Origin of the sequence: Leptospira ainlahdjerensis (genome assembly GCF_016919175.1) — a bacterium.
Taxonomy (GTDB): domain Bacteria; phylum Spirochaetota; class Leptospiria; order Leptospirales; family Leptospiraceae; genus Leptospira; species Leptospira ainlahdjerensis.
Genome location: NZ_JAFFPU010000068.1, coordinates 1 through 57,671 on the forward strand (window position 1 = coordinate 1; position 57,671 = coordinate 57,671).

51 protein-coding genes (1 of these 51 running past the window's edge) are annotated in these 57,671 nt (G+C 43.1%); 24 read left to right on the forward strand and 27 right to left on the reverse strand.

The annotated features are described in order from the left end of the window. Positions 1-320: 320 nt before the first annotated feature. From JWG45_RS16830 to JWG45_RS16845, 4 genes are all read right to left on the reverse strand, one after another. On the reverse strand, positions 321-1,451 hold the full coding sequence (locus JWG45_RS16830; RefSeq protein ID WP_205280788.1) for an aromatic ring-hydroxylating oxygenase subunit alpha: 1,131 nt from the start codon (positions 1,449-1,451) through the stop codon (positions 321-323). Between the two features lie 235 nt (positions 1,452-1,686). Further along, on the reverse strand, positions 1,687-2,676 hold the full coding sequence (locus JWG45_RS16835; RefSeq protein ID WP_205280789.1) for an IPT/TIG domain-containing protein: 990 nt from the start codon (positions 2,674-2,676) through the stop codon (positions 1,687-1,689). Positions 2,677-2,857: 181 nt separating this feature from the next. After that, complete coding sequence (locus JWG45_RS16840) at positions 2,858-3,664, reverse strand: HET-C-related protein (RefSeq protein WP_205280790.1); 807 nt, start codon at positions 3,662-3,664, stop codon at positions 2,858-2,860. 216 nt (positions 3,665-3,880) lie between these two features. Continuing rightward, positions 3,881-4,342, reverse strand: a complete 462-nt coding sequence (locus JWG45_RS16845; RefSeq protein WP_205280849.1) for a DUF2721 domain-containing protein — start codon at positions 4,340-4,342, stop codon at positions 3,881-3,883. 826 nt (positions 4,343-5,168) lie between these two features. Between JWG45_RS16845 and JWG45_RS16850 the strand changes: the two genes are divergently transcribed. Then, positions 5,169-7,085, forward strand: coding sequence for a sulfatase-like hydrolase/transferase (locus JWG45_RS16850; protein ID WP_205280791.1), 1,917 nt, complete (start codon positions 5,169-5,171; stop codon positions 7,083-7,085). Positions 7,086-7,434: 349 nt separating this feature from the next. Here JWG45_RS16850 and JWG45_RS16855 read toward each other — a convergent pair whose 3' ends face one another. Beyond that, positions 7,435-9,411, reverse strand: a complete 1,977-nt coding sequence (locus JWG45_RS16855) for an LTA synthase family protein (RefSeq protein WP_205280792.1) — start codon at positions 9,409-9,411, stop codon at positions 7,435-7,437. Between the two features lie 346 nt (positions 9,412-9,757). On the opposite strand from JWG45_RS16855, the gene JWG45_RS16860 reads away from it, so the two are divergent. From JWG45_RS16860 to JWG45_RS16885, 6 genes are all read left to right on the forward strand, one after another. Continuing rightward, entirely contained in the window at positions 9,758-10,477 is a 720-nt protein-coding gene (locus JWG45_RS16860; RefSeq protein WP_205280793.1) for a TetR/AcrR family transcriptional regulator, read from the forward strand. A gap of 17 nt (positions 10,478-10,494) precedes the next feature. Next, a complete protein-coding gene (locus JWG45_RS16865) occupies positions 10,495-11,310 on the forward strand; it encodes a secretion protein HlyD (protein WP_205280794.1) in 816 nt (271 codons plus the stop codon). Beyond that, entirely contained in the window at positions 11,310-12,548 is a 1,239-nt protein-coding gene (locus JWG45_RS16870; RefSeq protein ID WP_205280795.1) for an ABC transporter permease, read from the forward strand. The genes JWG45_RS16865 and JWG45_RS16870 overlap by 1 nt, the downstream gene beginning before the upstream one ends. 2 nt (positions 12,549-12,550) lie before the next feature. After that, entirely contained in the window at positions 12,551-13,267 is a 717-nt protein-coding gene (locus tag JWG45_RS16875; RefSeq protein WP_205280796.1) for an ABC transporter ATP-binding protein, read from the forward strand. 62 nt (positions 13,268-13,329) lie between these two features. Beyond that, positions 13,330-14,550, forward strand: coding sequence for a hypothetical protein (locus JWG45_RS16880; protein ID WP_205280797.1), 1,221 nt, complete (start codon positions 13,330-13,332; stop codon positions 14,548-14,550). Between the two features lie 823 nt (positions 14,551-15,373). After that, positions 15,374-15,763, forward strand: coding sequence for a hypothetical protein (locus JWG45_RS16885; RefSeq protein WP_205280798.1), 390 nt, complete (start codon positions 15,374-15,376; stop codon positions 15,761-15,763). 817 nt (positions 15,764-16,580) lie between these two features. Here the strand turns inward: JWG45_RS16885 and JWG45_RS16890 are convergent. Both JWG45_RS16890 and JWG45_RS16895 read right to left on the reverse strand, forming a co-directional pair. Continuing rightward, positions 16,581-17,438 carry an A24 family peptidase gene (locus JWG45_RS16890; protein WP_205280799.1) on the reverse strand — a complete coding sequence of 286 codons (858 nt, stop codon included), beginning with the start codon at positions 17,436-17,438 and terminating at the stop codon, positions 16,581-16,583. Continuing rightward, positions 17,422-18,534, reverse strand: a complete 1,113-nt coding sequence (locus JWG45_RS16895; protein WP_205280800.1) for a pyridoxal phosphate-dependent aminotransferase — start codon at positions 18,532-18,534, stop codon at positions 17,422-17,424. The genes JWG45_RS16890 and JWG45_RS16895 overlap by 17 nt, the downstream gene beginning before the upstream one ends. A gap of 165 nt (positions 18,535-18,699) precedes the next feature. Here JWG45_RS16895 and JWG45_RS16900 point away from each other — a divergent pair, with 165 nt between their 5' ends. The 7 genes from JWG45_RS16900 (at position 18,700) to JWG45_RS16930 (ending at position 26,243) form a co-directional block, all read left to right on the forward strand. Then, positions 18,700-21,732: an AAA family ATPase gene (locus JWG45_RS16900; protein ID WP_205280801.1), complete on the forward strand. Its 3,033-nt coding sequence runs from the start codon at positions 18,700-18,702 to the stop codon at positions 21,730-21,732. Between the two features lie 162 nt (positions 21,733-21,894). Beyond that, on the forward strand, positions 21,895-22,380 hold the full coding sequence (gene smpB / locus JWG45_RS16905; protein WP_069607876.1) for an SsrA-binding protein: 486 nt from the start codon (positions 21,895-21,897) through the stop codon (positions 22,378-22,380). Positions 22,381-22,401: 21 nt separating this feature from the next. Then, entirely contained in the window at positions 22,402-23,874 is a 1,473-nt protein-coding gene (der, locus tag JWG45_RS16910) for a ribosome biogenesis GTPase Der (RefSeq protein WP_069607875.1), read from the forward strand. Further along, entirely contained in the window at positions 23,871-24,521 is a 651-nt protein-coding gene (gene plsY, locus JWG45_RS16915; RefSeq protein ID WP_205280802.1) for a glycerol-3-phosphate 1-O-acyltransferase PlsY, read from the forward strand. Before der ends, plsY begins: the two co-directional genes overlap by 4 nt. Beyond that, positions 24,496-25,242, forward strand: coding sequence for a hypothetical protein (locus tag JWG45_RS16920; RefSeq protein ID WP_205280803.1), 747 nt, complete (start codon positions 24,496-24,498; stop codon positions 25,240-25,242). Before plsY ends, JWG45_RS16920 begins: the two co-directional genes overlap by 26 nt. Positions 25,243-25,331: 89 nt before the next feature. Continuing rightward, on the forward strand, positions 25,332-25,544 hold the full coding sequence (locus JWG45_RS16925; RefSeq protein ID WP_069607872.1) for a hypothetical protein: 213 nt from the start codon (positions 25,332-25,334) through the stop codon (positions 25,542-25,544). Positions 25,545-25,685: 141 nt separating this feature from the next. Next, positions 25,686-26,243 (forward strand): hypothetical protein, encoded by a 558-nt coding sequence (locus JWG45_RS16930; protein WP_205280804.1) that lies wholly within the window; start codon positions 25,686-25,688, stop codon positions 26,241-26,243. A gap of 606 nt (positions 26,244-26,849) precedes the next feature. Here JWG45_RS16930 and JWG45_RS16935 read toward each other — a convergent pair. The 5 genes from JWG45_RS16935 to JWG45_RS16955 form a co-directional block, all read right to left on the reverse strand. After that, on the reverse strand, positions 26,850-27,773 hold the full coding sequence (locus JWG45_RS16935) for a DUF4349 domain-containing protein (RefSeq protein WP_232380737.1): 924 nt from the start codon (positions 27,771-27,773) through the stop codon (positions 26,850-26,852). A 166-nt stretch (positions 27,774-27,939) separates the two neighbouring features. Further along, entirely contained in the window at positions 27,940-28,584 is a 645-nt protein-coding gene (gene pdxH, locus JWG45_RS16940; protein ID WP_205280806.1) for a pyridoxamine 5'-phosphate oxidase, read from the reverse strand. Between the two features lie 158 nt (positions 28,585-28,742). Next, the gene (locus JWG45_RS16945; RefSeq protein ID WP_205280807.1) at positions 28,743-34,034 is read right to left on the reverse strand and encodes a trifunctional serine/threonine-protein kinase/ATP-binding protein/SpoIIE family protein phosphatase; all 5,292 of its coding nucleotides are present in this window, start codon (positions 34,032-34,034) and stop codon (positions 28,743-28,745) included. A gap of 3 nt (positions 34,035-34,037) precedes the next feature. Then, positions 34,038-34,703 carry a transmembrane-type terpene cyclase gene (locus JWG45_RS16950; protein WP_205280808.1) on the reverse strand — a complete coding sequence of 222 codons (666 nt, stop codon included), beginning with the start codon at positions 34,701-34,703 and terminating at the stop codon, positions 34,038-34,040. A gap of 3 nt (positions 34,704-34,706) precedes the next feature. Further along, on the reverse strand, positions 34,707-35,825 hold the full coding sequence (locus JWG45_RS16955) for an oxygenase MpaB family protein (RefSeq protein WP_205280809.1): 1,119 nt from the start codon (positions 35,823-35,825) through the stop codon (positions 34,707-34,709). Between the two features lie 96 nt (positions 35,826-35,921). Here JWG45_RS16955 and JWG45_RS16960 point away from each other — a divergent pair, with 96 nt between their 5' ends. The 4 genes from JWG45_RS16960 to JWG45_RS16975 all read left to right on the forward strand — a co-directional run bounded on the left by JWG45_RS16960 (position 35,922) and on the right by JWG45_RS16975 (position 39,624). Next, a complete protein-coding gene (locus JWG45_RS16960; RefSeq protein ID WP_205280810.1) occupies positions 35,922-37,331 on the forward strand; it encodes an OmpP1/FadL family transporter in 1,410 nt (469 codons plus the stop codon). Positions 37,332-37,396: 65 nt separating this feature from the next. Further along, entirely contained in the window at positions 37,397-38,077 is a 681-nt protein-coding gene (modB, locus tag JWG45_RS16965; protein WP_205280811.1) for a molybdate ABC transporter permease subunit, read from the forward strand. Between the two features lie 48 nt (positions 38,078-38,125). Beyond that, the gene (modA, locus tag JWG45_RS16970; protein WP_205280812.1) at positions 38,126-38,863 is read left to right on the forward strand and encodes a molybdate ABC transporter substrate-binding protein; all 738 of its coding nucleotides are present in this window, start codon (positions 38,126-38,128) and stop codon (positions 38,861-38,863) included. Between the two features lie 53 nt (positions 38,864-38,916). Beyond that, positions 38,917-39,624, forward strand: coding sequence for an ABC transporter ATP-binding protein (locus JWG45_RS16975; RefSeq protein ID WP_205280813.1), 708 nt, complete (start codon positions 38,917-38,919; stop codon positions 39,622-39,624). A 177-nt stretch (positions 39,625-39,801) separates the two neighbouring features. On the opposite strand, the gene JWG45_RS16980 is transcribed toward JWG45_RS16975, so the two are convergent. From JWG45_RS16980 to JWG45_RS17005, 6 genes are all read right to left on the reverse strand, one after another. Beyond that, complete coding sequence (locus tag JWG45_RS16980) at positions 39,802-40,884, reverse strand: sulfate/molybdate ABC transporter ATP-binding protein (RefSeq protein WP_205280814.1); 1,083 nt, start codon at positions 40,882-40,884, stop codon at positions 39,802-39,804. A gap of 2 nt (positions 40,885-40,886) precedes the next feature. Beyond that, positions 40,887-41,726 carry a sulfate ABC transporter permease subunit CysW gene (gene cysW, locus JWG45_RS16985; protein WP_205280815.1) on the reverse strand — a complete coding sequence of 280 codons (840 nt, stop codon included), beginning with the start codon at positions 41,724-41,726 and terminating at the stop codon, positions 40,887-40,889. Further along, positions 41,723-42,559: a sulfate ABC transporter permease subunit CysT gene (cysT, locus tag JWG45_RS16990; RefSeq protein WP_205280816.1), complete on the reverse strand. Its 837-nt coding sequence runs from the start codon at positions 42,557-42,559 to the stop codon at positions 41,723-41,725. Before cysT ends, cysW begins: the two co-directional genes overlap by 4 nt. Positions 42,560-42,584: 25 nt before the next feature. Next, positions 42,585-43,595 (reverse strand): sulfate ABC transporter substrate-binding protein, encoded by a 1,011-nt coding sequence (locus JWG45_RS16995; protein ID WP_205280817.1) that lies wholly within the window; start codon positions 43,593-43,595, stop codon positions 42,585-42,587. A gap of 45 nt (positions 43,596-43,640) precedes the next feature. Next, positions 43,641-43,880 (reverse strand): hypothetical protein, encoded by a 240-nt coding sequence (locus JWG45_RS17000; protein WP_205280818.1) that lies wholly within the window; start codon positions 43,878-43,880, stop codon positions 43,641-43,643. 121 nt (positions 43,881-44,001) lie between these two features. Further along, positions 44,002-44,184: a hypothetical protein gene (locus tag JWG45_RS17005; RefSeq protein WP_205280819.1), complete on the reverse strand. Its 183-nt coding sequence runs from the start codon at positions 44,182-44,184 to the stop codon at positions 44,002-44,004. A gap of 87 nt (positions 44,185-44,271) precedes the next feature. On the opposite strand from JWG45_RS17005, the gene JWG45_RS17010 reads away from it, so the two are divergent. Both JWG45_RS17010 and JWG45_RS17015 read left to right on the forward strand, forming a co-directional pair. Beyond that, on the forward strand, positions 44,272-45,288 hold the full coding sequence (locus JWG45_RS17010) for an adhesin OmpL37 family surface protein (protein ID WP_205280820.1): 1,017 nt from the start codon (positions 44,272-44,274) through the stop codon (positions 45,286-45,288). A 27-nt stretch (positions 45,289-45,315) separates the two neighbouring features. Further along, complete coding sequence (locus tag JWG45_RS17015; RefSeq protein ID WP_205280821.1) at positions 45,316-45,918, forward strand: hypothetical protein; 603 nt, start codon at positions 45,316-45,318, stop codon at positions 45,916-45,918. Between the two features lie 105 nt (positions 45,919-46,023). Here JWG45_RS17015 and JWG45_RS17020 read toward each other — a convergent pair whose 3' ends face one another. The 6 genes from JWG45_RS17020 to JWG45_RS17045 all read right to left on the reverse strand — a co-directional run bounded on the left by JWG45_RS17020 (position 46,024) and on the right by JWG45_RS17045 (position 50,903). Beyond that, complete coding sequence (locus tag JWG45_RS17020) at positions 46,024-47,040, reverse strand: LIC11086 family outer membrane transporter (RefSeq protein WP_205280822.1); 1,017 nt, start codon at positions 47,038-47,040, stop codon at positions 46,024-46,026. Continuing rightward, on the reverse strand, positions 47,040-47,915 hold the full coding sequence (lsa30, locus tag JWG45_RS17025) for a laminin/fibronectin-binding adhesin Lsa30 (RefSeq protein ID WP_205280823.1): 876 nt from the start codon (positions 47,913-47,915) through the stop codon (positions 47,040-47,042). Before lsa30 ends, JWG45_RS17020 begins: the two co-directional genes overlap by 1 nt. Then, positions 47,890-49,089 carry an MbnH family di-heme enzyme gene (locus JWG45_RS17030; RefSeq protein ID WP_205280824.1) on the reverse strand — a complete coding sequence of 400 codons (1,200 nt, stop codon included), beginning with the start codon at positions 49,087-49,089 and terminating at the stop codon, positions 47,890-47,892. The genes lsa30 and JWG45_RS17030 overlap by 26 nt, the downstream gene beginning before the upstream one ends. A gap of 45 nt (positions 49,090-49,134) precedes the next feature. Beyond that, on the reverse strand, positions 49,135-50,082 hold the full coding sequence (locus tag JWG45_RS17035; protein WP_205280825.1) for an MbnP family copper-binding protein: 948 nt from the start codon (positions 50,080-50,082) through the stop codon (positions 49,135-49,137). 81 nt (positions 50,083-50,163) lie between these two features. Next, positions 50,164-50,604, reverse strand: a complete 441-nt coding sequence (locus tag JWG45_RS17040) for an LIC_11090 family protein (protein WP_205280826.1) — start codon at positions 50,602-50,604, stop codon at positions 50,164-50,166. After that, positions 50,601-50,903, reverse strand: coding sequence for a sulfate transporter (locus tag JWG45_RS17045; RefSeq protein ID WP_205280827.1), 303 nt, complete (start codon positions 50,901-50,903; stop codon positions 50,601-50,603). The genes JWG45_RS17040 and JWG45_RS17045 overlap by 4 nt, the downstream gene beginning before the upstream one ends. A gap of 143 nt (positions 50,904-51,046) precedes the next feature. Here JWG45_RS17045 and JWG45_RS17050 point away from each other — a divergent pair, with 143 nt between their 5' ends. From JWG45_RS17050 to JWG45_RS17060, 3 genes are all read left to right on the forward strand, one after another. Next, positions 51,047-53,125, forward strand: a complete 2,079-nt coding sequence (locus tag JWG45_RS17050; protein WP_205280850.1) for an O-antigen ligase family protein — start codon at positions 51,047-51,049, stop codon at positions 53,123-53,125. Then, a complete protein-coding gene (locus tag JWG45_RS17055) occupies positions 53,122-54,030 on the forward strand; it encodes a glycosyltransferase family 2 protein (RefSeq protein ID WP_205280828.1) in 909 nt (302 codons plus the stop codon). Before JWG45_RS17050 ends, JWG45_RS17055 begins: the two co-directional genes overlap by 4 nt. Positions 54,031-54,148: 118 nt before the next feature. Then, complete coding sequence (locus JWG45_RS17060; RefSeq protein ID WP_205280829.1) at positions 54,149-55,474, forward strand: adenylate/guanylate cyclase domain-containing protein; 1,326 nt, start codon at positions 54,149-54,151, stop codon at positions 55,472-55,474. On the opposite strand, the gene JWG45_RS17065 is transcribed toward JWG45_RS17060, so the two are convergent. The 3 genes from JWG45_RS17065 to JWG45_RS17075 form a co-directional block, all read right to left on the reverse strand. After that, the gene (locus JWG45_RS17065) at positions 55,471-55,761 is read right to left on the reverse strand and encodes a YciI family protein (RefSeq protein ID WP_205280830.1); all 291 of its coding nucleotides are present in this window, start codon (positions 55,759-55,761) and stop codon (positions 55,471-55,473) included. The two genes, JWG45_RS17060 and JWG45_RS17065, sit on opposite strands and share 4 nt — an antisense overlap. Positions 55,762-56,056: 295 nt before the next feature. Continuing rightward, on the reverse strand, positions 56,057-56,593 hold the full coding sequence (locus JWG45_RS17070; protein ID WP_205280831.1) for a metal-dependent hydrolase: 537 nt from the start codon (positions 56,591-56,593) through the stop codon (positions 56,057-56,059). Positions 56,594-56,598: 5 nt separating this feature from the next. Further along, positions 56,599-57,216: a glutathione S-transferase family protein gene (locus tag JWG45_RS17075; RefSeq protein WP_232380738.1), complete on the reverse strand. Its 618-nt coding sequence runs from the start codon at positions 57,214-57,216 to the stop codon at positions 56,599-56,601. Between the two features lie 391 nt (positions 57,217-57,607). On the opposite strand from JWG45_RS17075, the gene ilvD reads away from it, so the two are divergent. Next, positions 57,608-57,671, forward strand: the start of a protein-coding gene (ilvD, locus tag JWG45_RS17080) for a dihydroxy-acid dehydratase (protein ID WP_205280833.1). Its footprint extends 1,619 nt past the window's final position; the window shows 64 of its 1,683 coding nt (coding positions 1-64); it begins with the start codon at positions 57,608-57,610; its stop codon lies beyond the right edge, outside the window.

A 57,671-nucleotide genomic window follows, 5' to 3' on the forward strand; every position in this document is an offset into this window, starting at 1 on the left:
AAAAACCGGATCCTTTCGCAAGGAAGGATCCGGGGTGTTAGGTCACGCTACTTTTTCTGTGTTCAAAATCTCAAAAAAGCCCGGTAAGAAATTGCCGGGCTTTTTTATTTCAGAAAATAGTTTTCGAGATTGGAAGATTGGATCCGAGGTTTTTTTAAGCGTAACAGGCTCTTCTAAAAGTAGGGTCCAGAGAAAGAGTGTTCTTTCGGCGATTCAAATTCATAAAGAAAGTTCGAAACAAAATGGACGAGCAGACACGAAAAGGCTTCTCTCGAAACCGAAAGAAGGCAAGGATTGTAAGAGAGTTCACCATTCTGATTTTATTTCTCGCCTTCTAAGGACCGATGAAAATGAAAGATACCCGGCTCCCAAGAACTCGGAAAGATAAAACCTTCTCTTTTTAATCCGAATTGAATTTCTTCCGCTAACGCCAAATCCTCCGAGATCGTACGAAAAAAGAACTCCGAGTTAAAATCCCAGTGAGGAGTCATCCTTGGAGTTTTCGATTTTTGTGGGATGAGAATGGCTTGTGTGCAGACAGTCTTTTCTCTGGAGATCGGTTGAAAATGAATCATTGCGAAATGGTCCCTAAAGATTACAAGAAGAGTAGAAGGAAATAAAAAATAGGTGATGATTAGATCTTTTCTCGTGGGCGGGGAAGCATTCTCAAAGGAACGATTCGGGATTAAAATCCTTCCATGTTCACCGATTGGATCGAAGATAGAAGCGTTTTTCGGAATCACTGCTGCCACCGAGCTCTTATGGACGGTGGAGATGTGATAAGATTCCAGAAAAATCTCCACACCGACTTTCCAGTTGTAATTCCCTTCCGTGATTTTGATTTCATAGGGAACATACGAGTCGAACTCGAAATTTTTCAATTCTCGAAAAACAGGCTCCAACCGGTCGAGTGCGTTTTTTTGAAAACCTACGAACAGAATTCCCGCAAAGTCGCGAATCGGCAATTCTCGAAGTCCTCTTTCCGGAACCTTACAATCGGAAGTGAGTAATTTTCCGTCGAGGGCATAGGTCCAACTGTGATAAGGACAAACAATTTTTTTTAAGAGACCTTCCTTTTTTGCAGAAAGCAATCTTGTTCCTCGATGTATGCAGGAATTATAATATGCTCTCAGAGCGTTTTTTTCGTCCCGCAAAACGATGAGTTCCCGGTCCCGAATCCTACAAACGAGGTGATCTCCGGGAGATCGAACTTGGTCTTGAAAACCGGCAACCGCCGCTCTTTCCTCGAAAAGAATCAATTCGGAAGAATAAATTTTCTCGTCCAGATAAAACTCGGTCTTGAGCATCGGGCGATTTTTGGCACGGAGAGAATCGATTGCGGAGACTTCAGGAGTTCCTGTTTGACTCTGTTTCAGAATTCGTTCTAAAACATCGGACGAGAATGGTAGAGCCTTGGGTCTGACTAATTCTGCGGTTTCTTTTTCGAACATCAAAGGGACCTCGATTTACTGAAGAGGATGCGAATTTACGAATAAAATAACATTCTACTATTCTAAAATTGTCTCCGTATTTTCAAGATTGTGTCAAATTTGACCGAAAGCCGAGTGGCGAAAGCTCGCTTATTGTTTTTCGGGAATTTAATTATAAGAAAGAGGCGTTTTCGTTTGGTTGAAGAAGAACGGTTTTCGAATATTCGAGGACCGTTCTTTCGGAGGATTTTGAGGATCAAAGAGATTGGAAAATAGCTTTGCTTGGATTCGGTGAATCGAAACCTTCCTGTGTACAAGTTTGTTCCGCATACATAGGATCGAATCCGAATCCGTCTATGGAATAATAGCTCCTCGTAGTCAGACCGGAGGAGGACGGATAGGTGCATCGTCCCGTTCTCCCAGTCGCGATGGATGCGGCATTTACGGTATTACACCCTGCGGCGACGTTAGCGGTCGTTCCCGTTCCCATATAATCGTAACACCTTCTTTGGCTATCTATTTCATTGAAAGTGGAAGCAGGGGTAATTTGCCCGTTGGCAATGTGAGTTTTAAAGTTGGTAGCGACCGCGCCGGAAATGAATTTAATCTGAACGATATAAGTCCCCGCGGCCAGATGGACCTTTTCAAATTCGGAATCGATCGCCGTCCCTGTTGCGAGCACGGTAGGAACGGAAGACGGAGAAGTATAGTAGTATAGATCCAAATTCGCGCCTATATATCCGAAGATATTGACGATATGGTCCCCGGTTACGGGTGTTGTGAAAGTGTAAAAACTGCTTACGTCTTTGGAGGAGACTCTGCCGATCAGAGCGTTCGGTTGATTGAGAGCGACCACGGGTGCGGGTCGATAACGGATCGTTTTCGAAAGAATGTTCGAACCGGATCTAGAAATAACGATTGGAACCGACTTGTTCTCCGATATATCGGAAAGTGTCGGCATCGTGAAAGTAAGCGTATTCGAATTTACTAAATTGATTCCCGTCGCTCCGACTCCGTTAATCGTAACCGAATACTGAGAGGAGATTCCTGAGAATTCATTTCCCGTAATCGTCGTTGTACTGCCGGGGATTCCAAGTTCGGGATAAAAGTCGGCACCGGTTTCCGAATTCAGGACGGTAAACATGGAAATTAGGGAAGTCGTATCGTCGTCGGATCCGCCTTTTTTGCAGGCGGAAAGGAGAAACAAAAGAGTGGCCGCCTCAATCAATACGATCATTTTTTTCATTTCAAAACCCCTTCTCGATATTCACCGTGTAAACGGTGATCGATCACAATGTATCATAGAAAGTATTTTGAGCGAACTTCGGAAACTACGTAGAAAATTCGGTTCTATTCGCGCTTCTACGGATTGATCGGAGACAAAAGAGGAATTCTTGCCGTTTAGAAATCGATTCTCTCGGAGGACGTTATTCGGTTCTCATTCGGAACGTTGTGTTGTTGCAGGAAAAGCTCGCCTTTTTTGGAATCAGGCAAAGTCTCAGATTTTTATGATTCTTATGATAGGCATCGACTAAATACTGAGTCGTGTGTTCCACTGCGTGTAATCCCGACCATTCGTGCAGATTGACGTTCGGATTGTTCGGCACCGGATTCCCACCGCGAAGACTTTTTTCAGAATCCTTATTGAGACAAAGATGTGTGGCAAACGGTTGAAAGGATTTCATCTCATCAAAGGAGAGGCTCAGGCATTCAAGCGCTTCTTCCTCGTGATGAATGACCGGGGTTAGATCGTAGTAGCCGGTTTGGATCTCGGGTTTGGAAAGAAGGAGCCAAGGTTCCTCCAATGGAGCGATCGCGATTTGATCGGGATGATTTTCCGCCCAATTGCTGTGGGCGTAAAAATCCTGAATGATATGAGTCGCGTGACCCATGTATCGCATCGAGTCCGAAAAAAGCGCCGCCTTCTCCGATTTCGATTTTAGGTTTCCGAGTTCGATTCCACATCCGAAGAGATTGTTGTCATCACAGTGAAAACTTGCTTCCTCCATAAACTCAGAGTCGGAACGTAGATTTCCCTGAACGATCATTTCTTGGCAATCCGCGCGGATTTCATAACCGGTTTTTTCGGTAAAATCTCGAAACGATTCTTTAAGAATTCGAATATGATTGAAAGATCCCGCCGGTCCGAATGCGTTTAGCGAAACCGAGGGCAGGATATCCAAGAACAAGAATAAAAACGGCAATAGGCCTGTGATGGAAAGGATTCGTTTCATTTTGGTAAGTAACTGCTTACTTTCTTTTTAGACCCCCTGGTTTTGAAAAGTTCGAAATATTTTTAGATAAAAAATCGCGAGGTGAAAATTTTTAGAAAAGGGACGGAATTTTTTGAGCAGGGAGACGCTGATTCTTAAATGGGGAGGGATTGAAAAAAAAGGAAACGCGGAATCTTTCCGATTCCAGCGCCGGATCTGATCGAATCGAGGTTTCGGTTAAGAAGAAGAATCGGAATCGGGGATTTTGCTCCCTAAAAATTCCGTGAGATCGATGAGACCCTTGATAAATTTCAAATTATAACGACTCTCATAAAGAAGAAAGATCGTTGCGATAAAAAGAAAAACACCACCCAAAAGTGCGGTCAAAGTTGCAAACCAGGAATACTCCTGAGAAAGGGCCTGAGAAAACGCGAAACCAAGGCTCGAGAGTACAAAAAGGGAAGTTGCCGTGTATAAAAACGCCATCGATCTCTGGATTAGAATGGCGCGGATCCTTTGGATTCGGAGTTGCGTTTTGAGACTTTCCATTCTTTCGGAAGGGAAGAGTAGTTTTCCGGAAAGAACACCTTCGACCTCGGCTTTTAGGAGATTGACCCGATCGAAGATTCTTCCCAAACGGTTCGCTGTTGAGAAAATTAAGCTGGCGCAAGCGGTAATCATCACTGCAGGAGTGATCATCCCAGTGAGGATGCTCGTATTGGAAAGGGATTCAAAGAACACAATCAATCCTTACCTGCTTAGGCTATTTTGTCCATTCGATTTGGTCGCGGCTTTGAACGCTAGATTGGGGAAAAAAGAATCCTCGCTCTTTTTTTTAAATGAGAACAGATCCCAAAACCGGAAGAAAGGAAACTTTTCAGTATTCAGTAAACTTCATGTAAAACGTCGGAGATCCGGCAAATTCTAACCCGGAAGTGGCTTTTGAATTTTCAAACGGAATTTTATTTTGAAACCTTGGAGTTCCTACATTTTCCGGTTTTGGGAAAAACTCTGAAATCAGAACCTCCTTTTTTGAAACCGTCTTTCCTCTGTTCTATGGCAAATCCGTTGTTTATCATTCTTTCTCTTTTTGGAATTTTAGAGAAGAATTCGATGGGTTCCAAAGCGGAAGCTCCGAACCTCGCGAGATTGGGAAGAATTTTGTGCAAAAATAAGAGCCCTTTCCATTCTATAAAAAGAAAAAAAGGAAATGGATTCACGAAACTTGAAAAGAAAGCCGAATTCTTTTTTCTAAAAAAAAGGAAGTTTCCTGGAAGCTCTTTCTAAAAACGTTGAGAATGATTTTTATAAAATCCTACATTCTATATAAAATCGGATGCGAATTCTGATTTGTGGGTTATTTTTCTCATTTGCGGGGAAAAAAACTTGATTTGTAGAGGCATTCTAAAAATAAACAAGTAAGCAGTTGCTTACTATAATACACCAGAAAAGGCTTTTGGACTTTGTCCGGAAGAAATAGAAAAATTCCTTTTTTCGGGTTTCGATCAAGAACGGGGTGGTCTCTTTGTTTTCACTTTTCAAAAAGAAATGGAACGTTTTCGTTTCCGATTTCCAATTCAAAATCGTTACGATTTTTATTCTTCCATCGCTCATCCTTCTGTCGGATTTAATCATCCGTTGGAAAATCGTAAGTCAAATGGAAAGGCTCCAGTGGTCTTATTACCTTCTTTCCTTTTTCTATTCGATATTGATCTATTCGTTTCTTCTTTTGACCCTCAATCTTTTTCTTTCTTTTTCGAAAAAACGTTATTACTGGGGTTTTCTCGTTTATATAAGTCTCGGATACACGATCTGTATCGTCGGCTCTTACGGTTATTATTTGTATTCCGGAATCATGCCGAACTTTTTCGTATTCTCTTATATGTTTCAGGAACCTTTCAACAGTTGGACCATCTTTAGAGGAGGGTTAACGTTCGGGAGTTTGATCGGGTTTATTCTTCTTTTTTTATTCTTATTCGTAACCCTAAAGATTGCGTCCTCGTTCCAAAAACCTTCTCGTTTTTTAAAAAGCAGGTTCGCTTCCTTGGCCGTCGTGATTCTTCTTTTTGCGGCTTTTTTTCACAACAACACCCGATTTAACGATCAAATCTATGTTTCCGATGCAAATTCCATTTCGTTTATCAATCGTAATCTCTATAATATCCTGACCGGTGATAGACTCGGCTCCGCCGGATTGCAGTCCCGAAATAAACCTTTTTTAAATCCAAGCTCCAATTCTCCTAAAATGAATCTGCTCGTAATCTTGAGCGAAAGTCTGAGAAGAAAGAATATGGGACTTTACGGATACGAAAGGGACACGACGCCCTTTCTGGATCGTTGGTCTAAAAATTCGGGAAACGGTTCCGTGGTCGTTTTTAAGAATGCGTTTTCGAATTCGAGTTCAACATTGATTTCGGTTCCGAGTCTGTTGTCCGGGGTTTCTCCGATTCAACCCGTGTCTTTAACACATAGCGCTCCTTTATTTTGGGAATACGGGCAAGCGGCCGGCCTTTCCACGTTTTACATTTCCAGTCATAGCTTTCGTTGGAATAACTTTTCCGGCTTTTTTAAGAATGCGGGGATCGACTTTTTATGGAACAAAGAGATCAGCGGTTATAGCGTTTTTAACGATATCGGAATCGACGATCGTAAAACGGTGGAAGAGTTTCAACTTCATGTGAAAGATCTTAAGAAAAAAAAACGGAACTTTGCGGGTGTTCTCCATCTGAACACAAATCACTTTCCTTATATCATCCCGGAAGAATCGATTGTTTTTCCGATCGGAAAGGATGCGTACGCTCCTTATGACAACTCGGTTCATTATCTGGACGAACTTTTGCGGAACGTATTTCAATTTTTACAGCAAGAGGAACTTACTAAGAATACGTTAGTGATCTTTACTTCCGATCACGGAGAGGGTATTTTTGAACACGATTATATCGGTCATATCGAGAGCAATCATATCGAGACGGTCGCAATTCCGATGGTTTTTTTCGTTCCGGATTCTTTAAAAAAAACGGTCCCTATAGATCGTCTGAAAAAAAACGCTGAAAGAAACGTTTCCAATACGGATTTGATTCCCACTGTTGCAGATATATTAGAAGTTTCTAATCAACCTGAGGTAAAAGGTTATCTTTCCAAGTTGGAAGGCCGTTCCCTTTTTTCCAATCTTCCGGACGATCGCCGTATCTTTATAGCCAACAATAACGAAACATCCCTCTATAGAGTCGGGATGAGTTATATTCAAGGGAATCTTCACTACATGTTGCGTTTAAACGCGTTCCCGCCCGACGAGGAAGCTTACGACATTCAAGTGGATCCCAATGAGAAAAATAATCTCTGGTCGAGTTTTAGTTCGGAAAAGAAAAAGGAAATCCGCAAACAACTGGAGGCCTGTAGTCTCTGTCAGGATTTGTATTCCACTTCGGGAATCAAACTCTGACTTGCAGGGGGAATTTTGATTCTTCTTTGCGAAAGTTTTTGAAACGTTTTGAAAACGTCTGCTTAACCTTTGTCGATTTTTTTGGAAGGAAGAAAATTATTTCCGGCAAAGTTTTTCCGGAAATAATCGTTCGCAGTCGGATCTTTCGTTTTGTTCCCTCACAAAACGGGAAGGGCTTTCGACATTTCGGGATCCTCTCGTATCGCTTTCTGAAAGCGCAAAAGTTAGGATTGTAAAACCCCCGCCGAAAAGGGAACATACACCTGAAGCCACGACACTCGCGTTCTTTGGAGGGAATCCTACATGGATTTAAAAGAACGGTCCTATCTTTTTTTCGTTTTGAGCGGCTCTAAGGTTTGATTTCTCGGATCAGTTCCGTTTCGGAAGGAAAGACTACGTTTCTGTTTAATAAGTCGTAACTCAAATTGAGATAGGCCTTCGCTTTTTTGCTCATCTCCTCACAAACGGTCGGATCTTTTTCGCAGAAATTATTTTTTTCCCGAGGTGGAAGGATATTGTAAGAAAGATCTTCCTTCCCGTCGAAAAATCTCAGATAAAAATGTTCGTTCTCGATCCAGCCGAAGAGATTCCCATAAGCGAAATATGCGGTTTTGGATCTTCCGGGAGCAAGAAGGTTTCTACCCATCGCAGAAAACGCGACCTTTTTTCCTACGAGTCCGAGGATGGTTGGAATTACGTCCAGCTGCGAAGCGATAGTTTCGTCTAACGCAGGCGCGATTCTTCCGGGCGCGTAGATCAAAAACGGTACGTTTCTATCCTCGTAATAATCCAGATAACGGTGATGAGTATGATCCGCGACAAAGACAAAAATCGTATTCTTAAAATAACCGGATTTCTCGGCTTGTGTGATAAAGTTATGAACGGCCCAGTCAGCGTAGTTGTAGACGTTGAGAAAATCGTAGTCTCTGGTTTCGGGTCCGAAAATTCTAAACCTCTCGGAAGGAGTTCGGTACGGGTAGTGGGTCGTGAGGGTCAGCGCAAGTCCCAAAATCGGTTTTTTAGACGCTGAGATTCGTTCATGCAATAACTGTAATACGTCTGCGTCGTCGTAACCCCAGGCTCCGAGTTTAAATCTTCCGAGTTTAGTGATTTCCTTTTCTCCCATCACGGTATCAAAACCCCAATGAGGCATGAGTGTACTTTTGTTATCAAAACTTAAGTCCCCTCCGGTAACAAAAAAAGTCTCGTAACCCATTCTTTTGAAGATACTTCCGATTCCGGAAAAATTTCCGAGCACCTGATGGGTTCTAACCACGGTCAACCCCGGACGATCGGGGATTCCCGTAAGAATCGACATCATTCCGTTTGTAGTTCTTCCACCGGACGCGATGAATCGATTGTAAAATCTTCCTTTTTTTAGGAGTTGGTTGAAGTGCGGGGCCACTTCCTTTCCGTCTACGAGTCCGTCGGAAATCGGTCTTATGAATTTGCCCGTCCAATTCTCGAGCATAATCAAAACGATGTTAGGTGGAGTGCCCGCTCTGGTTTCTTTTTGAACTCTTAGGATTGGATACTTCTCGCTTACGAATTCCGCTCCCGGATAATCAATTTCTTTTCGAACTATCTTGACCGCTTCTTCCGTTTCTAATTTTAAGAACTTAGGAATCGACTGGCTTTTCAAATCCATGATCGAAGTGAAAACTCCGTTTAACGCGATGTTGTTGACGAAGTTGTTTCCGGAGACGATTGCATTCGTTGCACGGATCGGAGATTCCTGAATTCCCCCGCGGATCGCTATGATCGTAAGAACCAATACGATTCCTATGTGAGCTCCGTATGTTTTCCAAGATTCTCTTTTGTATTCGTAAGGATTGTATTTGAGAAAAAGCCAGGTCGAAAGCGGAAGAAAAATCAGTAAGAATCCGATTCCTATGATAAACGTAGTCGTGTTTTGTTCCAGCGCGGATTTGAGAATCACTCCCAAATCTTTTCCGATAAAAACAAAACCTTCGTAACCGATGTGTTTGTTCGCGTTTTCAAAGTAGATGATATCGGCGATCAAATGTGCGATCATCCAAATTCCCAAAAGAATCGGGGTGTAACCCCAAAAAAAACGATACACTTTGAAACGATTCAAAAACGGAAGAACCGAAAGGAACGCAAAAACTCCGAGGGTCATTCCGATCACCGCAAAGTCGAATCGAAAACCCAAAAAAAACGCGACCGCAATCTCGTCCAAAGGAACTCCATGCAATCGATACCAATAAACCGATAAAAACGCGATCTTGTATAAGAGTAATATGACTGCGAAGTAGACGACGTAGCTAAAAATCAATTTGAGATGAGTGGGGATTTTTGGAAACATTCTGACTCTTTTATTTTTTTCTCGGATGCGGGATCGAAACGATGTTCAAGGAGCCGAACCCGATTCTTATCATAAGAGAAACGGAGGCAGGCGCTCAAGTCAAAAACGAAAGAAAAGAATCACGATGCTTCTATTACAAATCTCTTACGAGAGAAGTCCGAAACTTTCCTAACTGCGGACTTTTTTTGGGACGCGGTTCCAGGTTTGAATGGATTTAAAAATTCAGTTTGTGAACCCGAACTCGTCCGATTCTTACGTTTGCATTTTTGAAAGAAAACTTCGGATCGTTCGTTCCGGGCTTGACAAAAAAGTAACTTTGTCAATTATGAGTGAGTAATCACTCACCATGAAAGAAATTAGAGAAAATATAGAGCTGAACCCGGTTTGGCCGGAGGGCCAGAAAAAGATCTTTTTGGCTGCGATGGAAATTTTTGCAGAAAAGGGTTTTTCGGCGACAACGACGATCGAAATTGCAAAGAAGGCCGGTGTCGCGGAAGGGCTGATCTTCAAACACTTTAAGAATAAGAAAGAACTTCTTTTGAGTCTTGCGATGCCGATTTTGGAAAGTTTTATCGCGCCCCTGACTCTGAAGCGGTTGAAGGTCGTTTTTTCCCAAGACTATGCAACTCTGGAAGAATTCCTGCGAGCGGTTTTTGAAGAGAGAATCGCTTTTATCCGAAACAATAAAAATCTCATTCGCATCATCGTTCAAGAAGCGATGATCTCACCTGAAATTCGTTCGATCTTAGAAAGGGTTTTCAAACAAAAACTCGCTCCCTTGATCGTGGAACGTCTGAAGGCGTTTCAAGACAAGGGGCTCATCAAAGACATTCCGGTTTCTTCAGCATTTCGTCTCATCGCTACAAACCTTTCCGGTTACATTCTTCTTACCGAAATATTCTTTCAGCCGGAAGAAGATTGGGACGGAGAGGCGGAGTTAAAAAGGACCATCGATTTTATCGCGGCCGGACTCGCGCCTCATAACGCGGTCTCTCCGATTGCAAGACCAAAAGCGAAAAAAAAGAAAACGATCCCTAAAACTTCAAAGAAGAAGAAAAAAAAGTAAGTTGGAGTTAGTTGAGAATGAACGTGATCGTAAGAACACTCAGATCCTTGGTGAAAATTTATAAATCTTTACGCCTTCCGTATCGAATTCTTTTTATCGTTCTTCCCTTTTTTGCTTTGGTTTTGATTTTACAATTTAGAAACAAACCGAAAACGGAGGACGTCGCCGTCGTAGGTCCGATATCGGAAAAAGCCTACGGATTGGGAACCGTCCATTCCTTGGATACGTTTCGATTTCGAGTTGGGGTTCCCACAAAAGTAACCAAGGTTTTTGTTTTGGAAGGAGACGAAGTCTTTCCGGGCCAGAGTCTTTTGCAGTTGGAAGGTCTTACCACAGTTCGATCTCCGATTCGAGGAATCGTTTCGGATATCGGTTATCACGAGGGAGAGGTCGCGTTTCAAACGATGCAAGCCGTAGAGGTTTTGGGAGTCGGGGCGAAATACCTCGTCGTGGCTCTGGACGAACAGATTCTTCTTTCGATAAAAAAGGGACAGTCGGCGCTCATCCGCTTTGAAGGAAAACCGAATGAAGTCGTCCAAGGCAAGGTTCAAGGAACCTTTTCTCACGCGGGGCAATTTTTTGCGAGGATCGAAGCCGCCCGTTTTCCGGAAGGAGTTCTTCCGGGAATGACCGCAGACGTTGCGATCGAAATCGGCAAACGGGAAGACGCGCTTTTGCTCCCTCGGAAATACGAAAAGAAACAGAAAATTAGAATATTCAGAAACGGTAAAACGTCGGTCGTTTCCTTTAGGCCGGGGCTCAGGTCCGAACGATATATAGAAGTCATAGAAGGGGACGTCCTACCGGGAGATCGACTCTCCGAGGCGCCCTGATGTTGTTTATCGCCCTTCGGCAGATGCTCGTCCGAGGGAAGCAGACCTTGACGACTCTTTCCGGAATCGTTTTGGGAACCGCTGCGTTTATCATCATCTCCGGGGTTTTGCTCGGATTTCGAGGATATCTCATCGATCAATTGATCAACGCGGACTGCCACGTTCGAATTTCGCCCAGACAAGAAATCATTCAGGCCAATTCTATGGACGATCTTTTTCCCAACGAAAACGTGTTCTGGCTTTCTCCTCCTTCCGGTAAACGAGGATCCACTCATTTGAACCAGGCGAGTCTCTGGTATGAAAGGTTGGATCGAGACCCGGAAGTGGAGGCCTATTCTCCGCAGGTAAGCGGAAGGATCTTTCTCTATTCCGGTTCCAATCAAGAAGCCGGTAAGATCGTAGGCATCAGCCCTTCGAGACAGATTTTAATCACTCCTCTCGCGGATTACATTACGGAAGGAAGTGTAGAATCCCTTGCTGCCGGAAACAGGCTCATTCTGGGAGAAGGGCTTTCTAAACTTTTGGGACTGAGTTTGAACAAAACGGTCTGGATCACCGCGGGGTTGCAGGAAAAAACTCCGTTTCGTATTTCCGGAATTTTCCGTTCCGGAAACAAGGCCTTGGACGACAGCATCGCCTATGGACTGTTATCCGAAGTTCAACAGTTGACGGGACAATCCGGAATGATTACGGACATTGCGGTTCGTCTAAAGGACGTAAATCAATCTATACAGAAAGCCGTGGAGTGGAGGAAGATCGGAGACGAAAAAATTCAAAGCTGGCAGGAAGCAAATTCTAGTTTTTTCGCGATCTTTAAGTTGCAGGACGCGATCCGGTATTCGATGACCGCGGCGATTCTTGTGGTGGCAGGATTCGGAATATACAATATTTTGAATGTAATTATCAACCAAAAGAAAAGAGAAATCGCCATTCTTCGTTCGATTGGATTTCGACCCAAAGAAGTTCTTATGATCTTTTTGATGCAGGGAATGATTCTCGGCATCGTTGGTGGAATCATAGGACTCATCGTTGGATTTTTAGTCTGCTTGAGAATCGAATCCCTTCCGTTTTCAAATCCCTTATTTTCGGCGGGAGCGAGTTCGATGGTGGTTTCCTTTGCGCCCTCCATCTACTTTCAAGCCTTTTTACAATCAATGGTCGCCACATTGATTGCGAGTTGGATTCCGGCGAGGTCCGCGGGAAAACTTTCTCCGATCGAGATCATAAGAGGAGAATAAGAATGCAGGCCGCAGTTCAAAATGGAATCTCCGTTTTCAATCTTCAGAAGATGTTTGGAAATTCGGAAATCATCAAAGGGGTTAGCCTCGATATCCAAGAAGGAGATTATGTTTCTCTCACCGGAAAGTCCGGCTCCGGAAAGAGCACACTTCTTTATATGATCAGTTCTTTGGATCCTCCGAGTCTGGGTGCGATTCATATCGACGGAAAAGATATTTATCGGATGGACGAAGAGGAAATCCACGAGTTTCGAAACAAAAGAATGGGTTTTATCTTTCAATTTCACTATCTACTTCCCGAGTTTACTGCCCTCGAAAACGTTTTGATGCCCGCGAGAAAGGCCGGCCTTTTGAATGAACATCAAAGTTATGCGGAACACCTTCTTGAAGAATTCGATCTGAAAGATAGGATGGACTATCGAATCAACCGACTTTCCGGAGGTCAGGCCCAAAGGGTAGCGATCGCCCGTGCGCTTGTGATGAGCCCTAAGTATATCTTTGCGGACGAACCCACGGGAGCCTTGGACTCGGCGAACACCAAAGTGGTGATGAATATTCTTGCGAAGGTGAATGAGGAGAGAAAAACCACGATCGTCGTGGTGACACACGATCCGGATTTTGCGGCGAGGGCCAAAAGGCAGATCCATCTCGTGGATGGAAGAATCGTTTCCGGCAAGGAATGGGAGGCAATCCAGAAGGTTTCGAAAGGAGGACGTTGATTATTTGAATTTGAGAAAGTTTTGAGATAGGCCGTACGGAAGCGATATTAAATTCTACTACCATGCTATGGAAGTTTCCTAAATTTAAGTCGGGCCAACTGAGGAGATGGGAATATCTGCTCCCCACGGGATCCGCGAAGGAAACCGAACAAACGGCGAAGAGAATCATCAGCGATTCTTATCTTCCGAAAATGTCTACGCCGTTTCTCAAAGTTCTACCCGGGAAGATTCTGCTCGAGAATGCGAACTTTCGTCAGGCTCTTGAACTTTTGGTAAGAATTCCTTGGGTTCGAGATTTTAGACTTAACTTGGGGATGTATCCCTTAAAACGTTCTTTTGATTTTAAAGAATTCGAAAACTCTCTTCGTAAGTCGGAGGTTCTTCCGCCGGATTGGGATCTTCAGTTTCATCCTCAGGTCAAGGGCGCAACCGAATGGACTCCGGAAGATCTACGAAGACTCTGGGAAACGGAACATACCAATCCGACGAACGGAAAAAGGACGACCGAACTCAGCGCGATGATCATGGACGACGAGATTGTGATGAACGTGAGTCTCGCGGGAGAACCTCTCAATCAAAGAGGTAAGTTCAAACCTCTTTCTAAGTCGGCTCCGATCCGGGAAGACCTCGCGAGATTTTTGATTCAGAGAATGCACAAGATTCTTCCGAACCCGGACGCTGTTTTTGTTCCTTTTGCGGGGACTGGAACCCTTATCAGAGAATCGGTGGATTCTATTTTTGGAGTCGGCTTTCCTCATTATCAGAGAACTTTTTTGTTTCAAGAGATGGGTGAATTCCCCGAGTCCACTTGGGAATTTCTAAAAAAGAAAACTCTAAAACCTCCGGGTAAAAATCCGATCGCGGTCTGGTGGAACGAACTGAACGAAGAAACGTTTCAATACACGCAGAAAAGAATGGCTCAATATCAAACTTTTCTAAAGGACTCGGCGATCCTGGACTTGGTTTCGATGCAGGAATGGCAGGGAGATTTTTTTGCAGGTTCTCCAAAAGATATCTGGGAAAGTGTCGGGAAGCCGAAACGAATCTGGATGCCCCTCAATCCTCCTTACGGTCTGAGAATGGAGACGGGAGCGACTAACGCGTTCTACAAAAAGTTGGGTGAAAAACTCAAACTTTGGTGGGAACTCCCCGTGGAAATCAGCGGATTGATTCTTTGTCCGGACGAAGATTCTTGGTCCATTCTCAATCGGAATATGGGAATCAAGACCGATACGATCCACGTGACTCACGGCGGTGTGGATCTGAGGGTTGTTTATTTTTAGAAAAAAAAATTCGAAAGAGATAAACTTCCATTTTAAGAATTCTCCATCAACTTTTCGCAAAAGTTAAGGTTTGACAAAGGGGCTCATCCGAAAGGGTTTTCATCGCTTTTCAAAACCGCATCACGTAAAAAGATAAGATCTTTTTCTTCCAAAAATCATTCTTCGATTTTTTGTATTGGAACGGATTCTAAACTTTTCAGAGACAAGTTTTTTCGTTCCTTCTTTCTGGAGAACGAAGGCGTTCCTGTTTTTTAAAAATGGCAACGAGGTCGAGGTCGGACTTCTAAAAACCGTTTCTTAACGAAGTATTCCCCCGATACGATTGTCGCTTCTTTTGGCTTACAGAAAGAGTTTTTTAAAGGTTACAGAGAATGGTAAAATTCTTAAAAAATTTCGCGAGAATCTACGAAAACTTCATCTAAAACTTTCTCAAATCATATTAGAAAAAAGTAACCTTTTTGAACGAAGAAGCGAAGAGGCATTCGAGAACACAAATAAGCTCTGAATTATAAGTAGGGATTTGAATTCGCTTCGATTTATTTTTTGGGAATTCGATCCTTATCTTTTCTTTCAAACGCGGATGGGAAAGGGCGTAAGATCGAACCGAAAGATTCTTCCTGTATTCTTAATTTTATTTTGAACAAAAATATTGTTCTTTACAGATTTTTGAGTCAATGACGTAAGATTTATGACATATTTTGATTAAATATGTCCTCTGTGTCTTGAGGAATGAAAGAGGCGGTTTCGTCTTACGCGAAGATTTCCAGAGGGGTTGTCGTGTTCTACCGAAAAAGAAATCGGAAACTTTTGAGAGGAGTTGGTTATGATCGGAATCTGGGGAGCTGAATCCAGTTTATTCTTATACGTGCTCGTGGGTGCGACATTCTTTGTGTTTGCGCTTCCGATGTTTTTAGTGCCTCTTCGTTGGGCCGCCGTTTTGGGTTGGGAAATTCCGGCTCAAGGAAACTTGTCCATTTATTACGGTCGTTGTCTCGCGAGCGTGATGAGCGTTCTTTGTTATATGGGTTTTGTGGCGGCAGGAGATCGAACGGTGCAGCCGTTTTACTTCAATATTCTTCTGGGATGTTTTGGCTTGATGGTTCTCGTCCACGCGTATGGAGGAATTCGAAGGATTCAACCCCTCAGCGAAACGATTGAGACGGGTTTTTGGTTGATTCTCTTTTTTTGCGGACTCTTTTTTTATCCGATCTAATCGGCTTTGTGCATCTGATTCCGACAAAATTGCTTTTTAGAGAATGGTCTGCGGTCGGACTTCAAAGCTCGCTCTCGAGAATTTCCCGATTCCTCACTGTGAGATTGAATTTTTTTAGAAGGCTGTCGGAACTACGACGGCTCTTCCGTGAAACTCGCGGGCCCCACCCTGATTGGGCGGAGGAGGCGGGCTCGTGGGAAAACTCGGGAGACTTTCCTCTATCACAAAATTGCGCTTCTTGCAAGTAAGATTCCTCTCGTCGGAACTACGACGGCTCTTCTGTGAAACTCGCGGGCCCCACCCTGATTGGGTGGAGGAGGCGGGCTCGCGGGAAAACTCGGGAGACTTTCCTCTATCACAAAATCGCGCTTCTTGCAAGTAAAATTCCTTTCGTCGGAACTACGACAAGATCTTCTGTGAAACTCGCGCGGCCCCACCCTGATTGGGTGGAGGAGGCGGGCTCGTGGGAAAACTCTGGAGACTTTCCTCTATCACAAAATTGTGCTTCTTGCAAGTAAAATTCCTTTCGTCGGAACTACGACAAGGATCCTTATCGTTCCAATGCCCTCCTTAGGCTTGCGGATAGAAATTTACTTATCACGAAGAGATTCGGTTCTCAAAAGATGGAAGCAAGAAGGAATCCTCATTTTAATTCGGTCTCAGTGAAAAGTTTCGCTCAAAAAAGAGGTCGTCTTAGGAAGGGAAAATTGGAGTGGATTGATAAATTAGAATATTCTAAAATTCAAATACTTAGATTTGATATCTGTGTTTTTTTCTAAAGACCCATCACCGGTCCTTCGAATGTTCTCCGATTTTTTTATTGCGGGTTCTGGTCCAAAAGATCGGAAAAGATCGGAATCAAAAAGAGCTCCGATTCAAAAAGGATCTTACCAAAAAAAGTTAGAACTGTACCTAAGGCAAAATACAAACCCATCGGAATCGGAGTTTTTCGAAGGTTTTCCCCTTTTTTACGAAGTGCGACCGTAAACAAAACCGCAGGAATATAAGAGGCGTTTAAAAAAAACATCCACCAGGGATGACCGGCGATCATCGCAAGAACCGGTGCAAAGAGAACGTCTCCAAAACCGATTCCACCCGGAAAGAAAAAAAACAAGATCAGAAACGCGGCAAAAAAACCTCCGAAGACAAAGACCTCGTTCCAACCAGGGAGTTTGCCGTTCAAAAGATAAACTGCGGTCAAACCGAAGAATACAATCCAAGGAAGATTCTCATAGTCCAAAGAGAAATGATACGCATCGGTCAGACAGGAAATCAGAAGATGCCCGCATAAAAACAAAAAGACAAAACTGAAAGCTGGATTTTGGGTAAGAACAAAACAAAAAACAAAGATAGAAAAAAAAGAAAATTCAACCAGAGGAAAGATCACACGGATCGGCTTTTTACATTCTTTGCATTTTCCTTTTGTAATCAGATATCCAACCACGGGAAGAAGTTCCGGATAACGGATTTCCTTTCCGCAATAATCGCAAGCGCTCGGAGAAGTGAAAATCTGTTTCCACTTCTCTCGAAAAGAAAGGGACTTTCTCTTTTTACCGTAATAGTATTCTAAGATTCGATAACCGAGGGTGACGTAAAAACTTCCCAAGGAAGCCGCGCCGAAACTTCCGAATCCCAAAAAGATCCAGAAGCTCAACGGATCAAGCGAGTGAAACAAGCGCGGAAATTCCCTTCTTCAAATTATCCCATTCGGAAGCAAAGCTGATCCGAATGTAATTTTTAGAATCGGCAAAGATATAACCCGGAACCAAGATCAATTCCTTCTCTTTGATGGCTCTTAGGATAAAATCATCGTCCTTTTCTTTGATCTTGATAAAGAAGTAGAATGCGCCTTCGCTCTTTTCCACTTCGTAGTGATCTTTCAAAGAATCGTAGACGAAGTCCCTTTTTTCTTTGTAGTCTGCTATGTAGGAACTCATATCCGTTTTGAGTGCTTCGATTCCCATCCACTGAGTGACCGAAGGAGCGCAGACGATCGTGTATTGTTGCAGAGTCGTTAAGGCTTTTGTAATGGGTTCCGGCGCGAGAATGGAGGACAGACGGAGTCCAGTCATACTGTAAGTTTTGGAAAAACCGGAAAGAGTGATTGTCTTCTCGTAAAATGAACCGGCCGAAATAAACTTCTTATCATAATCAAAGAGTTCGTAGATCTCATCCGAAATCAAATAGGCTCCGGTTTTCTCGGCGAGTTCCGCAAGTGCTTCCAATTGTTTTCTGGAAAGAATTTTACCGGTAGGATTGGAAGGAGAAGAATAGATGATGATCTTCAGTTTTTTATTGGAGAATTCCTTTAGATCTTCCGGTTCAAAGGATTGATGCACCGTGTTCATCTTTCCCCCGTAGATCTTGATGTACGCGGGATACATCAAAAAGTGAGGCGTAACTACGAGACATTCGTCTCCTTCGTTTAACAACGCGTTGAATAAGAGTAAGAATGCGGAGCTGATTCCGGAAGTGACCAAAATTCTTTCGGGTGTCGCGTAGGAGATACCGTTAGTCGTCTTGTATTTTTCCGCAAGCGCCGAACGAAGTTCCGGAATTCCTCCCGTGAGAGTATAAGCCGTTTTCCCGTCTCTGAGCGCCTTACAACCTGCTTCGATAATATTTGCGGGACAAGGGAAATGTGGCTGACCGATGGAAAGATTGATCGGATTTTTTAAACTTCCCGCGAGTTCGAACGCTTTGCGGATCGCGGAAGTGTCGAGGCCTTGGATTCGATTTGCTAAAACATATTCTAATGGATTCTGACTCATACTAGATCCTTTTTGAAATTTCCATCCGAGAGAACCAGTGGAAAACTGTCTCATCAAAAGAATCATCTCGAAAAGTTGATTTGGTAGTCAAACAATTCAAACCGTTCAAAATATAATTTCGGGAATTCAGGTTGCCAGAGGATTCTACCTGATAATCTTTGAGTCATGGAAACCGTAAAAATCGCCGGTCTGAATGTTCCCGTTTCTAAGTCGGGAATCAACACAGGAAGTCTTGGATCCGATCTCGTTGAGACCGACTCCACCGTTCGTAATCTATCCAATATTCTCTATCCACTTCTGGAAGGAAAACCCGTCCTCCTCGTGGGAGACGCCGGCGTGGGAAAAAACGCTCTCATCTATTATATCAACTTCATGAGAAAACATCCCACTTCTCGTTTTAGTTTTAACGAGGATACACTTCCGGAAGATCTGATCGGGTCGTATCGAATCCTCATGGACGGTCAAGGTTTTGCTTGGTCGGACGGGCCTTTGACTGCGGCGATTCGTTCGGGGCAGAGTTTTGTGGCCGACGAGATGAATCTTTGTCCTCCGCATATCATCAAACGATTCTCCACCGTTTACGAGTCCGCCTATTTAGAGTTAATCGAAGGAGACGGCTCAAGAATTTCCTGCGGCGACGGTTTTAATTTTATCGGAACCCAGAACCCGTCCGAAGGGTTTGAAGGAAGAAAACCGCTTCCGTTCGACATCACCCGATTCTTCTCCGTAATTTTTATCGATCCTCATACTCCCGATGAAATTCTTTTTATTCTGAAAAAACTTTATCCGGCCTTGAGCGAGTCCCTTCTTCAATCCTGCATTCGTATTTCTTTGGAAACGGAGAATCGTGTGATCACCGGAAAACTCGGAAAAGGCGATCTGGAAAAGTATCACTTCAACATTCGAAATCTCAAAAAACTCTGTAATCGTATTCTCGGTTTAAAGGCCGAAACGAGCGAACTTCAGTTTCGTGAGTTCTGGAATTTTTATGTGGAACCGTTCCGTAAAAAGGAAGACAGAGACCTTCAAGTCGAGCTTTTGTTAAGCGAAACCGGACTCAAGATGACTCCGGAACTTCCGGAACCGAGCTTTCAGGTTCACAAAGGATTCTTATATTGTAACGATAAGGCTTTTCCCGTTGTGGATGAAAACAAAGCGAAGAATCTTTTGAGCAGCGTTCCTCTTCCTCTGAAACTTCGCGAATTTTCCGAAAAGATTTTTACCGCGGTTCAGTTTCAGGAAAACGTTTTGATCGAATATTCGGAAGAACAGGACCCTCAGATTCTTCTTCCGCTCTTCACTGAAATTTCGGGTCTTCCTCTGGAGACCGTAAGTTTGTGTAAGGGAATTCATACTTCGGATATCATCGGAGCTTTAAAACCGATCAGCGGTTCTAAGGTGGATTGGGTGGACGGTCCTCTCACTCGTGGAATCCGAGAAGGCGGAAATATTCTTATTACAAACCTGGAAGCGGCCGGAGCCGAACTAGTAGAAAAATTGAATATGCTCACAGACGACGCGAGATCTCTCACACTTCCTCCCGAAGCGGGAAGAAGCGAACCGATTCAGTTGACCGGAGATTCCCGCATCTTTGCTCTCAAACTTTTTAGAAAGTCAAAATCGACCGCTACGATTTCCCGCGCGTTTCGAAATCGTTTTACGAGCGTCTTGTTTCCGGACCTCGAAGACGAATCCACGTTAACCGAAATTCTTTCCTTTTATCTTCCGGGAAGCAGTTTGATTTCGAAGATGGTGACCTTTCACACAAAGATCCGCGATCTCGCAAAAAAGAGAACCATCGGTTCCGCGAATTTATTGCCGTATCTGTTCGGTCTTTCCAATCTTCTTTTTTGGAAGGACCATATTCTTCGTTACGCGGATGAAAAAACGGGAGAAGCCGGCTTGAAGGAAACCGCGGTGCGAGGCGGTAAGATCGCTTATACAAATCAGATCGCAGATCCGAAGGAAAGACAGGAACTCGAAAAAATCTTAGATTTCCAAATGTCAGGCATCGAAGTAGAGTCGGATTTCTTCAAGGTTCTTGAGGATAAGAAAAAAAAAACTCTAACAACGGCCACCGACATTGAAAAAAAACGTTGGTGGAATCCCGAACTTCATAAAAGAGAAGCGTTAACCGGAAAGGCGAAACTTCTCAACTCGGGCAATCCTCTCAAACGTGGAATCGAAATCGACACTCCGGAAACAGGCGGTCAGATGAAGGAAGGCGCCGACGCTTGGTATGGTCAGGACACTCGAGGCAACAAAGGTCAGGGAGAACCCGCAGGTGGAGGCGGAGCCTGGGGTTATCGCACCGAAGAACTTTATAAACAATTTCTTGCCAAACGTAAGATCCTCTGGGACTACACGATCCAAGTTTCTTTAAAGGAATTCAAAGAAGTATTCGGTCAGAGTTTGGAAGATATCGAACTCAATCTCGATCGTCTCTTTGATCCGGAGATCGACATCACGAGAATGTATCGAAACGAAGGAAATCGGATCGATACTCGGAAATATATTTCATTCTTATCCGGAAGAGGGGACTCGAAAGTTTTCGATCGTACGATCATCGATAAGAACGAAGAAAAACTCAAAGGTGTGGAAGTCGCGTTTCTCGTCTCCAAGTCGAGAAGGATCTTCAACTTTGAATACGCGGTCGCAGTGATTTCGGCGATGCTTTCTTCCGCCTATATTCTCAAGGAACACGAGGTGGATTTTTCGATTCACGCTTACTCGGATCGAAACAATAAGAAGGATCGGATCGATCTCGTTCCGATCAAACGCCTCGACGAAGATTACGACGACGCCAAAGAAGAGGAAATGTTCAATTATCTCAGAACGGACTGGCAAGGAGACTCCGTAGAAGAGTATCAACTTCTCGAAAAAGTAGAATCGTACTTTTCGCCAGAGGCACAGACGAAAATTGTGGTAATGATCTCCGATTTTCGGGGACAAAGGGGCAAAGCAGAAGTTTCCGACGAAATCAATTCTCGGGACAACCGCAAACTCCACGCCGAAATTCTGAAAAACCAGAATCGGAACTACGTCTTTCTGGGAGTCGGTCTCGGAAGACGATACATAGCGGAACATCTGTTTCAGGATTCCATCCAGATCACTTCGGATAATTTTTACAATATGCCCAACCTGATCGGGACCGAACTAGGCAGATTGATTCTCACGCATCATAGCATGAGAAATTAATCCGAAGTCGCGGCGGAGATTAAGCCGGGACGCGTTTTTTGAAACGGAAAATCGCAACGGCTTTTTATCGATTCATTTGATTCGGGAAAGAATCGACAAAGTATTTACGACCCAGGTCGATGAAACAAAGAACCGCCCGCGAAGACGGTTTAACAAAGTAAGATGGCAGACAAAAAAGAAGAATCCGGGCATTCGCCCTTGGTCAACAAAAAGGCCAAGTTCAACTTCGAATTGATTTCATTCATCGAAGCGGGCATCGTTTTGACCGGATCCGAAGTCAAAAGTCTTCGTGAAAAAAAAGGAAATCTTACCGACGCGTTCGCCAAGATCAAAAACGGCGAAATCTTTTTGGAAAACTTTTCCATCACTCCGTATAAAAACGGAGGTTACGCCAATCATCCGGAGATCCGAGCTCGCAAACTTCTTCTGCATAAGAGGGAAATCGAAAAGTTGGATCGTCAGGTAAAAGAGAAGGGTTTGGTTCTCGTCGCCACCAAGGTTTATTTTAAGAATAACCTTCGAGTGAAAGTGGAGATCGCCGTCGCCAAGCCGAAGAAGATACACGATAAACGGGATGACATGCAGAAAAAAGACGCGCAGCAAGAAATCGCACGCGCCTTAAAATCTTCCAATCGTTACGATTCTTAGGCAGTTCAAATTAGGATCTATATGGCTAAAGCCAGAAAAAAAACAACCGAAGAATCGGACGAAATCGTTCCGATCAAAGCTCCCCGAAAAGAACCCGGTGAAATTATTCCCGTAGTATCGATCGTGGGAAGACAGAACGTCGGAAAGTCCACGCTATTCAACGCGCTCTTAAAAAAGAAATTAGCGATCACCGAAGATTATCCCGGTGTGACGCGTGACGTTCTTTCCGCCAGAATCTATCAAGAAGACAAGGACTTGGATTTTTATCTCTGCGATACTCCGGGACTCGATATAGACAATCCGGATACGCTCGCTCAATCCATATTAGAAGCAGCTTATAGACAACTCAAAGCCTCCGATCTCATCATCTTTTTATTGGATAAGAACGAGGTCACGCCGGCGGATCATACTCTTCTCGGTTATCTAAGAAGGGAACCGGAAGTCGCGAGTAAGCCGATCATCTACTGCGTAAACAAAGCGGACAAGGAACTCGACGAGTTCGATCTCGAAGAATTCTATAGAATGGGGCTCGCCGAAGTACTTCCGATCTCAGCGGTGGGAAGAAAGAATCTCGGACTTCTCCTTGAAAAGATTAAATTTTTCTTAAGCGGAAGAAAGCTCGGAAAAGTCTGGATCGAAAAGATGAATCCGGCGAAGAAGAAGGACGCACAACCGCTTCCTCTCGCGGAAGAAGACTACGAATTCCGTCTCGCGATCGTCGGAAAACCGAATTCTGGAAAATCCAGTTTGTTAAACGCGATCTGCGGTTACGAAAGAGCCGTTGTGAGCGCCGTCGCCGGAACCACACGCGACTCGGTCGATACTCTATTAGAATTTGGTGATAGACGTTTGCTTTTGACGGACACGGCCGGGATCCGAAGACACAGTAAATCCGCCGAAGCTCTTGAATTTTATTCGTATCAGAGAACTCTCAAGGCAATAGACGGAAGCGATCTTGTGATCCATCTTTTGGACGCGAAAAAAGGATTCGGGGATTTTGATAAAAAGATCACCTCACTTTTGCAGGAAAAGGGAAAACCGTTTTTGATCGCGGTCAACAAATGGGATTCCATCGAAGACAAGAGCGACAAAACGTTCAAAGAATATAAGGAAAAACTCTTTAGTCGGTTTCCATTGTTAAACGAAGTCCCGATCATCACGATCAGCGCGACCGAAAAACTCCGGGTCAAAAAACTGGTGGATCTCGCCTTTGATCTCGCGACTCGTTCCCAGAGAAAGGTAAGCACTTCCGAGTTGAACAAAAATCTCAAGTCGTGGATGGGACTCGCAGGAAGATCTTTTTCCGCGCACCAACCTCCGAAGATGTTGTATTGCACTCAAGTGTCGACTTCTCCGTTTCATCTCATTCTGTTTGTAAATCACGTGGACTACTTCAAACCGAACCTCGTTTCTTTTTTGAAAAAGAAACTGACAGAAACCTATGAACTCCAAGGAATTCCGGTTCAATTGGAGTTTCGCTCGGATCGAAAATGAATTTTCTTTTATTCTCCATTGTAAGTTTTGCCGCGGGTTCCATTCCTTTTGGATATTGGATCGCGTTTCGATTGGCCGGAGTGGACATTCGTAAATCCGGAAGTAAGAACATTGGCGCGACGAACGTGGGCCGTCTGGTAGGTTGGAGATACGGGTTTCCGGTTTTGGTTTTGGACGTCGCCAAAGGAGCGCTTCCGGTTTATCTTTCCGGTCAATATCTCCCGGAAGCAGGGATTCCGTTTCAACTTCTTTGCGGAGTTTTGGCGGTCCTCGGGCACATGTTTTCTCCATTCTTAAACTTTAAAGGCGGGAAGGGAGTTGCGACCGCGTTAGGCGTTTTTTTGGTTTTGACTCCAATTGCGTGTCTGGGTGCGGTGATCGTCTTTTTAGCGGTTTATAAATTTTTTAAATTTGTTTCTCTGGGATCAATTTTTGCTTCCCTAACGCTTCCACTCGTTTATGCTTTTTCCTCGGTTCTTCTTTTACACGAAGAAGTTTCGTATTGGGTCTTAGGGACCATGATTTTTATCTCTATCGGGATCATACTGACTCATAGAGAGAACATACTTCGGATTTTAAATCAGTCCGAGTTGTTTGCGGTCAAAAACGAGGATCAAAAAAGTGATTCAGAGAGAAATCGACGATAACAAAACTCGAGAAGAAAAAATCGAAATCTTAGATCGGTTTTTGATTTATCATCCCGTCTTTGAAATCGCGGATCTTTACAAATGGCTCTACTACGGAGAATTTGGAGAAGTCGAAAAGCAGGAATTTTATTCGGAACATTCGGAAGTTGTTCCCGAGTTACAATCTATTCTCGACGACTTAAAAGACGAAGAAGGAAAGTTGTATCCGGAAAGGGTTTGGGAGCCGCTTGGTTTTTCTCAGAGATATCTTCTGATCTATCTGACTCCGTATGCAAAACGGGATTATCCTCTCAAAAGACTTGTAAATCTGATACAAAGATCGAGCGCATTTCAAGGTTTTCGAATGCGTTTTAAACTGGATTGGATCATTTTAAAGGACTTGATCACCGAACGTCTTCCGGTCTACACCAAACAAGAGTTTAACGACTTCGAAGATAGAATCCAGTTTCAGCAGTTACCGGACGTGGAATTTTCTTCCACTTATAAGGGAGCTTATCCTTACAAGTTCCGGGTCGTATCGGCAAAGTTATTCTACGAATACTTCCCCGAATTTGTAAGGGAGCCGAAAGGTTTTTCCCTTCTTATGAAAACAAAAGAGGAAGACGAATTGGAAGTGTTACCTCAAAGAAAGAAAGATCCGGAAAAAAAGACGGTGCTGAAAGAAATGGAAACGGATGAAGAGGAAGGAAATCCTGAAAATTTTAATTTTGATGGGTTATAAGAATTCCGGTCTTGAAACAAAATAAGGATTTTCGCTTTACAAAGTTCTAAATTTGTCGTTCCCTTGAAAGAAAAGGACATTCGCAGGTCATGCTCAAAGAAATCAATTTTGCACTTCAAAGTTCACCGGGCGCTCGCCAATTTTCGAAATCCGAATTCACGATTCGGAATATGCCCGATCGTCTTCATCCTCTTTCCGAATTGGAAAGCGTAAATTCCGGAGCGAGAAACATCGCAAAGGTGGGAGTAAACACCGACGATCAAGCGACTCGGAGAGGTTATCTGATCGACCTAAATGCCTGAGCGATTCTAAAAAAGGTAGGAACTCACACTTTAGAGAAGATCCTACAAAGAATCCTTTTGTCAAAGTTCTCAGATAAACGGGATTTAACCGGATCTAAAAAGAATTTCACCTCTCCCCAAAAAAACAATCCTGCATAGAATATGAAGCCGCGTTTTGTTTTCCCGCTGATGACGGTTTCTTGTTTTCTTTTTCTTTGGAAACCCGGTCCTTTACCGGCTCAGAATCCGAACGGATTTGTAGGAACCTGTTATTCTTCGCTGAATCAATGGATCGAATCGATTGGAGGTCCTACTGGTTCTCGTGACGAAAATCTCAAAACAAAGAAGACGACGTTTTCCGATGGGAGTTTTTGGCTGATCGACTCCACACCTTCCAAGAATCGCGACTGGTATCTACTGCAACCAGTAAAAAAGGAAAAGTTCTGTCTTACACTTCAAACTACCGCGTTTCAGATTCGAACGATTGAGAATGGGAAACGACAGAAGGTGATTTCGAAGATCCAAGGTTCCGGCAATTTTCCGATGAGAGAAATTACCTACCTTCGTGATGGCGGAGAAACGGTTTTTCAATCTAAGAATTGTGTGGAGATCCGATCTCGTGAAACGAAGTTCTTTCGAAAGAAGGTTTCTTGTGTTTCATTTTTGGAATCGAGAGGATCCCGGGTTTTTGCGGTGTCGGAATTCCGAGAAAGGTTTTGAGAGAGAATTGTGTATGCAAAAAGTAGAAGGTTCTGATAGAGAAAAATCTCCGAGTGTTCCTCGCCACCTCCATCCAATCAGAATAACCTTGCCGACAAGTTGAGAGGGATACAACGAGAATCGTCCTGAGATTAGGATTTTGTAGGAGTTCCTACATGAGAATTTTTTCTTGCAAGATTAGAATTTTGTGATAAAGGAAAGTCGCTCGCGGATTTTTTCCCACCACCCAAGATCAGGGTGGGGCGCGTGAGTTTTACGGAAAAGTTTGTCGGAGTTCCGACGGAATTGTGAGATCGAGATTTTTCTTGCGAAAAGTTTGATTTTCTGATAGAGAGAAATTTGCGGAGTTTTTCCCGCCACCCACCCCTCCACCCAAGATCAGGGTGGGGCGCGCGACTTTCCCGGAAAGGTCTGTCGGTGTTCCGACGGAATTGTGAGATCGAGATTATTCTTGCGAAAAGTTTGATTTTCTGATAGAGAAGAAATTCGCGGATTTTTTTCCACCACCCACCCCTCCACCCAAGATCAGGGTGGGGCGCGTGAGTTTTACGGAAAAGTCGTAACTACGACAAAAGCTTCCGACTTCAAAGTCTTCTCTGAAAATTCTTACTTGCCGAGCTTCTTTCTCAAATTCTGAAACACAACACTTCCGTAATAAACGAAAACGGATGCGATTGCCGCAAAGGGAAGAATCCACAACAAATAGTAGCTCAGTTGTAAAAACGCGTTCAGAAGTCCGACGAGTGCGTTTCTGTATTCCGGGATCTGGATTGCATCCGGAGGAGTGGGGGTTCCGAAACTTACGGTGACTGTAGCCCAACTGACTCGGTCCTTGATTTTCCAAGTTTCTTGTTCCGCGAGGTCGAGTTGGTCTTCGCTTCTTTCGATCGATTCTTCGACCACCTCCCAGTTTCTGGAACCGGCGCCGATCTGTTGATTTGCAACATTCCTTCTGGAAAGACGAATTTTTTCCCGATTGGTCTTTCGTTTTTGCCAGACCATTCCTTCCGTATGATCGATCGTCGAGATCTCTTCGGAAATCAAAACCCCGAGCTTGTCTAGATCCAAAAGCGCCTCGTATAACTTCGCGGAACGGACGTGAATTTTCACGCTCATATAAGGAGTCGTGGAATTGACAGCGGAACTACTTTCCAAATAGCCGTATTTGGCGATATATTCTAAGAGTTCTTTTCTCGTCTTAACAAGATCGTTGCATTGATAAGAAAGTAGAATGTTGTATTCCAGCAGTCTTTCCGTCGTCATCGCAACGGGAGTAAAAACTTTACCGAGTTGGTTTTCCGCTTTGTCAAAGGAATCCTGGAAGCCGCTTCCGTCCTTGTCGTTCGAGACCTTTTTGGCCTCTTCCGAAGGAGGCATCGGAGCTCCGAGTTGATTGGAATCATCGGCGCCTCTGCTTCTTGTCGCTGTTTTTTCGGCGTCCGCAAGTTCTGCGTTGGAATTTTTTTCTTTGCTACACGCAACGAACGCGACAAGACAAAGTGCAAGTAAGAATAAAATCGATTGTTTCAAGGTGATTCTCCGGATCCAAATTGCTTTCCAATACTTTAACATACGGAAGGACCGAAATTCTCTTAGAAAAGGTTCCGATTACAACTCTAAAAATAAATTATAAATTCGAGTTTTCGAATTCCGATGGAAAAGAAGGTAAAAACAAAAAAAGAATCAAAGACCGATATTAAGGAGCTACTCTAAACTTCTTCCAAGAAGAATCTGAATTTTTCTCAAACACGATTCGATCGTGAAGCCGGCTCGATCTTCCTTGCCAAAATTCGATCCTTTCCGGTTCAACGGCATAACCTCCCCAATGCACCGGGAGTTCCACTTCCTTTCCTTCGAACTGTTCTGAGAATTTTTGAAACCTCTCCTCTAAGAATTTCCGATCGGGGATGACCTGACTCTGAGGGGAAGAATGAGCGCCGATCTGAGATTCTCTCGGTCTGGAATGAAAGTATTCTCTGGATTCGTCTCTGGAAACTTTTTTCACACTTCCTTCGATTCGAACCTGACGTTCCAGTTCGGACCAAAAGAACACAAGACATGCTTTCGGATTCTCCTCCAATTCTTTTCCCTTTCTACTTTCATAATTCGTAAAGAATAGAAAAGAATCCTCGCTGATTCCTTTTAGAAGAACCGTTCTTGCATCCGGCTTTCCATCCTTAGAAGCCGTTGCCAACGTCATCGCGTTGACTTCGAAAACTTCGGATAAAACCGCTTCCTGAAACCATTTCTGAAAAAATAGAATCGGATCCTCTCCGGTGTCCGAGATGTCCAAAGAGGAAAGGGTATAACTTTTACGAATGTCTGCGATTTTGGAAGTCATTTCATTTCAGAAAACTTGGATCGTCCGAAAGTAAAAGTAAAAATTAGAATTCGTTTTTCGTTTTAAAAAAAATCTTTACTGTTCGTTAAGGAACGTTTCTTTTCCAGGAAAAAACGATTCTTAATAAAATTGAAGATGGAAGAAAGAAATCTGAAGAATCAGAGGACTTCGACGATGATCAGGGTGAGATCGTCCTGAATCGCGGATCCTTGTAGAAACTCGTTGAGATCTTTTTGAATTCTTGAAAGTTGTTTTTCCGGAGTGGAAAGATCGGAGGAGCGGATCGATTCAAAAAAACGGATCTCCCCGTATTCATTCTTACCACCGTTGAATTGTTCGTAGACGCCGTCCGTAAAAAGAAAAATTCGATCACCGGTTCTCAGCTTCAGTTTTTCGGAATAATACTCGTAATCCTTTTTTAGTCCCAGGATCGCTCCGGTCTTGTGCATCCATTCCGCCTTTCCCTCTCTAAGAAGAATTTGAGCCGGATGACCTGCTGAAGAATATTCTAGCGTGTGAGATTTTATGTTGATATCGGCGACGATACACGTTAGATACAATGTCTTGAATTTTTCGAGAATTACAAAATTCAATTCCTTCAAAAGAGCGGCGGGAGATTTATGAATCTTTTTGAGATGTTCATACTCGCTTTTGATCGCCATCGTAATCAGCGCTGCTTGTACGCCGTGTCCCGTAGCGTCCGCGACGAAAAAACGATACACTCCGGGTTTGAACTCGAAAAGATCGTAAAAGTCCCCGCCGACCTCGTCCATAGGTTGATACGAAACTGAATATAAAATTCCGGCAAGGACCGGATGTTCCGGAAGAATACTCCTCTGGATCTTTTTAGAATAAAGGAGATCCTTTCGAATGATTTTTAAAGACTGCATCAACTCTTGGGTTCTGGATTCCACTTTTTTTTCCAACTCCGAATTCAGTCGGGTGATGTCCTCGTATAGTTTAGCATTTTCTAATGAAATCGCTGCTTGTGAGGAAAGGATTTCGAGAATCTCTAATCTGTGTTCGTCGAAAACTCCGTAGGTCAACCGATTCTCCAGATAAAGGACGCTCAAAATTCTACCTTGTTTTGTGATCGGTAAGCAGAGAAGGGACTTCGGTTGATGGGTGGCGATGTAAGAATTCAGGGAATACAAGGATTCTTTCGAAACGTTTCCAAGAAGGGTTCTTTGACCGGATCGATAACAATAGTAAACGAGTTCGATCGGCAGAAGTTCACCCGCCGCTTCTAAAAGTAAGGGTTCCGGTAAGACGTTTTCCGACTCTTCAATGTCTTGTCCCGTTTCTACGTAGAGTCCGTTTTGTCTGGGAAGAATCAAAAAACCTCTCGTGGCTCCGGCATTTTCCATGATGGTTCGCATCATCTTCTTAAGCAGTTCGTCTTGTTCGATGATTCCGGATATCGATTGGGAAGATTTGAGAACACTTCTCAGATCGAGATTGTCCGCCGATTTTAGAATCGTATCGAGTAAGGCTTCCTCTCTCGTATGAAGTAAAAATCCAGTATCGTCTTGGATAGAATCCCTGCTCGCCTGAATAAGATCCGCCTTTTTTAAAGCTCCCCAGGAACGATATTGTTTTTGAGCGAGTTTTAAGAGATAGTTCCCGTATTGGTTTTTTCCTCTGGAAATCTCCCAAGAGCCGGCGAGTTCATTGACGATCGCTTTTTTCAGATTGTTATCTGTCTTTGAAAGGGAAGAGAGGGCTGATTCAAAATAGAACTCCGCAGTTTTAAAGTCCTTACTAACATTTGAATATTCTGCTTTTAGGATGTAATAACGGGTCGTGAAGTTTGACGGGTAGACCTTGGACCAGGTTTTAAAAAGGGAGATCGAACCGCTGATAAAAAGACGATCCCAAAAGGAAGTCTTTCTTCCGTTTTCCTCGGCGCGAATCAGATGTAAGGAACGATAGAACCTATACTCCGAATAGATAAATAAGGTTCTGGATCTTTCCAGATCCTCCTTAAATCTTGCAAACGTGTTCAGACCTTCTTCCCATTTTCCGTGAAGAAAGGTTTCCTTACCCCTTAGAACCGCATACCAGGCGAACGCGGTTCCATTTCCACTCGGTATCAGAATTTTATTTTCGAAAGTTTCCAAAGAAATTTCCTGATCTTTGTAGAAGACGTTCGGTTTTTCGGTTCCTTCCAAACTTCGAATAAAATAATCCGAACTGGCGAGTACCGAATACGTTATTTCATAGTTTAGATTTTCACCACGTTTTGCGTCCTTGATCAGAATCTCGCGGTAACTATCCGCATTTTCAGAATGATACAATTGATAGATCGAATGTGATATCAGAGAAAAAGCCGCCCAAAGATAATCTCCGTATTGAATGTTTTTTTGATACGCTTCTTCGGCTAAAAGGACAAGTTTCGAAAAAGGATTTTGGAAATAATCCAAGAGCATATTTTTTCCGAGTAAAAACCGTCCCCGCAGACGATCCGTATTAAAAAGGGTAAGAATTTTTTCTCCGAGTTTCCAATAGCGAAGCGAGGTTTTGAAGTTGCCCGTAACAGCAAAAACGAGAGAGCCGAATCCAGCGTAACCGAAAAAACTCACTGGAGAATTTCCCTCCTTGAGAGTAATGTTCATGAGTTTTAAGAATAAAAAAACGAAAAGTTTACTATCGAAATGTTTTCCATAGTTCAACATGTTTGTAAGAATGTTGATCACTTCAATCTTATACGGATCTTGATTCTTTTTAGCATTTTCTAATGTTTCCGGGCTTCTTCCTCTTTGATAATAGACCATCTTGAGAAATTCAAAAAGAAGAACGAACACCCCCGGTTTCTCCGGGAAGTCTTCCCCCATAGACTGTAGGGTTTTGATTCCTACCTTGTATGCTCCTTCGAGGTCGTTCTTTGCGTTCATTACCTCCAGTTGCATTAGACGCACGTCTGCGATGTCAATACGATCGTTTAGGTTATCGAGTAAAACCTGGATTGCGTTTTCGGCTTCCGTTGTTTTGGAAAGAAAGTAGGCGGATTCTGCGAGGGATTTATAAATTTGAACGGTTTGAATCTTTTTCTCTTTCCAGGATTCTTTCGTGATTCTTTTCTTGAGAAGGGTAAAAAGCGAATAAGCGGTGTTAAACGCCGCTGAAAGTTTCGCAGCGTTTCCAGCGAGAAGAATATAATGTATAAAAAGATCGATTTCTTCTTTCGAGTTAAGAATTTTCTGTGATCGGATTAGGTGATTCGCTATCTGAGGGATCCTTTCCTGTTTGGGAAAATTTCGATCCGTTTGAATCAGGATCAAAGCCAAATTTTTGTGAATCTCCGCGCGATCTTCATCAGCGATCGATTCGCTGATGACCTGATTGATCTTATCGTGAGAAAAGCGAAACGTGATTCCTTCAAAAATGGAATCCTGCTTCCTTTCCTCTTCGGTTCCATTTTTAAGAATTTGCAGAATCGGATAAAGACTAACTTGTGATTCCTGAAAGATGATGATTCCTTTTTTGATACAATTTCGTATTCCTGTTTCTATAATTTCTGGTGAATCCTGAAAATAACGAGATAGGGTTCCAAGATCAAAAAGACCTCCTATACAGGCCGCGACTTTCAGAAATTTTCGAGTCTCCTCGGGGAGTCTTTTAATTTCTTCGGTAAGTAGATCCAAGACGTTTTCGGTGACGGTTTTTTTAACGATTCCATCCCAGTCCAAACTCCAGATTCCGGACGCTTCCTGATATCGTATAAAGGATTCGGAATAAAGAGTGTTAAAGAATTGATTGAGAAAGAAAGGATTGCCGTTTGTTTTTTGGTAGAGAATGTCAGCGAGTTTTTCCGAGTCCTCGGGCATTAATACCAAACTGTCGGAAACAAAATTATGGATCATCTTTCGATCGAGCGGTTTTAAGGAAATTTCCTGTAATAAAATTTCTGAACTCAATAATCTATTTCTAAACTGATTTAAAAATTCTGAATTTTCATCTTCGCTTCTACATATAAAAACGAAAAGTATTCCTTCCCAGTCGGTTTGTTTTGAAATAAATTCTATCAGAGTTATCGAGGCGGGGTCGGCCCATTGAATGTCATCTAACACAAGCAAGGCGGGACTTTTTCTATTGAAACAAATCGAAAGAAAACGGAGAATTACGATAAACAAAAACTGATCGTCCTTTTGACTCGGACTTTCCAAGGAGGTCTCGGAAATGCCGATCAGACTTCGGATTTCCGGGATCAGTTGGACCAGAAGCTGAATGTTTTCACCGAGAGTCTCTCTCAATCCTCTTCTCAAACTCTGAATTTCATATTCGGATTGACTCAAAAGATGATTGGAAAGTTCCACAAGGATTTGCCTGAGAGCATAGTAGGGGATTTCCTTCTTGTCAGCGTCGAACTTTCCTTTAAAAATTTTCAGTGCATTAAAATCCGTCGAAAACACGGAGTCCATCATAAGAGAGGTTTTGCCCGTGCCGGATTTTCCTTTGATCAGAATGGAGGCTCTTACACCCGCATAGATCGAAGCGATCGAATCCTCGATGATTTTTTTTTCCTTATCTCTTCCGTATAATTTTTCGGAGATTCGAAACTTGTCTTTCCTTTCGGCGGAGGCCGGGATAAATTCTAAAATACTTTGGCTCGAACGGATCGAGTCGTATAAAATTTTCAAATCATTGCAAAGTGTTTCTAGGGCGAAATACCTTTCTTCCGGCATCTTCGAAAGAAGTTTCATTACCAGGTTTGAAATCTGGATCGGGATTTCGGATTTTTTTGTGTGTAAGGGAACCGGAGCTCTCGCGATATGGGAATGGATGATTTCAAGCGGATCGTTGGATTCGAACGGAGGTTTACCGGTAAGAATCTGATAAAAAAGAGCACCTAAGGAATAACCGTCGGAGCGGAAATCTACGGTTCGATTGATTCGTCCGGTTCTTTCCGGAGAACAATAAGCGAGTAACGTAGGCGAAATTTGGAGTGGTGCGAGGTTTCCTTTTTCTCCGATGAGGAGTGAGGAGGAACCGAGCCACGCAAGCTTCGACTTTCTTGAATTGGAATCGTAAAAGAAAGAATCCGGACTGATCTGGTTATGAAGGATTCCTTTGGAATGAAGGGTGATTAAATTTTCAGTGATCGAAATCGCGATCTGCAAAAACTCCTGAACCGGAAGCGAGCCCGTTTTTTTTAAATGATCTCCTAATAGTGAAGATTCGATGTTTTCGTAGACGAGACAATACTTGTCTTGGATTCTTAAAATCCTCTGCGGCGTCAGGATTTGATCGTCGTCTACTAACTTTCCGATTTCATATTCGTTTAGAAAATAGAAAGAATCCTCTTCTTTTATTTTCTCTCTTTGTATCCGTAGAATTTTGGTTTCGGATTCTTCTTCCAAGACTCCTCTACAAACGGTGGAAACATGGTCTTCCAGTAATACCTCCCTGATTCGGATGGAAGAAAACTTTGTTTCCGTTCGAAAGGACATCTTTTAAATTCTGCGTTTTGAAAATATATAAACGTAATATGCATCCGCGATAAAAACCAAAATTCCAAGGCATAATACGAAGTATTCATTCGGAAAGTATAAGAATAAGAATACGGTAAAGAATACGGTTCCTAAAAACTTGCACCAGGCGATCGGATATGAGAATAATTTAGAATCGTCCATGCTCAAAAATAAAACCGGATAAATCGCCGAAATAAAAAGATTGAGGATGTATGCGGAATTCGATCCGGTAAAAAGATCGTACCGATTTATGTAATAAGTATAGATCAGGGCGCCCCAGGAAATCAATAAGACAAACAGTAAAACTCTATATTCTAAAATACTTATGGGTATTCTGAATTGTTTTTGTCCGAATCGTATCACGTTGATGAAGATGAAGATGTCCAGAATAAACGCGATTTTATAACCCCAGTTTAGAACGATCCCCATGTCTTCTTGGATTACGAAACCCCAGAGGAATTCCCAAACGATATTTCCACAGGCTATAAATACCGGCATTTCAATAAATTGTTTCCGATTGGAATCGGCTATCAGCGCGTAATAAACGTAGGCCCAAAAAATCACTCCTACAAATAGGAAGAAATTTTCAAGCGGAGAGAATTTTCCGAGATAATACGGGTCCGTCAGTATTTTTTGCCAGAATTCCATCGTTTATACTCCCCAGTTTCCCTTCAGAGAAGGCGGAATTTGAAATTTCGCTTTTTTACCTTTATAGTAAAAATGATCCATCCCTAAGATAAGTTTGGATGAAAAATGAGAAACAAGTTTTTGAAAATGATCGTTTTTACCAAGGGTTTTATCAAAGTCTATCATGATTTTCTCAAGTAATTCTCCGATCATTTCTTTCTCTTCCCAGGGAATTCCCAAGATGATACAGTTTTCCTTCCCTAAATAACGTTGAAGAAAATAAACGGGAACTCCGTCCAATAAATTTCCAGGCAACATGTATTCCATAAAATCCAAAAGAGATTTCGTAAGAATTTTTCCGGCCTGCGAAGGTCTTCTTTGTTCTTGGAAGATCGAAAGTCCCAGAGAATAAGCATCCTCGTATTTTTCGGGAGATAGTTCGGGGAGAACTCCGAGGATATGTCCCACAACTCTCCAGTGATGTATGAATGCGTTTTTTTCATCCGTTGAAAGAACGATACCGGAAAAGGATAGGCCGTCCAAGATCAAACTCGAAAAAGATTGAAGGGTTCCAGCCATATCTTCTTGGTTGATGGGCTCTCCCCATTCCGAATTCCATTGACCCGACTCTTTTATAAAATGCCGGATGGACGCGTGCATGAGTCTTACCTTCTGTGCCACTCGAATTCCGTCTCCTTGTGGAGAAAGACCTCCTTCTTGTAAGACGGAAACTACGAACTGAGTCGTTTCCATAAGTCTTCGATAGACCTTGTCCGTGGATCCATTCTGTTCGACCAACCTTCCGGTTTGAACGAGGACTTCCGCTCCGTTTCCACAAGTGTAACTCATCGGCAAGGACTTACAACAAAGGATCATTAAAATCTGAGGACCGAAAGTGGTAAAAATCTTTTCAGCGATTACGATCTGTTTTGGATCGGCCCACTCTGGTAATACGCTCGTCTTTTCTAAGTAGTCCTTAAAATAGTTTGGAAGTTCGGATGGGATTGGTGCTAAGTTCTTTGTGAGTGTATTGAAAAGTGCTAAACTTTTAAGTTTCTCTTGATCGCCGGATTGAAAATAATCTTTCAAGGTCTGATCCGCGTAAGGATCGGTAATGGTTCTGTATTTCGTAAAATTTTGCATGAACTTTCCTTATTCGAGTCACAAAGTTTCCATATCCTGGATACGGTGAAAAGAAAAATAACTTTCCAAAATTCTAAAATTAAAAAGAGTTTGCCAATGCAAAATGCGAATATCAATTTTCTAAAACATTCTAAAATAATTCTTTTTGTATGTATCGTTTTTCTGATGAGTTTTTCTTCCCTGCTCGGGGTCGGCCTTTTTCAACCTTCGCATAATACGCGCTACGCGGGAATGGCAGGAGTCAATCTCGCGATCGGCGGCTCTTCTATGGATATTGCGACCAATCCGGCTAATCTTACAGTCAATCCAAAGGGCGGATTAGAATTCGGCATCGGGCTTCCTTATATTCGCTCCACTTACAAGGATCGCCTCTCCGACACAAACGCCGACTACGCTTATACAAATTCTCAAAATTATAATATACTTGCACCGTTGCCTTATTTCGGCCTTAACGTTCCTATCACAAATCGATTGAATTACGGAATCGGAGTCTATATCCCCGGCGGTGGAAACGGTCAAGTCGACGGGATTCTCCGGGTGACGCCTAACGGACAATCTTTTCGCGATTGGTCCGGAATCGATATTCCAGGTCCGATCGGAGACAGTAGAAAGATCAAGGAAGATCTTTTGACTACCTTTTACGTTGTAAAGATGACTAACGCGCTTGCGTATAAGTTCGGGAATCTTTCGGTCGGTCTTGGTATCGAAGCGATTTATTCGAGACAGATCGCCTATCAAAGATTTTACGATATCACTCATACGTTGGAGGTTCCGGGACAAGGTTTCGATTATCGAAGCAGAAACGCGTATTCTATGGGCGCTATATTCGGTTTCAATTATACGTTTACAGATTGGTTCAAAGCCGGATATTCCTATCAAACTAGAAATATTCTTCCTCTGGACGGCGGAATGCAGGTTGGAATCGGGGACGTAAACAATTACAGAAGAACCGGGGTTTCCGCGACCTTTAATCTACCGGAGAAACACGGCGTCGGTTTTTCTTTTGGGAATGAGAATTTTTGTTTAGGCATAGATTTTCTCTACTACAATTACAATTCATATAATCAAAGTTTTAAACAGACATTGGAAGATCCTTGGTTTCCGACTGCGTTCGGAAAAACGAATACGGTCTCGCAAAATATTGCGTATCACGATGCGTGGGCGGGGGCTGTCGGTTTCGAATATAAGTCCGACTCTTTTGCATATCGAACGGGGTATCGTTACAATACGGGTGTCGTTCGTTCGGAAGGGATGAGCGCTTTACAGGCGGGGATCATGGTTCAACAATTGGCTACTCTCGGTCTCAGTTTTCTTTCCGGAAGCTGGAGTTTTGATCTCGCTCTCAACTATCTTTTTTCAAAAAAGATAGTCGCGTCACAAGGAAACGACTGGGCCGTGTTGCATTCCGTATTCGGTCCGAACGACATTCGAGTTCTTAATTATTCTCAGTCCTTACAATCGGATGTGCCTGCGATTCTGTTCGGAGTTTCCTACCGATTTCAGTGAGATCTTTCGGATGGAATCCTTTCTCTTCTTGACCTCATAAGTGTTACGAGTTTATCTATCCGTCAATGACTTTGCTGGATTGGGAAAACATTCGACATCCGGTTTTATTGACCTTGAGCGTAAGCGCTCTCTCAACTTCGTTCGCCACCATCTTAGGAGTGTTAGGCGCCTATCTATTGTGCAAGAGTAGATTTATTGGAAAGGAGTTGTTGGATTCGATTCTTACGCTACCGCTGGTTCTGCCGCCGACCGTACTTGGTTATTATCTTTTGGTTCTTTTTGGAAAAAAAGGATTCGTAGGATCCTTCTTAACGGATTATTTTCATTTTAGCGTTTTGTTTCATTGGTCTGGCGCGGTGATCGCTTCGGTTTTGGTTTCCTTTCCGCTCGTCTACCGGTCTGCAAGAGCGGCTTTTGAGGAAGTGGATCCTGATCTGGAGGATACGGCGAAAACTTTAGGAAAGGGGAATTTCGCAGTCTTTTGGGAAATTCTTCTTCCACTTTCTTGGAGAGGAATCCTTGCCGGGGCAATGCTTGCTTACGCAAGAGGGATGGGAGAATTCGGAGCGACGCTCATGATCGCAGGGAATATTCCCGAAAGGACTCAAACGCTTTCTCTTGCAATTTACGAGGCTGTCCAATCCGGGAATGAAGCCGTAGCGTTTTATCTTGTAGTTTTGACTTCGATTCTTTCCGTCGTTATTCTCACGACGTCTACAAAACTCTTAAAAAAACCTCACTGGTAAGATTCATAAAAAATGAATATTCTAAAAATTGTATTTATTTTTTCTTTAATGAAATTAATTTTATTTACTTCCCTTTTTGCAGAAGAAGAACCTCAACTTCTGGTTTTCGCGGCTTCGAGTCTATCCCAAGTTTTTTCCGAAATAGGAAAGGAATTCGAAAAAAAACATTCCAGAAAAGTTGTTTTTAATTTTTCAGCTTCCGGGATTTTACTTCGACAAATCGAAAACGGAGCTCCTGCCGATGTTTTTGCGTCCGCAGATCAGGAGAGTGTGGAAAGCGGATTGGAGAACCAGCTCTTTGATCGAAAATCCAAGAGAAATTTTGTAAGAAATCGATTGGTTCTCGTCGTTCCGAAAGAAGCCACTTCGGTGATAGAGTCCGTCTTTCAACTTAAGGAAAACTTCGTTCGGAAAATCGCACTCGGGAATCCGTCGACGGTTCCCGCTGGAAAATATGCGAAAGAGTTTCTCGAGAATGAAAAAATATACGAGGTTCTGAAAGATAAATTCATCCCGGGTGAAAACGTGAGACAGGTTTTAGAATACGTTGCGAGGGGAGAAGTGGATGCGGGTTTTGTTTACAGGACGGACGCGATTCTTAAAAAGGAGAAGGTTCGAATTGTGACGGACGTTCTAAAAACCAAACCGATTCTTTATCCGATCGTCATCGTATCCAAAACTTCCCTGCCGAAAGAGTCCAAACTTTTTATTGAATTTGTATCATCCCCGGAAGCTCGTAAAATATTTGAAAAGTATCATTTTGAAATCGGAAAAGAGTCGAATTAACGGTTTTCAAAGTGTGAAAAATTTTATAGGAAATCAAAGATGAGTAAAACCGATTGTCTCTTGAAATAAAAATTCACAAAACGTTCCGGGATGGGGATCGAAATTTTCTTCTGGATCTTGATTTTTCATTTCAAAAAAATTTTTTATTGATCTACGGACCTTCCGGATCCGGAAAAACTCTGACTTTGAAAACGATCGCCGGCTTGATTCGCCCCGATCAAGGGAATATTTCGTTTTGTAAGAAGGTTTTTTTTGACGGAGATAAAAAGTTTGATCTTCCCGTACAGAAACGAAACGTCGGTTATCTCCCTCAAGGTTATTCTCTTTTTCCCCATCTTTCCGTAAGAAGGAATTTGGAGTTTGGTTTGAAAAAAACGTTTCGCTGGAAACTGAAAGATTCGGATCAAAAAAGAGTCGGTGAAATATTAGAATTATTTGAAATTGCGAATCTTTCCGAAAGTTATCCAAAAAATCTTTCCGGTGGACAAAAACAAAGGGTGGCTCTCGCCCGCGCGCTTGTAAAAAAACCAGACCTCCTTCTTTTAGACGAACCCTTTGCCGCTCTCAATTCGGAACTAAAAAACAGAATGAGAGAGGAGTTGGTAAGGATTCAAAAGCTCTATCAAATTCCTGTTCTGATCGTTTCACATGATCGAAACGATTCTACTTTTTTTTCAGGAGAAACGCTCTCGATCGAAAACGGAACTATATTCAAAAAAATAAATCCTTTTAGAGAAAGGAGAGCCGGTCGCAAAGTTTAATTATTTTTTGAGGATTTGCTTTTTCGATCAAAATGAGAATCGATTTTTTGGAATCTCGAATTCGGATTTAAAGTCCTTTGTAAATTTGGGGACCTTCGATCGAGAGGAAAAGAATTCTTCGAGTCGGAAATCAAGACGGAATCGAAAAAAGAACATTCAAGACCGAGGAACCGAATTCTAAATCGTATAGTCTTCCACGTAGTCTTCTACATATACTTTCACTTTTCGAAAACGAATATGAACCGTTTCTCCAGGCAATAGGTTTAGGGTTTGAAAATCGTTGGAATTCAATTGAGATTCTAAGAGTGTGCCCGTATCCAAACGCTTGAGGTCCACCCTTACAATTCTTCCGGTCGAATGAATATATTGAATTTCGGCAGGAATCGTCTGAGCGGGAATCGATTCCCTTAATATTTCTACGTCGTAAGGACGTACATATCCCACCGCGTTTGCGTTTTCAACCTCCGCGTGTTCGGGGGCATCCACTTTGATTTCTCCGAGTTGTGCTTGCCCGCTTTCTACTCTTCCGTGGAAAAGAATAACGTCTCCCAGAAAATGAAACACAAAGGAGTTTTTCGGATGATTGTAAACCTCGTCCGGAGTTCCGACTTGTTCGATCTTTCCAGAACGCAGGATGACTACCTTGTCTGAAACTTCTAAGGCTTCTTCCTGATCGTGGGTTACAAACACGCTCGTGATATGGATTTCGTCGTGAAGACGGCGAAGCCAGTTCCGGAGTTCTTTTCTTACCTTTGCGTCAAGTGCACCAAAGGGCTCGTCTAACAATAAAAAACGAGGTTCGATCGCGAGAGCTCTCGCGAGTGCGATTCTTTGTCTTTGTCCTCCGGAAAGTTCGGCCGGGTAGTGATTGTGAAAATTCTCCAGCTGAACGAGTTTTAAAAGACTCATAACCTTATCTCGTATCGCTTCCTTACTCGGTCGTTCCGATCTTTTTCTTACCTCCAATCCGAACGCGATATTTTCAAAAATCGTCATGTGCCTAAAGAGTGCGTAGTGCTGAAATACAAAACCGACTCCTCTATCTTTTGCGTTTTTCTTTCCTACTTCCTTTCCTTCGAAGATCACCTCTCCGGAATCCGCGTCTTCGAGTCCCGCGATGATTCTTAAAAGTGTGGTCTTTCCTGAACCGGACGGACCAAGGAGAGCGACCAGATCTCCGGAAGGAACCTCCAGAGATAAGTTGTCGATTGCTGTGAAGTTTCCAAATCGTTTTACGATATTCTGAACTTTGATTCCCATGATTATACCTTCTCTTGGAGCAATGTTTCTTTTTTGGTGACCTTGATTTTTCTTTCCAGGATCTGCTTTGCTACGAGTGTGATTAAGGATAAGAATACGAGAAGGGAGGCGGCTGAGAACGCGCCCACCGAGTTGTATTCGTTATAAAGTACTTCGATCTGTAACGGCAACGTATTCGTTTGTCCACGGATATGTCCTGATAAAACGGATACGGCTCCGAATTCTCCCATGGCTCTTGCGTTGCAGAGTATGATTCCGTATAACAGTCCGTATTTGATTCCGGGCACTACGATCTTTAAAAAAACTTTGAGGGCGGATGCTCCGAGTAACAATCCCGCTTCTTCCTCTTCGACTCCCTGCGACTCGAGCACGGGTATCAATTCTCTTGTGACGAAGGGAAGAGTGATAAAAACGGTCGCAATTACGAGTCCGGGTGTGTTGAAGACGATCCTGATATCCATTTCCTCGAGAAAAGGACCGAACCACCCCTGTCTTCCAAATAGAAGAATGAAGATCAGACCGGAGATCACGGGCGAAACCGAAAACGGTGAATCGATGACGGTCAAAAGCCAACTCTTTCCGGGAAACTCGAACCTTGTCACGGCGAAGGACGAAACTATACCGAAGAAGGTGTTTAACGGAACCGCGATGACAACGACCAATAACGTAAGTTTAAACGCGGAAATCGTATCCGGTTCCTGTATCCCTTCCAGATAAGCGCCGATTCCTTTTGAGAACGCTTCGTGAAAAACTGTGTAAATCGGAAGTAGTAAAATCAAACCTGTAAATAAAAAGACCAAGCCGATCAGAATACTACGAGTTAATAAGGATTCTTGTCTCATCCCTTTCTCCTAACGGATATCGTCTGAAGAATATTAATACCTAATAATATACTAAAAGAGATTACCAACATGATAAATGCGATTCCTGTGGCCTCTTCGTATTCGTATTGTTCGAGTTTTGTCACGATCAACAAAGGAAGAATTTCGGTCTTACCGGGAAGATTTCCTGAGATAAAAACCACAGATCCGTATTCTCCGATCCCTCTCGCGAACGCCATCGCGGCCCCGGTTACCATCGGGGGAACGAGTTCGGGTAAGATGATTCTTCTAAAAATTTGCCAACGATTCGCTCCGAGACAGTATGCGGATTCTTCCAGTTCCTTTGGGAATTCCTCCAATACAGGTTGGATGGTTCTGACCACGAAAGGAAATCCTATAAAGACGAGTGCAATTACGATGCCGATCGGCGTGTAAGCGATTTTGATCCCATAGGGGTCTAAAAGTTTTCCGATGATTCCGTTCTTTGTATAGATGGTGGTTAACGCGATTCCGGCAACGGCGGTTGGTAGCATAAAGGGAAGATCCACCAAGGAATCCAAAAGCGATTTTCCAGGGAATTCGTATCGAACGAGAACCCACGCGAATAAAAATCCTATAAATAGATTCAAAAACGCGGCGATCGCCCCCGCACCAAAGCTCAAGTAAAGAGCTGATAAAATTCTTTCGTTCGAGAGTAGTTTCCAAAAACCTCCCCATCCGATTCCCGTACTTTTGAGAAAGAGCGCGCCTAAGGGAATGATCACCAAAAGACTCAGGTAGGTGACGGTGAGTCCGAGGCTGATTCCGAAAGCTGACTTTCCGTAGGGTTTGGTTCTTACGTTCAAAATGGACACTGGGTTTCCCTTTTTTTGAAACGATCTACTTCGAATAGACTTGGTCGAAAATTCCGCCTTCCGCGAAATGTTTTTCCTGCGCCTTTTTCCAAGAACCTTCCAGATCCCGAATCGTAAACAGTTTCAAATTTTTGAATATACTTTTATACTTTGCTAATACTTTAGAGTCGGTCGGTCGATAGTAATTTTTCGCAATCACTTCCTGTCCTTCCGGTGTATATAAGAATTTCAGATAGCTCTCGGCCACCCTCGACGTTCTGTGTTTTTCCGCGTTTTTTGTAACAACCGCGACGGAAGGTTCGGCGAGGATACTGAGCGAAGGAAAGACAATTTCCACTTGAGAGTTCGGTTGGTTTGCGGTTTCTCGGAGGGCAAGATGGGCTTCGTTTTCCCAGGATATCAAAACGTCCCCGATTCCTCTTTGTACGAAAGTTGTTAGAGATCCTCTGGCTCCCGAATCCAAAACAAGAACGTTCTTATAGAGATTTTTAACAAAACCCTTTGCTTTTTCTTCGGAACCGTATTTGCCTTTCGCAAAACCCCAGGCCGCGAGGTAATTCCATCTTGCGCCGCCTCCCGTTTTCGGATTGGGAGTTACAACTCCGATTCCCGGCTTTATTAGATCGTCCCAGTCTTTGATTCCTTTCGGATTCCCTTTTCTTACCAGAAATACGATCGCGGATGTATATGGAGAGCTTTGGTGTGGAAGAAGATTTTCCCAATCTGTTGAAAGCAATTTTGATTTTTCGGCGATAGCTTCGATATCCTGGGCGAGTGCGAGAGTGACTACGTCGGCTTCGAGTCCGTCGATCACGGCTCTGGCCTGTTTGCCCGAACCTCCGTGAGATTGGTTGATGACCAAGTCTTCTCCGGTTTGTTTTTTCCATTGTGCGATGAAAAGTTTGTTAATTTGAGAATAGAGTTCTCGAGTCGGATCGTAAGACACGTTTAGAAGTTTCGTTTGTGAAAGGAGGCTGGAAGAAGCCGTTAAGAGAAGAATTGCGGTCAGGGTCAGTTTTGCTATTTTTGAGTTCATTTGGATCCTTCCTGGATTCATTTCTACAACAAAGCGAACAAAAATCTAATAAATTAGATTTTTGGATCCAATATTTTTAAAGACTGCATGAAAGTAAAGAATTTTGTGTTCCTTTCTAACTTTTCCCCCGAATGTGATTCCGTTTCCCTTGCCTAAAGTTAAGAGAAAGTTGAAATCGAGAATCGTCTCTTGAAGAGGGGTTTTAGGAGTTCCTACACGGGGATTTGCGCTTACGAAATTAGAATTTTCTGAGAGAGGAAAGTCCGCCGCGGTTTCTTTCGCCATCGCTCCCCACCACCCGAAAAATCCATAACCTTACCGACAAGTTAAGAGTAGATACAACAAGAATCGTCCCGAGACAAGGTATTTTGCAGGAGTTCCTACATGAGAATTTTTTCTTGCAAAATTATGTTTTTGTGATATAGGAATGTCCCCGGAATTTTTCCCGCCACCGCTCCCCACCACCCGAAATTTGGGTGGGGCGCGCGACTTTTACAGAAGAACGTCGTAGTTCCAACTGATTCTTCTTGAGATGCAAAATGCCTGCGGGTAAGAGGATGATTTTGAGAGGGGATTCTTTTTTCAGCACAGATTTCCGAGTCTCCAAAACCCGGAATTTCTAGCTTTTTTTCCTGGGAAAAAGGGCGGTAGGCCGATATAAAAAGGAGAGAAAGCCATGGTTTCCAGAATTCAAACAGCACTGATCGTAATTATCTCCCTTTCCGGCGGCCTTTTGTGGGCCGTTTCTCCGGATCAAACGAATTTAGGAATTTTGATTGGTGAAAATAAAGTCAATCTCAAGTTCATCAATATCTGCGTGAGCAATCTCGCACCGGCTTTGGAAGAAGGTGCGGGCGGAGATAAAACACCGCCAAACAACACAAAGGCGGAGGCGGGAACCGCGACCAACGCTTCGACTTCGGTCCAGAATACCGGGGGAAAAGAAGAGGTTTACAAAAAGTTAAACGCTCTTCCGTCTTATACAAGTCTGAAAAAAGCAAATCAATTCGATTTTAACGGAAATATGTGGTATTATCAGAGCAATTATTCCCTTTCCTTTAAAAATCTTCGCGGTGCCCAGGGCGAGATGAAGGATCTTTATCAAGCCACCCACGAACAATATCTCCAGAACTCAAGGGCGATTTTGGAATACGCCTCTCCTTTGATCGTTAGAAGCAACGATAAGATCGCACAACATCTCCTCCGTCTCGGATTTAGAGATCTCAAAAGTTCGGAAGATCATTTTACGACCGCTTACAATTCGGCTCCTTATCAGTTTCGGTATAAACTTCTGCTTCATAGCGAAGGAATTAAAATCGCAAGAAGAGCGAGACGATTCGCGTTACTCGCCATGATCGCCTCCAAAACTCCAGCCGAAGACAAACCGGAATATCAATTTGTAAATCTGGACGACATCAAAGCCGCGGCTGAAAAAGAGAATATTTCCGATTACGAAAGAATCCGAAATACCATGATCAATTATATCGATAACGATCTCATTCAGAGAAAAATAATTCCCGCCGGAGAATCGAAAGACAAATCAATTGATATATTAGAAATTCATGATGATAATTATTCGTTTATCACCTCCGGAAGAGTTTCTTTTATGGATATGAGCAACGACGAGATCAAAACGGACGATATGATTCAGAAGGAAACACTTCCGCCGATTCCGGCCAAAACCGGAAACTAAATTCGATTCTCGAAAAGGAATAGATTCATGAATCGATCCCAAAAAAGTTCGCTCTTTAGTTTTATCGTTTTGATTCTTCTCTTTCAAGGTTTTTTGGAAGCGGGAACCCTTTCCTTTCGAGAAAAGAAAAAATCAATCGAAAGAAAAATCAAAATTTTGGAAGAATCTAAGAAGGCGATTCCTTATCACAAACAGGATGAGAACTGGACAAAACTTCAAAATCTAAAAGAACGTTTTCAAAACTTCGCCCGTTCCGGAAGCCTTCAGGAAAGAGAAGAATCCTTGCTCCTTTTGGAAAGAGCGGTTCCTCGGATCACGACGGATTTAGCCGCCGAAGGAAAAGTTTCCGCTAAAAATCTGATCATCCATTATTCGGAAAGATATTTACAAAAAAAGAATCATCCGGAGGAAACTCCGCTCTCTCAGAAGGACGAAGAAAAATCCTCTAATTACTTTCGAATGGCCAAAGAAGAATTCAATCAAGCCGAGAAGTTTGATCGGGATCGGAATGATTTTTACGCGATCGTATTGTATGGAAGATCCATACAATATTCTTTAAAAGCGATGGATTCCCTGGATTTGGAACCTCCGAACGGTTACGAAGGAATTCTAAGAAAGAAAACGAAATAACCGATTTCTCCTTTTGCAATCTAAGGTTGCCGATTTTCGTTTCTAACGTTGCGGATCGTATTTCTACAAAGGTTTGTCTTTTCACTTTTTATTCTTATTTCCCGTTTACTTCTCGGCTTCCCCGGTCGAGTCGTTTTTTGTTTCGGAATTCTTACGAAATTCTTCTTTAGAATCGTTGTCCTTTTTGATTTCGGACTCTCCGTCGTCCAATGCGGAGATTTCAATTGATACCGCCGCGGTGATAGCGTAATCATACAAGCGTTGTTCTTCTCCTCGAAGTAATGGATAACGATACGCAACATTGAAGGTGAGTTTTTCCGAAACGTTAGCCGAAATTCCGATGCTGACTTCTCTAAAAATCGAAGGAACCTTTCCTTGATCGGTTTTTTTGAGATCGACTCCTTCGTATGGAGTTCGATACAGATAACCCGTAAAGAAGGAAAGCCCCGGTTTCCAAAGCCAGGTAACATATCCCGAAATCATCGTGGTTTTTTTAAGCAAATACGTTTCTTCCGGCGGAGTCGAAGAAGGATCCCTAAGCCAGTATACGATTCCGTCGTTGTCCTGCAAGTTGTTAGGTCTGGATCTGGAGATAGGAATGATTCCGCTGAGTCTCGTTACAAAGCTAAACTTTCCCCAAAGATAACCGAAAGTAACACCCGGAATTCCGGAATAGTAATTCCCTCCCGTGAACTTATCCGTGTCCGGTCCCGATGGGAAGCCGACGTTTGCGCTCAAAACCACGAAATAGTTTTTTTGGAAGTCTATCAAGGGAAGATATTTCAAACCGATGTATGTTTTTCCGATTCTCGCCGCGTCCGATCGATCTTTTTGTTCGTAGTATGTGTAAGGAGTACTTAGGTTGATCGCAAACATTCCGTTTTTCAGGTTCATCTCCCCAAAGAAAGTGGTCGTATGGATGTTGCTGTTTTCGTTTGTCTGTTTATAAAAATCCTGGGTGAGTACGAAATAGTTCGCCGGTTTTTCCCTCTTTCCGGTGAAAGGATCCACAAAACGCGTGGACGCCTGATCGCTTCCTCCCATTCCCGTGTGATGCGCGAAGGTCGAACGAGAGATCGAAATAATACAAAAAATCCATAAAATTAGAATATTCCGTTTCATTAAAATACCCCGCACCCCGTCTGATACAAAACCCTATCCTGTTGTTGAAAGTTCGCCACGATTCGATTATAGAGGTCTGTGTTTTGGTATGGGTTGATGTTGACCGGATTGGGTAAGGGCGCGATCGTTCCGAGGATCGAAATTCCACCCTGATCTTGTAAGATTCCGGTGAAGTTCCAGGTTACCGGAAAGTTTCCGAGTTTTTCCGGAACGATATCGAATCTGCATCTCGGAAACAATTCCACAACGAAGGGGGCAAGTTGAATTCTTACCGTCGTATTGACGGGAGCTGTGATTTGAAACGTTAGATCCAAGGATTGGACCTTATACTTTACCGAGGCAAGATAACCCGAAGGAATCCCTTGGATGTTAGGAACAACGGAAGAATGAACGTCCCCCGTGAGTATCGATCCGTTTACTATTTCCAGACTCGAATCCGTAAACGAAGGAGTTCCATATTCCGCTCCATAGGGAGAAGAAACCGGTAGATCCAAAGGAACCGTGTAAGGAGTATGTGACGCCGAGGAATGTTCGTCTCTGTCGATCGTACTGGACTGATTCGGTATGGTAGGAACCGGATTCGGATTTACTCGGATGGAGACTCCGTCCCAAACGATCTTCGATCCGGCTAACAACTGTAAGTTGTAGGTAATACCTCCTGAAACAAGACTAAAAAGTCCGATATTGGCGTCTTGCTGATCGTCCGTAAAATAAATTCCGGTTTGGAACGAGGAAGTTCTCTGACTAAAAAGTGTCAGAAGTTTTTGAACCGTTTTTGCTTCCTCCTCTTTTGCATTTCCTACGGAACCGAACGTGCAGGATCCGAAAAAGAGGGATGTGCAAAAAAAACTAAAAAGGATCGCTGTGTTTCGCATTGGTTACGAATTCCGTATCGGTTAAACTTTTGAGAAAATTCACGAGGTCCGTCTTTTCACCTGCGGTAAGTCCGATCGTAAAGACGAAACCGTTCTTATTCGGATTGGCCCTTCCGTCTCCAGCATTTGGTCCGACCGTGACGTTTCTTCCGCCGTTGTTGTAATGTTCCACGATATTCTCCAGCGTATCGATCGAACCGTCGTGCATATATGGCGCGGTCAATTCTATGTTTCGGATCGAAGGGGCTCTGAATTTTCCCTTGTCGGAAGCAAGTCCTGTGAATTCAAAAAGCCCTTGGTTTCCAGCCGGATAACTTCCGGTTCCACCGACGTTATAGAGTCCGTTATTGTGAAACGTGACTTCCTCTAACACCGTTCCAACGTGAACGCTCGTCGAAGCGAGATTAAAACCGCCGTGGCAGTGAAAACATTCCCCTTTTTCGGAGAAGAATATCTGGGCGCCTCTCAAAATCGAAGCCCTTTGTGTGGAGCTCCCGAGTGCGGCGACGTCACCGTCGTAGAGATATTTGTCATAAGGAGAACGTCCTGAGATCAGAGTCCGTTCAAAACTCGCGATCGCCTTTACTACGTTACCCGTTGAAAAAGGATCTCCTCCGGGGAAGGCCCGCGCGAACATCGCCTGATAACGGTTATCCGATCGAAGGCGATCCAACATTTCGTTTTCTTTATTCGCAAGACCGAGTTCCACGGGGTGTTCTCCGAAGATGGGGACCAACATCTGTTCTTCTAAGTCCCTCAGATTCGGATTCACCCAAGTCTGACGGAGATTGTAGGCGACGTTGATGATCCCTTGGGAATTTCTGGGATGAACGTCTCCCGTGGAGCCGATTCCCGTGGCAAGTCCGTCCGTAAACGCCTTGGCTTGTTTGTGGCAGGATCCGCAGGACTGGGTTTGATTTCCGGAAAGTCGCTTATCAAAAAATAAGAATCTGCCTAGGTCTACTTTTTCCTGGGTCATCGGGTTGGAAGCGGGAACTAGAGGAACCGGAAATCCGGGAGGAAGATTCCAGACATAAGAATTTTGCGGAAGTAGCAAAAGAAACAACAAGTCCTCGTTTTTGGATTCTTTCTTTTTAAAAGGATCGATCGGAAGGATTCCGGATCCGCACTGAATCAAAAAAAATATAAAAATAGAATATACTAAAAATTTCATATACTTCTCCTTAGAACGCCCGAAATTTTCGGGCGTTCGTGTCGGTTATTTGGAGATGATCGAAAAAACTGTCTGAACCGGAGTGATCGATACGCCGGTTGCGAGATTCAATCCGATATTCGGGAAGATAGTAGGGCAACCTACGGACATCATTCCTGCGGTTCCTGACATACACATCGCACCGTTCGCATTGGCTGTCAGATCGATTCCTTGTAAAAGCGCCTGCACGTTGATTTTGACGGTTTGAGCGGCCGGATTGAAACCTCCTTCCGGAGTCAGGGTAACCGGGATTCGATTGGCGCGAACACAGGTGCTTGCGCTCCCCGTTCCCGTGCAATCTCCGGATCCGATATGAACCGAGGTTCCGGCAGCACCGGTTTCTGCGGTTTCAAAATCCAGTTTTAAGAATTTGTAACCGGCGGTCCAACTCCAGAACATTCCGGTCGTATTCAATGGAGAAGGTTGGCTATCCGCGTTCAGGTGATTTTTTTCTTCCGGAAGTCCGATCGTAAACTTGAGCCCCTTATAGGTTCCTCCCGGAATCATCGCGGAAACCATATTGTTCGTTTCGGATGTGCCGTTGCACTTTCCGGTTTTGTCTTCGAAATCCAGAAGAGCGATGTTTCCGTTTTGAAACTTTCCGTCCTGATTTAGATTCAGGGGAATTTCGGTTCCGTCCGCCGCGATCAGAGTAACCCCGTAGACAAAAAGCCGAAAGTCATGCAGTTGGAAGGTTACGCTTTCGGCGATATGTGCTGTCGGAATAAAGGGAGCCGTTTCCAGAGTGAGCGCGTGACCTTTGAGGGTTTGACCACATTCTAACTTTTGCGATCCTGCGTATGCGGAAAATTGAATGCCGGGTGTGGTATTCAAGGCAACGATCGAGGCGATGGAAAGAAGATTGTCGTCTTCCTTTTTTTTATCCCAAGGACAATGGATAAAAGTAAAACCGAGGAATATTATAAAAAGTGAAACTAAAAATTTTTTAGTCATGAGAATTCTCCTAAAATAGTTAAATACCGATTGATTAACCAAAGGAATGCTTCGGCGGCCTTTCCTCGGTGGAATCGAAATTTAGGAGAATCGGGGCGGACGAAGAAGTGAAAAGGAGGATTGGATTCCTGTATTCCATTCTTTGAATATTATAATTTCAAGAAATTCGGAAACCGGCCCTGCGATCAAAATGGCTCCCGGGCTAAAAAGTGTGGAATAAAACACGCTGAGTTGTGCGACCTTGTTCTCTGATTTTTTGCAGGCGCAGGTATGTGTTTCCCCCGATTTAGCTGAGTGGCAGTCCGGGAGTTTTTTGGAAGAATGCGATTCTTTCGAATCGGAACGAACCGTCTTTGCAAAACGATCGTCCTCGCGGTCCTTGTGTTTTTGGGCCCGGCTTCCGTGGTTGCATTCGCAGATTTTGGCCTGTTCGGCCAACACACAACCGAAAAGGCCGCTCGAAAATACGATTGTTTGAAAGAGAATTGCGGTCGAGAGATAAATGGAAAGAAGGCGTTTCATCCCAAATTGATCTTGAGTTTGGAAAGAACCAATTGTAATCCTTCGCTCAATTTGACTTCTGAAATCTGGATTTGTTCCTTCTTGAGATCCGAAATGAATTTTAGAATCCGGTTGAGAACCATGGATGGAATCGCGACAACGGGAGTCAGATCCAATGCCACCGCTTCCGGACGGATTTCACGGATCTGAGAAAGGATGATCTCGATTTCCTCCGATTCCACGGAACAGATATTCTTACGAAATTCCACGCGGAACAGTTTTTTATCGGGGTAGATGGTGGATTCTTCCAGTCGTTGCATAAAAGGGAACTTCCATACAACTATTTCAGAAGCGAGTTTTTCCTGGAAACAAAAAAACTCTTCCGAGATCGGAATCCAAATCTCGATTCCAAAAGATCGAATTTATCGTTTCGGAAAAAATCCTTTTGAATTTCTGTATCCTTATGCAAAATCGGAAGCAAAATCCATTCTTCTCCTTCATACGGATTCCCGCGTGGAAGATCTTCTTTTGGATCGGATTTTCACTTCTACTTCTGGTTCCTCTTTTGGGGTTTTATCCCTGGAAGTATAGAATCGTTTTTGTCCTTTCGATATTTTTGTTCGTTCTGATCGATTTGTTTTCTCCGTTAGTCGCCACAGCGATCCTCGCGGGGACTTCCGTCTTTTTTGGAAATCATCCGGGAGGAAGATTTTTAGAATTCCAGGATTCGCTTTGGATCTTTTGGTCCGTCCGAGGAATAGTGGAGCTCAAGTTTTCAGGAAGTTCCGTTTTCACTCTGGAATTTTGGAAACGTCCGCTCGGAGTTTTACTTCTTTGTTTTTTTGCATCCGGATTTTTGAGTCTTCTCGCGAATCCGGAACTCGTATCCGACCTCCGTTTTTATCAAAAGGGATGGTTTTGGTTTTTACATTCCACAGAGCTCGAACCCTGGTATCCGATCAAACTTCTTACGATCGGAATTTTATTTTGGATCGGCTTGAACGCAAGAAGGGAATGGTTGAGCGAAAGTCAAAACCAGGATCAACTTTTGATTTTTTACGCATTAGGAATCGGAATCGGTCTCGGAATCGCGGTTTTCGCAGGTTGGTTGGAATATTTTTTCCCTTTCGTAAAATCGAAGTTAGACGTTTATCACCTTTGGTTGGACGGATACAAACTCGTTGCGAAGCCTCATGCGTTTTTTCCGTGGATGCAGAAACTACAGGCTCCTTTTGCGATTCAATCCTTGTTTTGGAATCGGAGTTGGTTCGCCGTTACTTTGATTTCAGCTCTTCCCTTTTTATTCTATTTACTCAATCGAAGCGGCGATCAAATCCTTTCGCAAGAGAAAACTAACGAAGAATATGTTAGAATCTCCAGACGCCGGAATCGAATTCGAATCCTTGTTCTTTCCGGAATTTTCCTTGTCCTAGGTTTGACCTTTCTTTGGATCGGAGCGAGAGGAGGAATGTTTTCTTTCGCGGTTCTTTGGATTGCGGCTGGGGTGTTTTTTCTTTTTTTTCGTACGATTCAAAAGGAATCGATACGAAAGACTCTGTTTCGTTCGTTCATTCTATTTTTTATTTTTTGCGGAATCGGATTTCCGATCCTGATCATCTACACAAAATTAGGGGCGGGAGATCCGGAACGACTTTCCCATTTTAGAGCCGGATGGAAACTTTTTTTAGCCAAACCGTTGTTAGGAGGAGGTTTCGAATCCTATGGATGGTACAACGAATGTTGTCTCAGTCAAATCGGAAGAGAAAGCCCGTTTCATACGACTCACAACCAGTGGTTGCAGATTCTTTCCGGGCTCGGCGTTTTTGGAGGAATAATTTTCGGAGCTCTCTGGGCATTTCTTTTGGATGCGATCGGATTTCCGAGGGAAAAAAAAGAAGAATCGATCGGCGCTCGTGCGCTCTATTTCGGTTCGTTCGTAGCGATTTTCGTATATTCTTTTTTTCAGGAATGGTTCTATATAAGAGGCGTTTATTTACAATGGATTGCTTTGTTCGTATTTTTCGGATTTGGATCTCGAGGAAAAATAAATTACAATATTAAAATATTCAAAAATATAAGTGTTTTAGGAGTTGTTTTTTTTGCTTTTGTTCTTTTGGTCGTTTCGGTTTGTTTTTTTCCGACGAGGTTGTTTCGGTCCGGGGTTTATTTTCCTCCGGGAGTAGAATTGCCGCCGGAAGGGAAACCGCGTACGGCCTGGATTTTGGAAGGCCGAAGTTCGATCGTCTTAGTAAACGAACCCGATTCTTATTCCGTTTTTCCACAATCGGATGATCCGGACGGAATTTCTAAGATCGATATAAAAGGCGGATATCTTCAATCCCGGTCGTTCCCAAAGTCGACGGATCGTCAGGATGTTTTAATTTTTAGAACGGTGGAAGGTGAGAATATTCTAAAATTGGAATGTGGTTTAGGAACCGAGAGAAATGAATTGGAGAAGTTTGTATTCTGGAAATCTCGGATTCTGGATCCGGAACCTCGAAAGATCTGCGGTAGAATTTTGATCGAGAAACATTTTCTATGATTCATCTTCCGATCTCGGTCGTTATTCCCACCTATAACCGAGAACAAAAAATTCTGACAGCGATTGAAAGTGTGTTAAAGCAGACTCGATTGCCCGAGGAGATTCTTGTCGTTGACGACGGTTCTACGGACGGCACGATTTCAAACATACAAGAACGATTTTCTGATTTTTTGGAAACGATCCGGATTCTAACCTTGCAACATCGAGGTGTGAGTTATGCGAGAAACCGGGGAGTCGAAATTGCAAAAACCGACTGGGTTGCGTTTTTAGATTCGGACGACGAGTGGTTTCCGAAAAAGTTAGAAAGACAATGGGAGTTTTTACAAAAAAATGCGGATGTAAGAATTCTTCAATCCTTAGAAGTCTGGATCCGAAACGGGAAAAGGGTCAATCCTCCGGCCCATTTGCAAAAAAAAGGGGGATGGATTTTTGAGGAAAGCCTGGAATTCTGCGCCGTCACTCCTTCGTCTGTGATCCTGCAAAAAAAACTTTTTTTGGAATCGGGAGGAATGGACGAAGCCTTACCCGCTTGTGAAGACTACGATCTTTGGTTGAGGATCAGTTCTCAAAATCCGGTCTTTTTGTTAAACGAAGAACTTCTGATTCGTTACGGAGGTCATGAGGATCAACTTTCCTTTCAATACCCGGTGATGGATCGATTCCGGATTTACTCCATTCTAAAATTATTAAGTACCCATCGATTGACGTTAAAACAGGAAGAGCAAGCAAAGGCAATTCTGTTTATAAAGTGGAATCTTTTAAAACAAGGAAGGATCAAAAGAAATCTTTGGATTTCGGAATTGGATTCTCTTTGGGAAGAAACGATTCGTTCCGGTTTATCTTCTCGGTCCGGTATATCCATTCAAAAGTTTTTGCTTACAAATGAAAACTGGACAAGATTCTAAATTCTTTTTTTCGTTTTTTGGATCCGATTTGATTTCTGGTTTCCTTTTTTTACGTTCGTGAAATGGTTTTCCAACTTGGATCGTATCGTATGCAAAAAGGTCCATCGGAGAAAATTAGATGCTCAAAGGTTTTCAGGAACTCATTCAGAGAAAAAGAATGATCGTTATGGACGCTCTTTCTTTTGAAGTTTTAAAAAGTGAAATCGTTCGTACTCGGATCTTGTTTCGTTTCTTTTTTGTGGCCAGTTTTGTGGTGGGAATCGTTTATTATATCTTTGGTGAAAGGATGACGAAGGAAGTCGGAGTACGCCTTCCCTTTGAAGCGATCGTTCTTACCGGTTTCGGGATTTCGTTTTACGAATATGTGGTTTACAGAATGTTTCTTCTGTTTCAGAAAAAAAGGAAGATCATCTTTCCACCAGCGCGTTTTGGAAACGCGTTCATCGAGGTCTCCTTTGTTACGTTGCTCATCTGGTTGAATATCAATTCTTTTGGTTCTCCTTTGATTCCGCTCTATTCTCCCGCGCCTTATATCTATTCGATTTTTATCATTCTTTCTGTGTTGCGTCTTGAATTTTCTCTGAGTGTTTTTACAGGTTTGGTCGCCGGTTTGGAATTGTTCGGAATGGCGTTTGTTTATATTCCGGCGAATGAAACAAAACTTTCGATTCAATTTTTCAATTCGTTTATGCCGTTTTTAGGAAAGGGAATTCTGTTGTTGATGGGCGGCGTCGTTTCCGGTTTGGTCGCGGTCCAACTCAAAAGAACTCTGATTTCGGCGACCGACGCGGTTCAGGAGAAGAATAAGGTAGTCGGTATGTTCGGCCAGTATGTTTCTCCGGAGGTCGTGGATCGTCTTCTCGAACAGAAAAACGAAAATTTCTCCGAGTTCAAACACGTCTGTGTGATGTTTTTGGATATTCGAAACTTTACGAGATTCTCGGAGAAACGATCTCCCGGTGAAGTGATCGATTATCTCAATTATCTTTTCACTCATCTGATCGATATCGTAAACATGCACAACGGGATGATCAATAAATTTTTAGGCGACGGTTTTATGGCGGTTTTCGGAGCTCCTATCTCGGACGGGGCCAACGACATTCACAACGCGGTGAACGCATCTTTGGCCATTCTAAAGAAAGTAGAACAACTCAACCTGGAAGGAAAAATTCCGGAGACGAATATCGGAATCGGTTTGCATTCGGGCGAAGCAATGACAGGTAACGTAGGATCCGAAGCTCGTAAGGAATACACAATCATAGGAGACGTCGTAAATCTCGCTTCCCGCGTGGAATCGTTGAACAAGGAATTCGGGACCAAATTTTTAGTCACACAGGCCGTCTTTGACAACGTAAAAGACAAGGTTCCTGGAAGACATCTTTCCTCGATTCACGTAAAGGGAAGAGAAGAGCCCGTGGATGTTTACGAGCTCGCGAAACTCTAAAGCCAGAATTCGAATTCTTTCTGGTATTTGACCGGAGACCATTCTAAGATTTGGTATTCGGCGACTCCGTTTGTATAAAAAGGATCTTGGTGGCAGAACGCCTCAAGGTCCTTTCTCGTCTCCGCCCTTGCGATCAAGATTCCACCCGTTCTGGGTTCTTGCGGTCCGGAAGCGAGAAGAATTTTTTGTTCGTAACCCTTGGAAAGAAAGGCTCTGTGTTCGATCACGTGTTGATCTACGATTTCAATGGGTGTTAGATAACGAAGTACTACGATAAATTGTTTCATTTTTGATTCCTAAAAAAATCCGAATTTCCTTTTTCAAAATTTAGAAGTGTCCTTCTCTGTCGATTGTTTTTAGCCGGATTGAATTCTAAGAATTCTAAAAATCGAATTTCTTCGGCGATCCTTCTTCGAAAAACTTCCCGTGAGATCTTTGTTCTTTGGATGAAAGTTCGTAAAAGCGAGAGATATTTTTTAGAAATTGGAAATGATGATTTTTTCCATTTTAACCAAGTGCGGTTTTATCCTCTTTGATCGAAAAATGTTCTTTCCAAAACGAAAAACCCGTTTCGATTGATTGCTATTTTTTTTTGCCCCAAAGAAGCCGAATCAATAAAATTGCGAATGAAGCTGCGAACAAAGGAATCCATACAAAAAAGAATTCCGATTTTAATACGACCAATCCTCTCGCAGTCAAAAAGTTTTTGATTCCGATCGGGGAAACACGGATCGGCCTGTAGTCGAAAAAGAATCGTTCGGAAGAATAGGGGATCAGAAAACCCACTCCCAAACCTCCGCTTGTCATCGCGTCCAGAAGTCCGTGGGACAAAATCGAAAAAAATAAAAACGGAATTAGAACCCGCGCCTTTACTTGGAATTTTCGGGTGAGAACATACGCGAGAATGGAAAGTGAGAATGCGAACAGAATCGAGTGACTCAAACCTCGGTGTCCTAGGTCGTGTTCATAAGGAATTCCTAATTTAAAAGCGATTACGTCCGCGTCCGGAAGAACACAGAATGCAATCCCGAGGAGTAGAAGTTGGAACGGGATTCTCTTTTTTCCGAATGCGATCCAGAGAGAAATCGGAACGGCGGTATGAGTCAGGATCGTAGGCATATAAATTACTCGTAAGTATCGATGGAAATCATCTTTGGATAAGTCTTCACGTTTTGCAGCCATCTGACTACGGACGGAAAAGTTTTTACGGAAAAACCTCCGTCTTCCGCTACGTGTGAATAGGCGTATAACGCAAGATCGGCGATCGTGAGTCGGTTCCCCACAAAAAAGTCCTTATCCGCAAGATGGGTCTCCATCACTGAAAACGCCTTCATTCCTTTTGTGTGATTGTTTTCGATCTGTTTTTGATCGATCGTATCTCCCGGTACAAATTTGAGAAGCCACCGATTGACGGCTACAAACGGTTCGTGACTGTATTGTTCGAAAAAAAGCCATTCTAAGATTCGAGTTTGTTCCAAAAGATCGTTGGAAAAGAATTTTGTATCTCTCGCGAGATAATAAAGAATCGCGTTGCTCTCCCGGATATTGGTTCCGTCGATAAGTTGAAGCACCGGTATTTTTCCGTTAGGATTGATCTTTAAAAATTCTGTCGTTCTCGTTTCCCCTTTTCGAGTATCCAGTTCCACCCATTCAAAAGGGAGATCCAAAAGTGTGAGAATGGATTTTACCTTATGGCAATTTCCGGAAACGTTCATCCCAAAAACTTTAACATATTTTTCCAATCTGAATTCTCCGCACCTTTTCCCGTTTCCATTTTCGAGATTGGATTGTTTCGACACCGAGTCGATCATCCTTTTGGAAACTTCGATTCTTTGAGAAACATCTTTTTGACTCCGTAAAGTTTGTATTTCTTTTTTTAAACGGAAGTTATACTATTTCAGAATCGGATTCGATTCTGAAGAAACAAAAAGGTCGAATTTATAGGAGAGTGTCGGCGTTCGGAGTCGAAACATTCTTTCGATCGTTTTTGACTTTTCCATTTGACTGCGGGAAGAATCGGCGGGATGGTATTTACATTCGCCTATCTCGAAGGTTTCGCGACTTTTTAAAGATTCATAAAACAAAAAAGGCGGTTTCTAAACCGGAGATAGGTTTCCGATTGGATTGAAAACTATGAGTGATCCCTTAAAAAAAAGAAGTTCTATGACGACTGACGGAGACAATCGCGCTCCGAATC

Excerpts from the sequence above, each read along its gene's own strand:
- JWG45_RS17035 (WP_205280825.1), bottom strand. The coding sequence starts at position 50,082 with ATGACTAAAAAATTTTTAGTTTCACTTTTTATAATATTCCTCGGTTTT.
- plsY (WP_205280802.1), top strand. The coding sequence starts at position 23,871 with ATGAATTTTCTTTTATTCTCCATTGTAAGTTTTGCCGCGGGTTCCATT.
- JWG45_RS16855 (WP_205280792.1), bottom strand. The coding sequence starts at position 9,411 with ATGTTTCCAAAAATCCCCACTCATCTCAAATTGATTTTTAGCTACGTC.
- JWG45_RS16840 (WP_205280790.1), bottom strand. The coding sequence starts at position 3,664 with ATGAAACGAATCCTTTCCATCACAGGCCTATTGCCGTTTTTATTCTTG.
- JWG45_RS16950 (WP_205280808.1), bottom strand. The coding sequence starts at position 34,703 with ATGGAATTCTGGCAAAAAATACTGACGGACCCGTATTATCTCGGAAAA.
- JWG45_RS17065 (WP_205280830.1), bottom strand. The coding sequence starts at position 55,761 with ATGAAACAATTTATCGTAGTACTTCGTTATCTAACACCCATTGAAATC.
- pdxH (WP_205280806.1), bottom strand. The coding sequence starts at position 28,584 with ATGACTTCCAAAATCGCAGACATTCGTAAAAGTTATACCCTTTCCTCT.
- JWG45_RS17060 (WP_205280829.1), top strand. The coding sequence starts at position 54,149 with ATGCTCAAAGGTTTTCAGGAACTCATTCAGAGAAAAAGAATGATCGTT.
- JWG45_RS17015 (WP_205280821.1), top strand. The coding sequence starts at position 45,316 with ATGAATCGATCCCAAAAAAGTTCGCTCTTTAGTTTTATCGTTTTGATT.
- JWG45_RS17050 (WP_205280850.1), top strand. The coding sequence starts at position 51,047 with ATGCAAAATCGGAAGCAAAATCCATTCTTCTCCTTCATACGGATTCCC.
- JWG45_RS16955 (WP_205280809.1), bottom strand. The coding sequence starts at position 35,825 with ATGCAAAATTTTACGAAATACAGAACCATTACCGATCCTTACGCGGAT.
- cysW (WP_205280815.1), bottom strand. The coding sequence starts at position 41,726 with ATGAGACAAGAATCCTTATTAACTCGTAGTATTCTGATCGGCTTGGTC.
- JWG45_RS16870 (WP_205280795.1), top strand. The coding sequence starts at position 11,310 with ATGTTGTTTATCGCCCTTCGGCAGATGCTCGTCCGAGGGAAGCAGACC.
- JWG45_RS16885 (WP_205280798.1), top strand. The coding sequence starts at position 15,374 with ATGATCGGAATCTGGGGAGCTGAATCCAGTTTATTCTTATACGTGCTC.
- JWG45_RS16945 (WP_205280807.1), bottom strand. The coding sequence starts at position 34,034 with ATGTCCTTTCGAACGGAAACAAAGTTTTCTTCCATCCGAATCAGGGAG.
- JWG45_RS17045 (WP_205280827.1), bottom strand. The coding sequence starts at position 50,903 with ATGCAACGACTGGAAGAATCCACCATCTACCCCGATAAAAAACTGTTC.
- JWG45_RS16845 (WP_205280849.1), bottom strand. The coding sequence starts at position 4,342 with ATGATCACTCCTGCAGTGATGATTACCGCTTGCGCCAGCTTAATTTTC.
- JWG45_RS17055 (WP_205280828.1), top strand. The coding sequence starts at position 53,122 with ATGATTCATCTTCCGATCTCGGTCGTTATTCCCACCTATAACCGAGAA.
- JWG45_RS16925 (WP_069607872.1), top strand. The coding sequence starts at position 25,332 with ATGCTCAAAGAAATCAATTTTGCACTTCAAAGTTCACCGGGCGCTCGC.
- JWG45_RS16830 (WP_205280788.1), bottom strand. The coding sequence starts at position 1,451 with ATGTTCGAAAAAGAAACCGCAGAATTAGTCAGACCCAAGGCTCTACCA.
- JWG45_RS17070 (WP_205280831.1), bottom strand. The coding sequence starts at position 56,593 with ATGCCTACGATCCTGACTCATACCGCCGTTCCGATTTCTCTCTGGATC.
- JWG45_RS17020 (WP_205280822.1), bottom strand. The coding sequence starts at position 47,040 with ATGAAACGGAATATTCTAATTTTATGGATTTTTTGTATTATTTCGATC.
- JWG45_RS16900 (WP_205280801.1), top strand. The coding sequence starts at position 18,700 with ATGGAAACCGTAAAAATCGCCGGTCTGAATGTTCCCGTTTCTAAGTCG.
- JWG45_RS16880 (WP_205280797.1), top strand. The coding sequence starts at position 13,330 with ATGCTATGGAAGTTTCCTAAATTTAAGTCGGGCCAACTGAGGAGATGG.
- JWG45_RS16995 (WP_205280817.1), bottom strand. The coding sequence starts at position 43,595 with ATGAACTCAAAAATAGCAAAACTGACCCTGACCGCAATTCTTCTCTTA.
- JWG45_RS16930 (WP_205280804.1), top strand. The coding sequence starts at position 25,686 with ATGAAGCCGCGTTTTGTTTTCCCGCTGATGACGGTTTCTTGTTTTCTT.
- lsa30 (WP_205280823.1), bottom strand. The coding sequence starts at position 47,915 with ATGCGAAACACAGCGATCCTTTTTAGTTTTTTTTGCACATCCCTCTTT.
- JWG45_RS17010 (WP_205280820.1), top strand. The coding sequence starts at position 44,272 with ATGGTTTCCAGAATTCAAACAGCACTGATCGTAATTATCTCCCTTTCC.
- JWG45_RS16835 (WP_205280789.1), bottom strand. The coding sequence starts at position 2,676 with ATGAAAAAAATGATCGTATTGATTGAGGCGGCCACTCTTTTGTTTCTC.
- JWG45_RS16960 (WP_205280810.1), top strand. The coding sequence starts at position 35,922 with ATGCAAAATGCGAATATCAATTTTCTAAAACATTCTAAAATAATTCTT.
- JWG45_RS17000 (WP_205280818.1), bottom strand. The coding sequence starts at position 43,880 with ATGGCGAAAGAAACCGCGGCGGACTTTCCTCTCTCAGAAAATTCTAAT.
- JWG45_RS16895 (WP_205280800.1), bottom strand. The coding sequence starts at position 18,534 with ATGAGTCAGAATCCATTAGAATATGTTTTAGCAAATCGAATCCAAGGC.
- JWG45_RS16875 (WP_205280796.1), top strand. The coding sequence starts at position 12,551 with ATGCAGGCCGCAGTTCAAAATGGAATCTCCGTTTTCAATCTTCAGAAG.
- JWG45_RS16860 (WP_205280793.1), top strand. The coding sequence starts at position 9,758 with ATGAAAGAAATTAGAGAAAATATAGAGCTGAACCCGGTTTGGCCGGAG.
- der (WP_069607875.1), top strand. The coding sequence starts at position 22,402 with ATGGCTAAAGCCAGAAAAAAAACAACCGAAGAATCGGACGAAATCGTT.
- JWG45_RS17030 (WP_205280824.1), bottom strand. The coding sequence starts at position 49,089 with ATGAAATTTTTAGTATATTCTATTTTTATATTTTTTTTGATTCAGTGC.
- JWG45_RS17040 (WP_205280826.1), bottom strand. The coding sequence starts at position 50,604 with ATGAAACGCCTTCTTTCCATTTATCTCTCGACCGCAATTCTCTTTCAA.
- JWG45_RS16865 (WP_205280794.1), top strand. The coding sequence starts at position 10,495 with ATGAACGTGATCGTAAGAACACTCAGATCCTTGGTGAAAATTTATAAA.
- JWG45_RS16980 (WP_205280814.1), bottom strand. The coding sequence starts at position 40,884 with ATGGGAATCAAAGTTCAGAATATCGTAAAACGATTTGGAAACTTCACA.
- modA (WP_205280812.1), top strand. The coding sequence starts at position 38,126 with ATGAAATTAATTTTATTTACTTCCCTTTTTGCAGAAGAAGAACCTCAA.
- smpB (WP_069607876.1), top strand. The coding sequence starts at position 21,895 with ATGGCAGACAAAAAAGAAGAATCCGGGCATTCGCCCTTGGTCAACAAA.
- modB (WP_205280811.1), top strand. The coding sequence starts at position 37,397 with ATGACTTTGCTGGATTGGGAAAACATTCGACATCCGGTTTTATTGACC.